Origin of the sequence: Pseudomonas sp. NPDC087814, from assembly GCF_044742865.1 — a bacterium.
In the GTDB taxonomy this organism is placed as follows: Bacteria; Pseudomonadota; Gammaproteobacteria; order Pseudomonadales; family Pseudomonadaceae; genus Aquipseudomonas.
In genome coordinates, this window is sequence record NZ_JBIUVK010000053.1 from 1 (window position 1) to 42,225 (window position 42,225).

Below are 42,225 nucleotides of genomic sequence, written 5' to 3' on the forward strand. Positions count from 1 at the left end.
TGCCGAGCCTAGGCGAGGCACCGAGTGGTGGGGCAAAGACCTTTTGGTTACTTTTGGGGCGTTTGCCAAAAGTGACCCGCTGTAAGAGCGGAACCCTAAGCAGCCGTTACCTAAATAACGGATATGTACTCAATCCCCCTGCAAACCACCACCAAGCCCCCTGTCATCTAAGCGTCACCGTAACTTCATGGAGATGACACCGGCCCTACATAGCCTGACATGGCACAAACAAGTCGACCGGCCGTAACCCTGGCCGGCACTCGGAGACTCGCCATGACTCAGATCGCCCGCATCAGCGACACCGGCAATGAACGCCGCCTGCAAGCCGAACGCCTGATCGGCGCCCAGGCTTTGCAGGAAGCCCAGGCCCTGCGGTTCAACGTGTTCAGCGGCGAATTCAACGCCAAGCTGAAAGGCGCTGAACTGGGCCTGGACATGGATGACTATGATGTTCACTGCAGCCACATCGGCGTGCGGGATTTGAACAGCGGTCGACTCGTCGCCACCACCCGTTTGCTCGACCACCAGGCCGCCACCACCCTGGGCCGCTTCTACAGCGAAGAAGAATTCAGCCTCCACGGCCTGCTGCACCTCAAAGGCCCCATCCTGGAAATCGGCCGCACCTGCGTCGACCCCGCCTACCGCAACGGCGGCACCATCGCCGTGTTGTGGGGCGAGCTGGCCGAAGTCCTCAACCAGGGTGGCTACAGCTACCTGATGGGCTGCGCGAGCATCCCGATGCACGACGGCGGCATCCAGGCCCACGCCATCATGCAGCGCCTGCGCGAACGCTACCTGTGCAACGAACACCTGCGGGCCGAGCCGAAAAAGCCGCTGCCGGCACTGGACCTGCCATCCAACGTCATCGCCGAAATGCCCCCCTTGCTCAAGGCCTACATGCGCCTGGGTGCAAAGATTTGCGGCGAACCCTGCTGGGACGAAGACTTCCAGGTCGCCGACGTGTTCATCCTGCTCAAGCGCGACGAGCTGTGCCCGCGGTATGCCCGCCACTTCAAGGCAGCCATGTGATGAGCCGCCTTCGGGTGTACGGGCGAATTGCCCGCGTGCTGGTGGTGGTGGCCCTGGGTTTGACCATGGCCAGTGTGTTTGGCGTGTTTGAACGTCTGGGCGTGGCCAACTCGATGGTGCGCCGGCAGCGCTGGTCGCGTTTTTTCATGGCACGGCTGACCAACGCCCTGCCCTTTCGCGTGACCGTTCACGGTGAGTTGCCGCAACAGTCGATGCTGTGGGTCAGCAACCACGTATCGTGGACCGATATCCCGCTGCTGGGGATGGTGGCGCCGATGTCGTTCCTGTCCAAGGCCGAGGTGCGCACCTGGCCGGTGGCGGGCTGGTTGGCCGCCAAGGCAGGCAGCCTGTTCATCCGCCGAGGTTCGGGGGACAGCCAGTTGATTCGCAAACAGATGACGCGTCATCTGGAACAACAACACCCGCTGTTGATGTTCCCGGAAGGCACCACCACCGACGGCCGCGCCCTGCGTACGTTCCACGGGCGGTTACTGGCCAGTGCGATTGATGCCGATGTGTCGCTGCAACCGGTGGCGATTCGTTATCTGCGCGATGGCCACATCGACCCGCTGGCACCGTTCATTGGCGACGATGATTTGCTCTCGCACCTGATGCGTTTGTTCGGCAATGACCAGGGCGACGTGGAAATCCATCTGCTCAAGCCGATTGCCTGCGCCGGGCAGGAACGTGCGGCGCTGGCGTTCCAGGCGCAACAGGCGGTGCAGAAGGCGTTGTTTGGCCCCCTTCCAGAAGCTGAGCAAATGCCAGCGCGGCCAGCATTCGCGGCCTGAAGCGAGCACGGTGAAAAATGTGGGAGCGGGCTTGCTCGCGAAGGCGGTGCATCAGTCAGCAGATTCATTAGCTGACCCACCGCTTTCGCGAGCAAGCCCGCTCCCACATTTATAGTTGTATTGCCAACTGGCTATTTGAGAACCGCTGCAATTCTGGGTAAAACACCCGAAAGTCCTCGCTCAACGGCTCATACAGCGCTCGCAACTCCTGCATGGCATGGCCCAGTTCTTCGGGCCGTGTCAGGCGCCGGCCAATTCCTCGAAGTACCTGTTCCATCACCGCAAATTCGCGGTACGAACCCAGCCAGTCATCCGCCGCCATGTACGGCGCAATCTGCGCCAGCCGCCCCGGCAACGCCGGCTCTTCGGCGAGCACCCGGTAAACCTCAGAGGTAAATCGCTCCAGCGGCTGATCGGCATATAACGCCCAGTCCCGCGCCAGGCAGTGGTCGAAAAACACATCGAGGACAATCCCGGCATAGCGGCGCCGGGTCAGGGTGAAGCGCGACAGCGCCTGCCCGATCAGCGGATGACTGTCGGTGTAGCGATCGATTGAGCGATGCAACTGAATCGCCGACTCGATTTGCGGGCTGAATTGGCCTTGCAGGCGACCTTTAACAAAGTCGCCATACAAGCTGCCAAGCAATTGAGCAGGAAGTTGGCCGCCGAGGTGCAGATGTGCGAGATAATTCATGGCGCGCAGTCTAGCACTGCCGTCAACGTATCGTTATAACCCGATATACCGATTCAATCTGGTTTAAGACCAAAATCATATTGGTATATCGGGATACAACGATTTAAAGTTCGCCTCATCGCGATATAACGTTTTACAAAACCGAGCATCACTGCCATGTCCATCGACCTCGACGAAATAATAAAAGCCCTGGCGCACCCAGTACGGCGAGACATCCTCAACTGGCTGAAAGACCCGAAAGTGCAATTCCCCGAGCAGTTGCACAACCACGAATACGGCATTTGCGCCGGGCAGATCGACCAGCGCTGCGGGCTGTCTCAGTCCACCGTGTCGGCGCACCTGGCGAACCTGCAACGGGCGGGGCTGATCAGCAGCCAGAAGGCCGGCCAATGGCACTTTTTCAAACGCAATGAGGACGTGATCCAAGCCTTCCTCAAAGCGCTCACCGAAGAACTCAGCGCACCGCTGTAACAAGGACCCATCAATGCCTCTCTCGCTACTCATCCTGGCCTTAAGCGCCTTCGCCATCGGTACCACCGAGTTCGTCATCATGGGCCTGTTGCCCGATGTGGCGGCCGACCTCGGTGTATCGATTCCCGGCGCCGGCTGGCTGGTGACCGGCTACGCCCTGGGCGTGGCCATCGGTGCCCCCTTCATGGCACTGGCCACCGCCAAGCTGCCGCGCAAGGCCGCCCTGGTAGCGTTGATGGGCATCTTCATCATCGGCAACCTGCTCTGCGCCCTGGCCAGTGACTACAACGTGCTGATGTTTGCCCGTGTGGTCACCGCGCTGTGCCACGGTGCCTTCTTCGGTATCGGTTCGGTGGTCGCCGCCAACCTGGTGCCGGCCAACAAGCGTGCTTCGGCCGTGGCGCTGATGTTCACCGGCCTGACCCTGGCCAACGTGCTCGGCGTACCGCTGGGCACCGCGCTGGGTCAGGAAGCCGGCTGGCGCTCGACCTTCTGGGCCGTGACGGTGATTGGGGTGATCGCCCTGATCGGCCTGATCCGCTTCCTGCCGGCCAAGCGTGACGAGGAAAAACTCGACATGCGCGCCGAGCTCAGAGCACTCAAAGGCGCCGGCATCTGGCTGTCGCTGAGCATGACCGCGCTGTTCGCTGCGTCGATGTTCACCCTCTTCACCTACGTCGCGCCGCTGCTGGGGGACGTCACCGGTGTTTCGCCCAAAGGCGTGACCTGGACCCTGCTGCTGATCGGCCTGGGCCTGACCGTCGGCAACATCATCGGCGGCAAGCTGGCAGACAAGCGCCTGGCTGCCACCCTGATCGGCGTGTTCATCAGCATGGCGGTGGTGTCCACCGTACTGACCTGGACCAGCGTCGCCGTGATCCCGACTGAAATCACCCTGTTCCTCTGGGCCACCGCCTCGTTTGCCGCCGTACCGGCACTGCAAATCAACGTGGTGACCTTCGGCAAGGCCGCACCGAACCTGGTGTCCACCTTGAACATCGGCGCCTTCAACATCGGCAACGCCCTCGGCGCCTGGGTGGGCGGCAGCGTGATTGCCCACGGCTTCGGCCTGACCAGCGTGCCCCTGGCCGCTGCTGCACTGGCCGTGCTCGCGCTGCTGGTGACCCTGATTACTTTCCGTCAGACCGGCGATGCCGACCTGGCCCCTGCGACTAACTGATCAACTAAAGAGAAGGGTGTTATCCCATGACGACTATTTTCGATCCGATCAAACTGGGCGACCTGGAACTGTCGAACCGCATCATCATGGCGCCGCTGACCCGCTGCCGTGCCGACGCCGGTCGCGTGCCCAATGCGCTGATGGCTGAGTACTACGTCCAACGCGCTTCCGCCGGGCTGATCCTCAGCGAAGCCACCTCCGTAACGCCAATGGGCGTGGGTTACCCGGACACCCCGGGCATCTGGTCCAACGACCAGGTTCGCGGCTGGGCCAATGTGACCAAGGCCGTGCACGGTGCAGGCGGCAAGATCTTCCTGCAACTGTGGCACGTGGGCCGGATCTCCCACGAGTCGTACCTGGACGGTGAAACCCCGGTCGCGCCAAGTGCCATCCAGCCTAAAGGCCACGTCAGCCTGGTACGTCCGCTGGCCGACTACCCAACGCCGCGCGCCCTGGAAATCGCCGAAATCGCCGACATCGTCGACGCTTACCGCGTAGGCGCCGAGAACGCCAAGGCCGCCGGCTTTGACGGCGTGGAAGTCCACGGTGCGAACGGCTACCTGCTCGACCAGTTCCTGCAAAGCAGCACCAACCAGCGCACCGACAACTACGGCGGCTCCCTGGAAAACCGCGCACGCTTGCTGCTCGAAGTCACTGACGCCGTGATTGAAGTCTGGGGCGCCGGCCGTGTAGGCGTGCACCTGGCACCGCGCGCCGACTCCCACGACATGGGCGACGCCAACCTGTCGGAAACCTTCACCTACGTCGCCAAAGAGCTGGGCAAGCGTGGCATCGCGTTCATCTGCTCCCGTGAAAAGGAAGCAGGCGACAGCCTCGGCCCTCAACTGAAAGCCGCCTTCGGTGGCCCGTACATCGCCAACGAACGCTTCACCAAGGACAGCGCCAATGCGTGGCTGGCTTCGGGCAAGGCTGACGCCGTGGCATTCGGCGTGCCGTTCATCGCCAACCCGGACCTGCCGGCTCGCCTGAAGGCCGATGCACCGCTGAACGAAGCACATCCAGAGACTTTCTACGCCAAAGGCCCGGTCGGCTACATCGACTACCCGACCCTGGCACTCTGATCTGCTGAAACGAAAAAGCCCCGACTTGCGAGAGCCGGGGCTTTTTTATGGGCCGCAGGAAACATTCCTTCACAGCCTTGCAACAATATTGCTACAAAATACTTAGCCAACTACCTATCAACCGCCCGCCAGCCCGTATATAACGTCACCCCACAAAATCAGGGAAAAGCCTGATTGACCAGCCCCGGTGTTTATTGTTGACACAACTGGTCGCAATTACGCATTTTGTCTTAATTGCGCAGGCCAGGGCTCAAGCGCAGCATGTCCAACGCGATATCGACCCAGCGCTCTGCGTCCTGGGCCAACTGGAAACTGTCGGGCACCAGCAGCCACTGGCCGAGAATTCCGTCGATATAGGCGTGCATGCACACCGCGGCACGTACGGTGTCGAGATTCTCCGGAAGCTGCCCGCGATGGACCGCGTTACGCAAGGTCAGCCCGATGCGCAGGTTGCATTCGAGGCTGGCGGTCTGGCGCTGACGGCGCAGATCACACATTTCATCGGTGAATTCGCACTTATGAAACAAAATCTCATTGATGCGCCGGGTCTTCGGGTCCAGGGCCACTTGATGGAACAGATGAATCAGCAGCTTGCGCATGCAACCCAGCGGATCGACCTCGTCCTCGCTCTCACTGGCCCTGGCCAATTCATCCAGCGGCTCGTGCAGCGTATCGAGCATCGCCTGCACCAGGTCGGCCTTGTTGCTGAAATGCCAGTAGATGGCACCACGTGTCACGCCTGCCAGCGCGGCAATATCCGCCAGCGTGGTACGCGCAACCCCGCGCTCGTAGAAGGCCTGCTCGGCCGCTTCAAGAATCTGGCTGCGCGTTTCCTGAGCTTCCGACGAACCATGGCAGTAAAACCTCAATCAGGAGACTTGGGGTGATCGGTAACGCAGACTCAACCGCCGCTAACGACCATCTGAATAATTGTGGGACGACGCCGTCAAGGGCGCCGAACGTACTAGAATCGAGGCTTTGGACGCTGCTTTGTCAACATTCCGCGAAGCCTGTCAAGAGTTTACAAACAACCATGAACGTAAGTATATTGCGTAGCAAGCTACTTATCCACTCAGTGCCTGTTTTTTACCCTTCCACACTTCTTGTGCGCACTCTGCGCGCCTGACCCGAGGATCTTCATGCAACTTAAGCCAGCTGTTACCGCCCTGGTTACTGCCGTCGCCCTGGCATCGCTGCTCAGCGGATGTAAAAAGGAAGAAGCGGCTCCGCCCGCTCAAACCCCTCAGGTCGGCGTGGTCACTATTCAACCTCAAGCCTTTACCCTGACATCCGAGCTGCCAGGCCGCACCACGGCCTACCGCATTGCCGAGGTTCGCCCTCAGGTCAACGGCATCATTCTCAAGCGTCTGTTCAAGGAAGGGGGCGACGTCAAGGAAGGCCAGCAGCTCTATCAGATCGATCCGTCGGTGTATGACGCCTCGCTGAAAAGCGCCCAGGCCAACCTCGCCCAGACCAAATCGATTGCCGATCGCTACAAGCAGTTGGTCGATGAGCAGGCCGTCAGCCGCCAGGAATACGACACCGCCGTGTCCAACCGCATGACCTCTGAAGCCAACGTGCAAACGGCCCAGATCAACGTGCGCTACACCAAGGTGTTTGCCCCGATCTCCGGGCGTATCGGTCGCTCTTCGGTCACCGAAGGCGCGCTGGTCAGCAACGGCCAGACCGACGCCATGGCAGTGATCCAGCAACTGGACCCGATCTACGTCGACGTCACGCAGTCCTCTGCCGAGATGCTGAAACTGCGTCGTGACCTGGAAAGCGGCCAACTGGAAAAAGCCGGCGAAAACGCGGCCAAGGTCAAGCTGACCCTGGAAGACGGCACCGCCTACGGCGTGGAAGGCAAGCTGGAATTCTCCGAAGTCTCGGTCGACGAAACCACCGGTTCCGTGACCCTGCGTGCCGTATTCCCGAACCCTGACCACACCCTGCTGCCGGGCATGTTCGTCCACGCGCAGTTGCAAGCCGGTGTGAACAGCAAGGCCATCCTGGCACCACAGCAAGGCGTGACCCGCGACCTGAAGGGCATCCCGACCGCGCTGGTGGTGAACAAGGACAACAAGGTCGAGCAACGTGTACTGGTGGCCAACCGCACTACCGGCGCCTACTGGCTGGTGGAAAAAGGCCTGAACGCCGGTGACCGTGTGATCACCGAAGGCCTGCAATTCATCAAGCCGGGCATCGAAGTCAAGGTCAAGGACGCTGATAACGCCAAACCCGCCGGTTCCGCTGCTGCTCCTGCTGCCGCTGCTGGTCAAGGGGAGTAATTCATGTCGAAATTTTTTATCGACCGTCCCATTTTCGCCTGGGTAATTGCCCTGGTGATCATGCTGGTCGGGGCACTGTCGATCCTGAAGTTGCCCATCAACCAGTACCCGGCCATCGCGCCAACCGCCATTGATATCCAGGTGACCTACCCGGGCGCGTCTGCACAAACCGTGCAGGACACCGTGGTGCAGGTCATCGAACAACAGCTCAACGGTATCGACAACCTGCGTTATGTCGCCTCGGACAGTAACTCCGACGGCAGCATGACCATCACCGCGACGTTCAACCAGGGTACCAACCCGGACATCGCCCAGGTTCAGGTACAGAACAAGCTCAACCTGGCGACCCCGCTGCTGCCACAAGAAGTACAGCAGCAGGGTATCCGCGTTACCAAGTCGGTGAAGAACTTCCTGATGGTGATCGGTCTGGTGTCGGAAGACGGCAGCATGACCAAGGATGACCTTTCCAACTACATCGTTTCCAACATCCAGGACCCGATTTCCCGGACCGCCGGTGTGGGCGACTTCCAGGTGTTCGGTTCCCAGTACGCCATGCGTATCTGGCTCGACCCGGCCAAGCTGAACAACTACCAGCTGACGCCAGTGGATGTCAGCAACGCCATCCAGGCGCAGAACGTCCAGGTGGCCACCGGCCAACTCGGCGGCCTGCCTGCCCTGCCCGGCACTCAGTTGAACGCCACCATCATCGGCAAGACGCGTCTGCAAACCACTGAAGCGTTCGGCAATATCCTGATGAAGGTCAATACCGACGGTTCCCAGGTTCGCCTGGGTGACGTTTCGCGTATCGAACTGGGCGGCCAGAACTACAGCATCAGCGCACAGTTCAACGGCAAGCCGGCTTCCGGTATGGCGATCAAGCTGGCAGCCGGTGCCAACGCACTGGACACCGCCAAGGCGATTCGCGAAACGGTTGCGTCCCTCGAACCGTTCTTCCCGCCTGGCATGAAGGCTGTGGTGCCGTATGACACCACGCCGGTTGTGACCGAATCGATCTCCGGTGTGGTTCACACCCTGATCGAAGCGATCGTGCTGGTGTTCCTGGTGATGTTCCTGTTCCTGCAGAACTTCCGCGCCACCATCATCACCACCATGACCGTACCGGTGGTATTGCTGGGTACCTTCGGGATCCTCGCTGCGTTCGGCTTCACCATCAACACCCTGACCATGTTCGGCATGATCCTGGCCATCGGCTTGCTGGTGGACGATGCCATCGTTGTGGTGGAGAACGTCGAGCGGGTAATGGCCGAGGAGCACTTGTCGCCCAAGGAGGCGACGGTCAAGTCCATGGGCCAGATCCAGGGGGCCCTGGTGGGTATCGCCCTGGTGCTGTCGGCGGTATTGCTGCCAATGGCGTTCTTCGGTGGTTCCACCGGTGTGATCTACCGCCAGTTCTCCATCACTATCGTTTCGGCGATGGCGCTGTCGGTACTGGTTGCCCTGGTCTTCACCCCGGCCTTGTGCGCCACCATGCTCAAGCCGATTGACCCGGAAAAACACGGCCAACCCAAGCGCGGCTTCTTCGGCTGGTTCAACCGTACCTTCGACCGTGGCGTACTGAGCTACGAGCGCGGCGTCGGTAACATGATCAAGCACAAGTTCCCGGCGTTCGTGGTCTATGCCCTGATCCTTGCCGGCATGATCTGGATGTTCACCCGCATTCCAAGCGCGTTCCTCCCAGAGGAAGACCAGGGCGTGATCTTTGCCCAGGTACAAACGCCGGTGGGTTCTTCGGCTGAACGTACGCAGAAAGTCATCGACGATATGCGCGCCTACCTGTTGAACGACAAGGAAGGCGAGCCAGGCGAAGGCAAGGCTGTCAAATCGGTGTTTACCGTGAACGGCTTCAACTTCGCCGGTCGTGGCCAGAGCTCGGGCCTCGCGTTCGTGATGCTCAAGCCGTGGGACGAGCGTGACTCGAGCCAGTCGGTATTTGAGGTTGCCAAGCGTGCCCAGGGTTACTTCTTCGGGGCCTTCAAGGACGCCATGGTATTTGCCGTGGTGCCACCTTCGGTACTCGAACTGGGTAACGCCACCGGTTTCGACGTGTTCCTGCAAGACCAGGGCGGCGTCGGCCACCAGAAGCTGATGGATGCGCGTAACCAGTTCCTGGGTGCCGCGGCACAAAGCAAGATCCTGGCGGGCGTGCGCCCCAACGGCGTGAACGATGAGCCGCAGTACGAGCTGACCGTTGACGACGAGAAGGCCAGTGCCCAGGGCATCAGCCTGGCAGACATCCAGCAGACCCTGGCAATCGCCTTGGGTGGCAGCTACATCAACGACTTCATCGACCGTGGTCGTGTGAAGAAGGTGTATGTACAGGGTGACGCCGCCAGCCGGATGTCTCCGGAAGACCTGAGCAAATGGTACGTGCGCAGCACGTCCGGGAAAATGGTGCCGCTGTCGGCCATCTCTTCGGGCAAGTGGATCTTCGGTTCGCCAAAGCTCTCGCGCTATAACGGTGTAGCGGCGATGGAAATCCTCGGTACCCCGGCACCTGGCTACAGTACCGGTGATGCGATGGCGGAAGTCGAACGCATTGCCAAGGACCTGCCGGCTGGCGTTGGTTACTCCTGGACCGGCCTGTCGTACGAAGAACGCCTGTCCGGCTCCCAGGCACCTGCGCTGTACGCCCTGTCGCTGCTGGTGGTGTTCCTCTGCCTCGCGGCACTGTACGAAAGCTGGTCGATCCCGATTGCGGTGATTCTGGTTGTACCGCTGGGTGTGATCGGTGCGTTGATCGCCACCAGCCTGCGGGGACTGTCCAACGACGTGTTCTTCCAGGTGGGCCTGTTGGTGACGGTGGGTCTGGCAGCGAAAAACGCCATCCTGATCGTGGAGTTCGCCAAGGAGCTCCACGAGCAGGGCAAAGGCATTGTCGAGTCGGCCATCGAGGCATCCCGCATGCGTCTGCGACCGATCATCATGACGTCCATGGCGTTCATGCTCGGCGTACTGCCCCTGGCAATTTCCACCGGTGCCGGCTCAGGTAGCCAGCACGCCATCGGTACGGGCGTAATTGGCGGTATGATCACCGCCACGGTCCTCGCGATCTTCTGGGTACCCCTGTTCTTCGCAACCGTGTCCTCCGCTGGCGAGCGTAAAAAGACTGAACCCAAGCAAACTCCTAAAGAGGCTGGCCAATGAGCAAGTCGCTACTTTCCTTAGCGGTCACGGCATTCGTGCTCAGTGGCTGCTCGCTGATCCCGGACTACCAGCGCCCTGAAGCGCCGGTAGCCGCGCAGTTCCCGCAGGGGCCGGCGTATTCGTCGGCTCAGGCGCCAGGCCAGGCAGCTGCCGAGCAGGGCTGGAAGCAGTTTTTCCATGACCCTGCCCTGCAACAGCTGATCCAGACCGCCCTGGTGAACAACCGCGACCTGCGTGTCGCGGCCCTGAACATCGATGCGTATGCCGCGCAGTACCAGATCCAGCGCGCCGACCTGTTCCCGGCGGTTTCGGCCACGGGCAGCGGCAGCCGTACGCGCACCCCGGCCAAGCTGTCGCAGACCGGCGAAGCGGGCATCACCAGCCAATACTCGGCGGGCCTCGGGATCAGTTCTTATGAGCTGGACCTGTTCGGCCGCGTACGCAGCCTGAGCGAACAAGCGCTGCAACAATACTTCGCGACCGAAGAAGCGCGTCGCACCACCCAGATCAGCCTGGTGGCCAGCGTGGCCAACGCCTACCTGACCTGGCAGGCCGACAAGGAGCTGCTCAAGCTCACCCAGGACACCCTGGGCGCGTACGAGCAGAGCTTCAAACTGACCTCGCGCAGCAATGAAGTCGGCGTGGCTTCGGCCCTGGACCTGAGCCAGGCCCGTACCTCGGTGGAAAACGCCCGGGTTGCACTGGCGCGTTATACCCGCCAGGTGGCCCAGGACGAAAACAACCTGACCCTGCTGCTGGGTACCGGCCTGCCGGCGAACATCGTCAGCCGGCCATTGGCTGATGACCTGTTGAGCGAAGTACCGGCCGGCCTGCCATCGGACCTGCTGCAACGTCGTCCCGACATCCTGCAGGCCGAGTACAACCTCAAGGCGGCCAACGCCAACATCGGTGCGGCACGCGCTGCGTTCTTCCCGAGCATCACCCTGACCGCCAGCGCCGGCACCGCGAGCCCGACCCTGGGCGGCCTGTTCAAGGGCGGTTCGGGTACCTGGTCGTTTGCACCGCAGATCAACATCCCGATCTTCAACGCCGGCAGCCTGCGCGCCAGCCTGGATTACTCGAAAATCCAGAAAGAGATCAACGTCGCCAACTACGAGAAAGCCATCCAGACCGGCTTCCAGGAAGTCTCCGACGGCCTCGCCGCCCGTGAGACCTACAAGCAGCAACTGGACGCCCAACGTGGCTTCGTCGCGGCCAACCAGGATTACTACCGCCTGGCCGAGCGTCGCTACCGTATTGGTGTCGACAGCAACCTGACGTTCCTCGACGCCCAGCGCCAACTGTTCAGTGCCCAGCAATCGCTGATCACCGACCGCCTGGCGCAGCTCAACAGCGAGGTCAACCTGTACAAGGCCCTCGGTGGTGGCTGGAACGAACAGACCGCGAAGAACGAACCGTTGAAAGAAGAAGCACCGCCCTTGAAGTTGTTCTGATAGTGGCGCAGTAGACAAAAACCGCTTCCCGCCCAGGAAGCGGTTTTTTTACGCCCATGACTTTGCGTTCGATCATCGCCCACAACCCGCTCTCCCCCACTTTCATCGCCCCCGCACCGCCCCGCACCATGGCCGCCACCTGCATAACCCCAATAACAACAGGTCTGACACCATGAGCACTTTCGACCCGCGCCGGCTTTTGCTGGCAACCGCTGTCGCCAGCATTGCCCTCCCCGTTGTCGCTGAAGAACACGGCTTCCTGGAAGACGCCAGCGCCAACCTAAACCTGCGTAATTTCTTCTTCAACCGCAACTACACCAACCCCAGCAAGACCCAGGGCGGCGCACAGGAGTGGACGCAAAGCTTCATCCTCGACGCCAAATCCGGCTTCACCCAGGGCACCGTCGGTTTCGGCGTGGATGTACTGGGCCTGTACTCATTGAAGCTCGATGGCGGACGCGGCACGGGTGGCACCCAGCTGTTGCCGCTGGACCACGATGGCCGCCCGGCGGATGAATTCGGGCGTCTGGGCGTGGCGTTCAAGGCACGGGTTTCAAAGACAGAAGTGAAAGTCGGCGAATGGATGCCGGTGCTGCCGATCCTGCGTTCGGACGATGGCCGCTCGCTCCCGCAAACCCTGCGCGGCGGGCAAATCACCTCCAAGGAAATCGACGGCCTGACCCTGTACGGCGGCCAGTTCCGCGCCAACAGCCCACGGGACGACAGCAGCATGACCGACATGTCCATGTTCGGGAAAACCGCGTTCACCTCCGACCGCTTCAACTTCCAGGGCGGCGAATATGCCTTCAACGACAAACGCACCCAGGTCGGTGTGTGGAACGCCCAGCTCAAGGACATCTACAGCCAGCAATACCTCAACCTGATCCACAGCCAACCGGTGGGCGACTGGACCCTGGGCGCCAACCTCGGGTTCTTCTATGGCAAGGACGACGGCAGCGCCCGCGCCGGTGACCTCGACAACAAGACCTGGTCCGGACTGTTCTCGGCCCGATACGGCGGCAACACGTTCTACGTCGGCCTGCAAAAACTCACCGGCAACAGCGCCTGGATGCGCGTCAACGGCACCAGCGGCGGCACCCTGGCCAACGACAGCTACAACGCCAGCTACGACAACGCCCAGGAAAAATCCTGGCAGGTACGCCATGACTATAACTTCGCCGCCCTGGGTATTCCGGGCCTCACGCTGATGAACCGCTACATCAGCGGCAGCAACGTACACAGCGGCACGGTGACCGATGGCAAGGAATGGGGACGGGAAAGTGAAGTGGCCTACGTGGTGCAGAGCGGAGCGCTGAAGAATCTCAATGTGCGCTGGCGTAACTCCAGCATGCGCCGGGACTACAACAACAACGAGTTTGATGAAAACCGGTTGATCGTCAGTTACCCGATAAGCCTGCTGTAAAGCCTCGACAGTCTTGTTGTATGGTGCGCGCGTGTCATGGATGACCCGCCCCAGCAGCCAATGTCATTCGAGTCCGCCATGAAACCCTTCGCCACCGTATCGGCCGTATTAGCCCTGGCCCTGAGCCTCAGCGGTTGCATCGGCCCGCCCCTGGCGCTGACACCGCAAACCGAACAACGCCTGAAAACCGAGGCGCCGATCCGTTTTTTGCTGACCTTCGATGACGGCCCCAGCGCCTCGGGCTTCATGAACCCCAGCCGTTCGGTGATGGCGGACCTGGCGAACAACCCGATACAGCCGGGGATCAAGGCGGTGTTCTTCCTGCAGACCGAGGCGCCCCGCTCCGGCGGCAACCCCCGGGGCTACAAGACCATGGAGCGCGAATACGCGGCCGGCCATATCCTGGGCTTCCACACCGCGACCCCGTGGCACAGCAACCATCGCTTGCAGAATCCGGCTGAACTGGAGCACTACCTCAGCCTGGGTTCGTCGACCCTCACCTCCATCACCGGCCAACCGCCCACACTGGTACGCCCGCCGTTCTGGAACTATGACAAGCGCACCTTCGCCGCCTATCAGCAACACGGCATGCATGTGTTGCTGACCGACCTGAGTGCAAACGATGGGGTGATCTGGGTGTTCAACGGCAGCCCGCGTCGACGGGAAAACCTGATACGCCAACTCTCGGTGGTGCGCGAGCGCATCGCCAAAGGCGAATTACCGACGGTGGACGGCGTGATCCCGGTGGTGGTGACCTTCCACGATATCAACCGCTACACCGCCTGGCACTTGAAGGAATACCTGCAAATCCTGCTGGACAGCGCCCATATCAATGGCGTGCCCCTCGCCACACAGCCTTTCTACACCGACCGGGCAACCTTGCAGCGAGCCGCCATGGCCCGCACGGTAAAAAGCGCCGACGAAGTCGTGCATCTGCCCGGCGTGTGGAATTGGGTGTGGGACGCTGACTCGCACTAGGCGCGCGACTCTACCCCCAACTCATCCCACACCGACTCGGCCAAGTGAAACGTCGCATTCGCCGCCGGAATCCCGCAATAGATCGCGCTCTGCATCAGCACTTCCTTGATCTCGGCGCGGGTCACACCGTTGCTCGCGGCGGCGCGCAGGTGCAGCTTCAGCTCTTCGCTGCGGTTCATGCCGATGAGCATGGCGATGGTGATCAGGCTGCGGGTATGCCGCGGCAGCCCCGGGCGGGTCCAGATATCACCCCAGGCGTGGCGGGTGATCATTTCCTGGAACTCGCTGTTGAACTCGGTCAGGGCGTTGAGGCTGCGGTCGACATGGGCGTCGCCCAGCACTTCGCGGCGCACTTGCAGGCCTTCGGCATAACGTTGTTTCTCGTCCACAAAACGCTCCTCATGCAACGGTGACGACAGGCACATACCTGTGGCGAGGGAGCTTGCTCCCGTTGGGTCGCGCAGCGACCCCAGTGAGGCCGCTACAGGGTTTTACAAATAGTTGGGTTGCGGCTGCTCAGGGGCTGCTACGCAGCCCAACGGGAGCAAGCTCCCTCGCCACAGGGTTCAGCGATACTCAGCGCGATAGCAGAAATTCCAGCACACGGTCGCTGAACGCCGCACCGGCTTGCACGTTGGACAAGTGCGCGGCATAGAACTCGGCATACTCGGCGCCCTGCACATGCGCCTGGATAAAGTGCCCACCCGCCGGCGGCGTCACCGCATCTTCGCTGCCTGCGATCACCAGGGTCGGCACCTTGATCGACGCCAGTTGCTCGCGGAAATCCGCGTCGCGCACGGCCGCGCAGTTTGCGGCATAACCCTGGGGATCAGTCGCCGCCAGCATATCGGTGATCAGCTTGGCCTGGTCAGGATGAGCCTCGGCGAAGTCGGCGGTGAACCAGCGGGCAATTGACGCATCACGCAGGGCAACCATCGCGGCCGCACCGTCGCGCAGGACCATCTCGATGCGTGGGTTCCAGATCTCGGGCGTGCCGATCTTCGCGGCGGTGTTGCACACCACCAGCCGGCGCAAACGCTCACCCGCGTTGATCCCCAGCCACTGGCCGATCAGGCCGCCCATGGACAACCCGCAGAAATGCGCGCGCTCGATCTGCAACGCATCCAGCAGCGCCAACACGTCACGGCCCAACTGCTCGATGCTGTAGGGGCCTTCGGTGACCAGCGACTTGCCATGGCCGCGGGTGTCGAAACGCAGCACCCGGAAGTACTGGATGAACGCCTCGATCTGGATGTCCCACATATGCAGGTCGGTGCCCAGGGAGTTGGACAGCACCAGTACCGGTGCATCTTCGGGGCCATCGAGTTGGTAGTTCAGTTCGCCATCGGCGAGTTGTACAAATCCCACAGCAGCCTCCTCAGGCAGTCAAAGCAAAATGTTCGGCCACGGCCCGGGTGACCCAGGTGTACGCCTGGCCCAGGTAGTGCGTCGGGTCCAGCAGGCGATCGAGTTCGGCCGCCGAAAGCTCGGCAGTCACTTGGGGTTCATCCCCCAGCACCGCGCGCAGGTGACGCCCGTCGGCGACGGCGCGTTTGCAGCATTGTTCCAGCAGATGGTGCGCGGTTTCGCGGCCCAGGCGCTGGGCGAGGACGATGCTGACCGCTTCGGCCAGTACCAGGCCCTGGGTCAGATCAAGGTTTTGGACCATGCGCCGGGGGTCGACTTCCAGGCCTTCGCTGACCAGCAGCGCCTGATGCAACGCACCGGATACCAGCCGGCAAATCTCCGGCAGGGTTTCCCATTCGGCGTGCCACAGGCCCAGGCTGCGTTCGTGTTCCTGGGGCATCGCGCTGAACATCGTTGCCACCAGGCCGGGCACTCGCGTGGCAGCGCTGATCAGCACGGCAGCGCCCACCGGGTTGCGCTTGTGGGGCATGGTCGAAGAGCCGCCCTTGCCGGGGGCCGACGGCTCAAACACTTCCGCCGCTTCGGTCTGCATCAGCAGGCTGATGTCGCGACCCAGCTTGCCGAGGCTGCCGGCGATCAAACCGAGCACCGAGGCAAACTCCACCAGGCGGTCGCGCTGGGTGTGCCAGGGTTGCTCCGGCAGGCCCAGCTGCAACTCGGCGGCCAGTGCTTGCGCCACCGGCATCGCCTGTTCACCGAGGGCCGCCAGGGTTCCGGAAGCACCGCCAAATTGCAGCACCAGCAAACGCGGCTTGAGCTCACTGAGGCGCTGCCGGTTGCGGGTGACTGCGCCGAGCCAGCCGGCGATCTTCATGCCCAGCGTGACCGGCGTTGCATGCTGCAGCCAGGTCCGGCCCGCCAAAGGAGTTGTCCCGTAACGCTGGGCCTGGGCGGCAAGAATGTCCCCCAACCGCGCCAGATCATGTTCGATCAGCTCGACCGCACTGCGCAGTTGCAGCACCAGGCCGGTGTCCATCACATCCTGGCTGGTAGCGCCCAGATGCACATAACGTTCGGCGCCGGCATCTTCGCTGGCGATCAACTTGCCGAGGGCCTTGACCAAGGGAATCGCGGAGTTGCCTGCGGTGGCGATGGCGTCGCCGAGGGCATCTACGTCGTAGAGAGAAGCCAGGCAGGCCTGGGCAATGGGCGCGACGGCCGCTTGCGGGATCAACCCGACCTGAGCCTCGGCCCGGGCCAGCGCCGCTTCGAAATCCAGCATGCCCTGCAAACGCCCCTGGTCGCAGAACACTTCGGCCATGCCGTTGGCGGTGAAGTAGGCGTCGAACAGTTGGTTGCTCGTGCGCATCGTCATAACACATCCCTAGGTGGCGCATACCCGGCAACGGGCATGCGCCAGCCGGTTACAGATCGTGGTGCAAATACGCCGCCTCTTTGGGCAGGCGCAAGCTGAACAGGAACGCCACCGCCATCATCGCCGTGACGTACCAGTAGAAGGTGTTCTCCATGCCCATGGACTTGAGCCCCAAGGCCACATATTCCGCCGAACCACCGAAGATCGCGTTCGCCACCGCATACGCCAGGCCCACGCCCAGTGCGCGTACTTGTGGCGGGAACATTTCGGCTTTCACCAGGCCACTGATGGAGGTGTAGAAGCTCACGATGGCCAGGGCCAGGGTGATCAGCACAAAAGCCAGGAACGGGCTGCTGACGGTTTTCAGGGTCAACAGGATTGGTACAGTGCACAGCGTGCCCAGGGCGCCGAACCACAGCATCGAGTTACGGCGGCCAATCTTGTCCGCCAGCATGCCGAACACCGGCTGCATGCACATGTAGAAGAACAGCGCGCCGGTCATGATGTAGCTGGCGGTCTTGGCGTGCATCCCGGCGGTGTTCACCAGGTACTTCTGCATATAGGTGGTGAACGTGTAGAAAATCAGCGAGCCGCCGGCGGTGTAGCCGAGCACGGTGATAAACGCCGCCTTGTGATCGCGGAACAGCGCGGCAATGCTGCCGGCGTCCTTGTCTTCACGCATTTCCTTGCTGGTGGTTTCTTTCAGGGTGCGACGCAGCAACAGCGAGATCACCGCCGCAATGGCGCCGATCACGAACGGAATGCGCCAGCCCCAGGCCCGCAGTTCTTCTTCGGTGAGGATCTGTTGCAGGATCACCACCACCAACACCGCCAGCAGTTGCCCGCCGATCAGGGTCACGTACTGGAACGAGGCGAAGAACCCGCGCTGGCCCTTGAGGGCGACTTCACTCATGTAGGTGGCAGTGGTGCCGTATTCGCCGCCTACCGACAGGCCCTGGAACAACCGGGCGACCAACAGCAGGGCCGGGGCCCAGGCGCCGATGTCTTTGTAGGTGGGCAAAAAGGCGATGACCAGGGAACCGGCGCACATCATCAGCACCGAGATCATCATGGAATTCTTGCGACCGTGTTTATCCGCCACCCGGCCGAACAGCCAGCCGCCGATGGGGCGCATCAGGAAGCCGGCGGCGAACACGCCGGCGGTGTTCAGCAGTTGCACGGTGGGGTCGTCCGACGGGAAAAACGCCGGGGCGAAATAGATGGCGCAGAAGGCATAGACGTAGAAGTCGAACCATTCGACGAGGTTGCCGGAAGAGGCACCGACAATCGCAAAAATCCTTTTGCTGCGTTCTTCTCCGGTGTAGTGGCTGGTTTTTGTTGTCATGTTTTTTCACTCAGTGGGAACGGTTATAGCCTAGACATACTTTGCAACAACCATGTTCCGCAAGCAGACTTTTGGATATTTGTTGCCTGGGCCGGCCTCATCGCGGGCAAGCCCGGCTCCCACATTTGGAATGCATTCCCCTGTGGGAGCTGGCTTGCCTGCGATAAATCCGCAACCCACTCAATAATCGAAGAACACCGTCTCTTCGTCTGTGCCCTGCAAAATCACATTCCACTGATACACACCCGCCGCATCCGCCTTGGCGATCAACGTACGGCGGCGCTCCTGCGGCACACACGCCAGCAGCGCGTCATCCCCATTCGCCGCTTCACCGTCAAAGTAAATCCGCGTCAGCAGGTGCTTCACCAGCCCACGGGCAAACACCAGCACCACCAGGTGCGGCGCCTGGGTCGTGCCCTTCAACCCCGGCACACTGCCCGGCTTGATGGTGGTAAAGCGAAAACGCCCTTCGGCATCCACCGGCACCCGGCCAAAGCCTTCGAAGTTCGGGTCCACCGGTTTGTCCTGCTCATCCTCGGGATGGTCGTACTTGCCAGCCGCATTGGCCTGCCAGACTTCCAGCATGGCGTCGTTGACCACATCGCCATTGCCATCCACCACCTGCCCGGTGATCGCCACGCGCTCGCCGAGGGTGGCGGCAACGGTCAGGTCTTCGCGGTTCAGCCAGGTCAGGCCGATGTGGTAATACGGCCCGACGGTGTGGGAAGTAGTCGCGTTGAGGCTCATCTCATTTCTCCATCGGCGTGGCGTCGCGGCCGCGCAGGACGATGTCCCAGCGGTAGCCGAGGGCATAGTGCGGAATGGTTTTTTCCAGATCGAACGAGGCGATCAGGCGCTCCTTGGCGGACGTGTCCGGGACGCAGTTGTAGATCGGGTCATAGGCCAGCAGCGGGTCACCGGGGAAATACATCTGCGTCACCAACCGCGTCAGCACACTCGGGCCGAACAGCGAGAAGTGGATGTGCGCCGGGCGCCACGCGTTGTGGTGGTTGCCCCACGGGTATGCGCCGGGCTTGATGGTCTGGAACTGGTACCAGCCGTCGGCGTCGGTGACGGTACGCCCGGTGCCGGTGAAGTTCGGGTCCAGCGGTGCGTCGTGCTGGTCGCGCTTGTGGTTGTAGCGGCCGGCAGCGTTGGCCTGCCAGATTTCCACGAGGATGCCGGGAACGGGCAGGCCGTTTTCATCCAGCACGCGCCCGTGAATGATGATGCGTTCGCCCTGGGGCTCGCCTTCGTGCTGGGCGGTCAGGTCGTTGTCCTTCTCGTTGACGCGCTCGGCGCCGATGGTCGGGCCGGTGATTTCCGACAGGGAATGGGGCAGGAACACCAACGGCTTGGACGGCGAACGCAGGTTCGTCGACTGGTAGGCCGGGTGCAGGTAATCAGGCTGAGTACCCGCTTGCGGGCGCCGGTATCCGGGCTTGTCACTCATGGAGCAATCCTCTTTATTCTTGTGGGTCTCAAACGCGTTCGATTGCCAGGGCCAGGCCTTGGCCCACACCGACGCACATGGTCGCCAGGCCTTTGCTGCCACCGGTTTTTTCCAGCTGATGCAGCGCGGTCAGTACCAGGCGCGCACCGCTCATGCCCAGCGGATGGCCAAGGGCAATCGCGCCGCCGTTCGGGTTGACCTGCGGTGCGTCGTCGGCAATCCCCAGTTCACGCAGCACGGCCAGGCCCTGGCTGGCGAAGGCTTCGTTGAGTTCGATCACATCGAAATCAGTTACCGCCAGGCCCAGGCGCTCCACCAGTTTGCGCACCGCCGGCACCGGGCCGATGCCCATCACACGCGGCGCCACACCGGCGCTGGCCATGCCCAGCACCCGGGCGCGGGCGGTCAGGCCGTGTTTTTTGACGGCTTCAGCAGAGGCCAGAATCAGCGCAGCGGCACCATCGTTCACACCAGAGGCGTTGCCTGCGGTGACGGTCTTGTCCGGGCCGTTGACCGGCTTGAGTTTGGCCAGGGCTTCCAGAGTGGTATCGGCCCGCGGATGCTCGTCGTGCTCGACCACGGTTTCGCCTTTTTTGTGGGCGACACGCACCGGTACGATTTCTTCGGCGAAGAAACCGGCGGCCTGTGCAGCGGCAGTACGTTGTTGGCTGCGCAGGGCGAAGGCGTCCTGGTCGGCGCGGGAGATTTTATAGTCGTCGGCCACGTTGTCAGCGGTTTGCGGCATCGGGTCGACGCCGTACTGGGCCTTCATCAACGGATTGATAAAGCGCCAGCCGATGGTGGTGTCTTCCAGCTTCATGTTGCGCGAGAACGCCGCATCGGCCTTGCCCATCACGAACGGCGCGCGGGACATCGACTCGACGCCACCGGCAATCGCCAGTTCCATCTCGCCGCTGGCGATGGCGCGGAAGGCCGTGCCGATCGCGTCCATGCCCGAAGCGCACAGGCGGTTCAGGGTGACGCCGGGGATGCTCTCCGGAAGGCCCGCCAACAATGCCGCCATGCGCGCCACGTTGCGGTTGTCTTCGCCGGCCTGGTTGGCGCAGCCGAGGAACACTTCGTCCACCGCGCTCCACTCCACCGACGGGTTGCGTTCCATCAGCGCCTTGATCGGCAGTGCCGCCAGGTCATCGGCGCGCACGGTGGACAAGCCACCGCCAAAACGGCCGATAGGGGTACGAATGGCGTCACAGATAAATACGTCGCGCATCAGGCTTCTCCGGGGGCTTGGCCGTGGGCGGCAGCGGTGCGTGCCTCAAGGTCGCGCAGGGCAGTCAGTTCAATCTCGGTGGGTTCGGCGCTGGTGGTCACCTGGTCGGCAAAACGAATCGCCCAACCGGTGGCGGCCACTACTTGCTCACGGGTCACGCCGGGGTGCAGGGCGGTGACGACAAATTCGTGGCTGCCCTCCTCCGGCTCCATGATGCACAGGTCGGTAATAATCCCTACAGGACCGGCGCCTGGCAGACCCAGGCGTTTGCGCGAGTCACCGCCTTCGCCGTGGCCGACCGAAGTGATGAAGTCCAGCTTGTCGACAAACGAGCGAGCCGACTGCTTGAGGATGATCAGCACGCTCTTCGCGGAGCCGGCGATCTCCGGTGCGCCACCGGCACCTGGCAGGCGCACTTTGGGCTGGTGGTAGTCACCGACCACGGTGGTGTTGATATTGCCGAAACGGTCGACCTGGGCCGCGCCGAGGAAGCCGACGTCAATGCGCCCGCCCTGCAGCCAGTAGCGAAAAATCTCACCGGTCGGCACCACGGTGTCAGCGGTTTCAGCCAGCTCGCCGTCACCGATGGACAGCGGCAGCACCGAAGGCTTGGCGCCAATCGGGCCGGACTCGTAAATCAGCACCACATCCGGCGACGACGTCAGGCGCGCCAGGTTGGCAGCCTTGGAGGGAAGGCCGATGCCGACGAAGCACACCGAACCGTTCTTCAGGCGGCGCGCGGCGGCGACGGTCATCATTTCGTTGGTCGAGTAAGCCATTATTTGGCCTCCTGCGCGGTGGCCAGCTTGGCCTGGAATTCACTGAAATTGGCGGTGCCGTGGATGTATTCGTTGATCCACGCAGTAAACGTCTCACGGTCCCGGGCGATGGGGTCCCAGGCCTGGTAGAAACGGTTGTCACGTTCGGTGTAACCGTGGGCGTAGGACGGATGCGCGCCACCCGGCACATGGCACACGGCAGTCAGGGCCCAGGTCGGCAGCACGCAGGCGTTCATCGGCGCGTTGAGGTCGTCGACGATTTCTTCAACGGTAACGATGCAGCGCTTGGCCGCCAGGGCCGCTTCCTTCTGCACCCCGAGGATGCCCCACAGCAGCACGTTGCCCTTGCGGTCAGCCTTTTGCGCGTGGATCACGGTGATGTCCGGGCGCACCGACGGCACGGCCGCCAGCACTTCACCGGTGAAGGGGCAGGTCACGGTCTTGATCAGCGGGTTGACCTTGGGCAGGTCGGAGCCGGCGTAGGCGCGCAACACCGCGAATGGCAGGCCGGAGGCACCGGCGACGTAGGCATTGGCCAGGTCGGCGTGGCTGTGCTCTTCGATCTCCAGCGGTTGCGGCCATTGCTTTTCAACGGCGTCCCGCAGGCGATGCAGGGAACCCACGCCCGGGTTGCCGCCCCAGGAGAAAATCAGCTTGCGTGCACAGCCGGCACCGATCAACTGGTCGTAGATCAGGTCAGGCGTCATGCGCACCAGCGTCAGGTCTTTCTTGCCCTGACGAATGATTTCATGACCTGCCGCCGTAGGAATCAGGTGAGTAAAGCCTTCGAGTGCAACGGTGTCGCCGTCATTCACGAACTGCTTTACCGCATCAGCCAGCGAAAGGATTTCAGCCATGGGGTGGGCTCCCGGTATCGATCGAAAAAGGCGCTGGAGGCAGCGCCGAAGTGCTTGAAGATTAAGCCGGGGGTCGGGGCCAAACAATCCGATAATCGACTGAGTGTTCGATTATCGAACGGATTGTTGTCTTGCTATCGGTCCGTTTCAGGTAGCGTCGGCATGGCTGACCATGCCCTTGATCACCACCGCGGTGGTGGCCAATGCCGCCGGGATCACCAGGGCGGTCAGCACCTGTTCGAAGTTCCAGCCCAGGCCCAGCAAGGTCGCGCCCATCCACGCCCCGAGGATCGCGCCGAAGCGGCCGATGCCGAGCATCCACGACACGCCCGTGGCGCGGCCCTGGGTCGGGTAGAAACGTGCGGCCAGCGACGGCATCGCCGACTGCGCACCGTTGACACACATGCCGGCAATCAACACCAGAGTCGCCAGCAGCGTGATATTGCCCAGGCTCTGCCCCACCGCGTAGGCAAACACCCCGGCCAGCAGGTAGAAAGTGCCGATGACCTTGTGCGGATTGAACCGGTCCATCGCCCAGCCCACGCCGACCGCACTCAATACGCCGCCAAACTGGAACAACGCACCGATAAACGCGGCCTGTTCCATGCTGGCGCCGCTGTCGCGCATCAGGGTCGGCAGCCAACTGGTCAGCAGGTAAACAATCACCAGGCCCATGAAATACGTCAGCCACAACAGCAAGGTGCCGGCGCTGTAGGTGCCGGAGAAGATCACCGCGAACACGTTGCGCGCCTTGACGGTTTTCTGTTCGGGCACGCTGAAGCTCGAGGCCTGGGCGACGATGCCCGGCTCGATAGGCGCCAGGGTCTTGCGCACCTTGTCGGTGCCGCGATTGCGCACCACCAGGTAACGCGCCGACTCCGGCAGCCAGAACAGCAGCACCACCGCGAGGATCAGCGGCAACAGGCCGCCGATCATCAGCAGGCTGTGCCAGCCATACGCCGGGATCAGCTTGGCCGAGATAAACCCGCCACCGGCCATGCCCAGGTTGAAGCCGCAGAACATGCTGGTCACCAGCAGCGACTTATGGCGTTCCGGGGTGTATTCGGAGAGCAGTGTCGTGGCGTTCGGCATGCCGGCGCCCAGGCCGAGACCGGTGAGGAAGCGCAGGATCAGCAGTTGATCGACGTTGCTGCTGTAGGCCGAGGCCAGGCTGAAGGCCCCAAACACCAGCACCGCCCCCACCAGCACCACCTTGCGCCCGAAGCGGTCGGCGAGTGGGCCGGAGCCCAGGGCGCCGAAGACCATGCCGATCAACGCGGCACTCATTACCGGGCCGAGGCTGGCGCGGTCGATGCCCCAGTCCTGGGACAGCGCCGGTGCGATGAAGCCCATGGCGGCCGTGTCGAGGCCGTCGAGGAAGACGATGAGAAAACACAGGATCACCACTCGCCACTGATACCGCGACAGCGGCTGGGCGTTGATGAAGGACTGAACGTCCAAACAAGTACCGACAGCAGGTGAAGGCTGATTCATTATTTTTATTTCCACACCGATGGGCGGGCGAACGACCTTGAGTCGTCATTATTATTGGGGCGGCGCCTTGAAGCGCTGCCGCACATTAATAAGCCTTGGGAAACACCGTCAATTCATCCAGCCGGGATCTGTGCGGTCACCGAACAGCTTACGCAAACAGCTGCGCGCTCAGCTCCTGGCTGGCACTGAGCATGCTCGGCAGGAAACGCTGCTCCAGCTCGCTGCGGCTGACCCGCCCGGCATGGGTGCTGACGTTCAGTGCCGCCAGGACCTGGCCCGAAGCGTCGTACACCGGCACGGCGATGGAACGCAGCCCTTGCTCCAGTTCCTGGTCGACAATGCACCAGCCCTGCTGCCGCACTTCCTGCAGGCATTCGAGCAAGGCTTGCGGGGTGGTGAGGGTGCGGCTGGTCTTGGTTTGCAGGTCGGCGTGGTCGAGGTAGTCCTGCAGCGAGGCGTCATCCAGCGCCGCCAGCAGGATACGGCCCATGGAGGTGCAGTAGGCCGGGAGACGGCCGCCCACGGAAAGGTCGACGGAAATCAGGCGTTGGGTGGTGGCGGAGCGGGCAATGTAGAGGATGTCATCACCTTCCAGGGTTGCCATGTTGCACGCCTCGTGGAGCTGCTCGCTCATGCGGTCCAGGTAAGGCTGCGCCGAAACGGCCAGGGGCGTGGACGACAGGTAAGCGTGGCCGAGGGTCAGCACCTTGGGCAACAGCGAATAGGTACGCCCGTCGGTGGTGGCGTAGCCGAGTTTGATCAGGGTATGCAGGCAACGGCGTACGGCAGCGCGGGGGATTTCCGTGCGGTGGCTAATCTGGGCGATGGTCAGGTGGCGCTTGCGCTCCTGGAATGCCTGCACCACGGCCAGGCCGCGTGCCAGGGAGGTCATGAAATCCGGATCACCGGTAAACGCCTGGATGCGCTTGGCCGGTGACGCAACGATCGGCGGCGCCACTGATGCGAAGGAGTTGCGCAATTGATCGTTCATTTGGGGTCCTTTCTCTTATTTTTAACCGCTGCGGGAGGGTGACCGCTATTACAAGCCGCCGTGCAATGGCTGCACAAGGCAGGGCAACCAACATTGGGCGATTATCGGACGGTCATTCGATTATCGCAATTTGTCACCGCCGACCGGTGCCGGAACCCCTCTACATCCATTTGAGTGCCTTTCAGAATCGACTGATGTACGAGAGAAGTTAAGGTTGATTAACGCCTGTAGAACATTGCACGATTTATGGCGCCAATAGTTCAGCAAATACCCCACACACCTGCGTAACAAAACCCTCACACAAAGTTGACGATTTTTAACTTGTTGGCGATAGTGTTATTCAAGCGCGTGGCTATAATGCATCCTGTGCAGGAGCCAGCCTCGCCTGACCCCGAGGATAGATTTCACCCAGTCGTGCACCGGCTGCGTGCAGGCTCCGCCGCAAGTACCTGACACACATTTCGAATGCCTGCCAACTGCTTGTGGCTGTGACAAGAAAACTGTTGCTACGACAACTGCTCTTCTCCGGTATCGTGGCCGCGTGCAATAAAGAAGTGGTTTTTCCTGTATACCTTTCCACGCTGATCTTCAGATTGACGGTATACCGGGGGCGACTTCCCGGCATCGCGTTTCGCCGGAATCAAACTCAACTCAATTAGGTAACAATGTGACGAAAGACGAACTGCGCGCGGAACTTGAGCGCCAGGAACAACGTTACAAGGATGTTTACGGCGGGGAAGTCACCACCTACGCCGCCCAGCCAGAACCTGAACGCAAGCCATGGCGCAAACGAGCCAGCCTGCTCGACCAGGCCTTTGCCCAGGAAATCCAAAAGATTGAACAGGACCTCAAAGCCGAAGAGCCATAAGCGTTTCGGGTTGAGCTTCCAAAGGTGCCATCTCTCTGCCAGTACCACGCTGGTGGAGGGAAGCCCGTTATGTGGCCTTAGCGAAATTTCATACGATTGTTTCAGTTATTCCCTTCCGGCGCTTTATCCCGCGAATTTGATGGATCCTCCATATAAATCAATCACTTGCCAAAGCCCCGAAAACACCGGGATGCACGCCTCCCCCCCATTTTTTTTCGTTGAAGAATGTTACCGATGAGCAGCTAGTGCATTGATTACCGATGTTTTCTGGCATAATCGCGCCCCCTTACGACCGGGTCAGAAAACCTTCATGATCGATTTATTCAGCGGACTGGATGCTTGGGTTCTAGTGAGCCTGTTGCTCGCCCTGGCCTTTGTCCTCGCCTTCGAGTTCATCAATGGCTTTCATGACACCGCTAACGCGGTTGCCACAGTCATCTATACCAAAGCCATGCCTCCGCATCTGGCCGTGTTCTTCTCCGGGGTGTTCAACTTCCTCGGCGTTTTGCTCGGTGGGGTCGGTGTTGCGTATGCCATCGTGCACCTGCTGCCGGTGGAGTTGCTGATCAATGTGAACACCGGCCACGGTCTGGCCATGGTCTTCTCATTATTGGCAGCGGCGATCACCTGGAACCTCGGCACCTGGTATTTCGGGATCCCGGCGTCCAGTTCCCACACCCTGATCGGTTCGATCCTCGGTGTCGGCCTGGCCAACGCCCTGATCAACGACATTCCCCTGGCTGACGGCGTCAACTGGCAGAAAGCGATCGATATCGGCGCTTCGCTGGTGTTCTCGCCGATGGCTGGTTTCGTGGTAGCCGCCCTGGTGTTGCTGGGCCTGAAATGGTGGCGCCCGCTGTCGAAGATGCACAAGACACCGGACCAGCGCCGCAAGCTCGACGACAAGAAGCACCCGCCGTTCTGGAACCGCCTGGTCCTGGTGATTTCGGCGATGGCCGTGAGCTTCGTGCACGGCTCCAACGACGGGCAGAAAGGTATTGGCCTGATCATGCTGGTACTGATCGGTATCGTGCCGGCGCAGTTCGTACTGGACCTGGGCAGCACCACTTACCAGATCGAGCGCACCCGCGACGCCACGCTGCACTTGAATCAGTTCTACCAGCGCAATCAAGAAACCCTCGGTGAGTTCCTGGCCCTGGGCAAAAGCGTGAAAGACGATTTGCCGGGCAAGTTCCAGTGCAATCCGCAGCAGACTGAACCGACGATCAACGCCCTGCTGGGGACCTTGAAAGGTGTCTCTGACTACCATTCGTTGACCGCCGAGCACCGGATTGAAGTGCGTCGTTATCTGTTGTGCCTGGATGACACCGCGAAGAAGGTGGGCAAGTTGCCAGGCCTGGATGCGCGTGAGAAGTCGGACCTGGACAAGTTGCGCAAGGACCTGACGGCGACCACCGAGTACGCGCCGTTCTGGGTGATCCTGGCGGTGGCACTGGCCTTGGGCCTGGGCACCATGGTGGGCTGGAAGCGTGTGGTGCTGACCATTGGTGAGAAGATCGGCAAGCAGGGCATGACGTATGCCCAGGGTATGTCGGCGCAGATCACCACGGCCAGCATGATTGGCTTGGCCAATATCTTCAGCTTGCCGGTTTCCACGACCCATGTGTTGTCTTCGGGTGTGGCGGGGACCATGGTGGCGAACAAGAGCGGGCTGCAAGGTGGCACCGTCAAGACCATTCTGATGGCTTGGGTGTTGACGCTGCCGGCGACTGTGGGCCTTTCGGCCGGGTTGTTCTGGTTGGCTTCCAAGGCTTTGGGTAGCTGACAGCTCTTGGGCTTGTGAAGAGGGTGCGACCTGTGAGGGTCGTGCCTTTTTTTATGGCTGGGGTTTGGGTGTATATCCGTTATTTAGGTAACGGCCACTTATGGTTCCGCTCTTACAGCGGCTCACTTTTGAACAGCGCAAAAGTAAGCAAAACGCTCTTGCCCCACCACTCGGCTCCTCGCCTAGGCTCGGAGTGCCCTCACTCCGGCTTTGGACCGTGGGCCGCCGTCATGGGCCATCCTTGGCCCAGGACGGCTAACCTGGCGTCCTGCCGGGTTACCCACGCTCCAAAGCCTGCGTTCGGCCAGCGTGGTTTAACGGGGCGCCTAAGATCAAGATCAAAAGCAGATCAACAGCACAGCGGCCTACCGGCCGGCTTGAGTGTTTAAAAGCCAAATCAAAAGCTAAAGCGGGCACGGTCCACTGTAGGAGCTGGCTTGCCGGCGATGGCATCAACTGGGTGTACCTGATGCGCCGAGGTGTCTGCATCGCCGGCAAGCCAGCTCCTACAGAAAAGCAGCGCCACACCGCCCGTAGCAGCTGTCGAGCGCCAGCGGGGCTGCGTGCTGTTGATCTTGATCTGCTCTTGATTTTGATCTGCGGGCCCCGTTAACCACGATGGCCGCAAGTAGGCACGGTGGAGCGGGTAAATCGGCAAGGATGCCGATTTAGCCGCGCCGGGCCATGGATGGCCCGTCGCGGCGGCCCGCGGAGCCGTGCCGGAGTGCGGGCATGCCGAGCCTAAGCGAGGCACCGAGTGGTGGGGCAAAGCGTTTTTTGGTTACTTTTTTAGGCGTTTGTAAAAAAGTGACTCGCTGTAAGAGCGAAACCATAAGTAGCCGTTACCGCAGCAACGGATATGTACACAAATCAAAAAATCCAAAACAAAAAATCCAAAACAAAAAAAAGGCGACCGAAGTCGCCCAAAATGCCTTGCGTGCTCATGTATCCGAAAAGACCTAAGGCCTCTTACGCTTATTAGCGTCTTTCCAGATAAAAATTCCAAACCCTACAAAGAACATCACCATGAGGCCAACCGTCAGCACTCCGGCAAACACCACATTATCGAAAAACATGACCGGCCTCCTGCACTTGCCCTGTTGCGATAGGGCTAAGTTAACCAAGAAGACGAAAGAAGAAATTGACGAGGATCAATGTCGCCCGCGACGGAGCGTAAAGAAGGGAAATAACTGACCTGCATCAAACGATGCAGGCTATATCAACGCTTTTTCGGTTTGCTTTTCGGCTTTTTCTTGGGCTTCCCCAACGGCATCGCCTGTTCAAACGCCTGGCGCACTTCATTCAGTCGCTTGTCATTCAGATCATGAACACGTTTGGCCCGTTCGGCATTCAGGTCAATCAGCTTGTCATCGTCACTCATGGCTTGGCTTACGTAATGGCTTGGATGCCCCAATAATGCGTCCTGCGCCAATCCCGCGTAAACAAAATCGATGTCATCCCGCGCATTTGCCCGCAAAATCCCCCCATCCCCCCCTCACACAGAGCGTTCGACGTGGCACTGCACAAGGACCTTCCCCCACTCCTGGCCCTGCGCGCCTTTGAGGCCGTGGCCCGGCATTTGAGTTTTATCAAGGCCGCCGCCGAGCTGTCAGTGACCCAAAGCGCCCTCAGCCATCAAGTGCAGAAACTCGAACAGCACCTGGGCAAACCGCTGTTTATCCGACGCACCCGCGCCATCGATCTGACCGAAGACGGCCAACACTACTACGACCAGATCCGCCCCGCCCTCGACACCATCGCCGCCGCCACCCGCCAGCAGCAAACACCGCCCGCCACCAGCGTACTGCGCGTCGGCCTGCTCGCCTCGTTCGCCACCTTGTGGCTGGCACCGCGCCTGGCGGGGTTTCTCAGCCGCTACCCACACATCCAGGTGGAGTTGGTGCCGGCGATTCAGCTGGCAGATGTCGCCGCCGCCGAGGTCGACCTGGCGATTCGCTACGGCAAGGGCGACTGGACCGACGTGCAGGCCACGCGCCTGATGAGCGAAACACTGTCACCCGTCTGCAGCCCGGCGTTCAAGGCCAGCCAACTGGCCAATGGCCCGCTGCTGATGGCCACCTCGCACCGCCCTTTCGAGTGGACCGACTGGTCCCGGCATTATCAGGTGGATGTGGAGCACTACCCCAAGGCGCTGCTGCACGACTACAACATCGTGGTCGAAGCCGCCGTCGCCGGCCAGGGCATCGCGATGGGCCGCCACCGCCTGATCGAACGCAGGCTCAAGGAAGGCACATTGGTGGAGGCCTTCGACTGGCCGCCCTATCAAAGCGAGATCGGTTACTGGCTGATTGCCCCGCATGGCGAAACCAGCACGGCGGCCGCTTGTTTCAGTGAATGGCTGCGGGAAATCTGTGCCGACGCATGAGTTATTTCGATACGTCGAGTTAAATCTATCCGTTTGTCGGCGAAAATCGCCCCGCCCATGCTGAAGACTCTTTCCAAGAGGATTCACCATGAGCCACTCCATCTCGCAACGCGTACAAGCCCTCGGCCTGAGCCTGCCGACACCCAGCCAGCCGATTGCCAACTACGTGAATTACGTGATCAGCCAGAACCAGCTGTTCATCTCCGGCCAAATCCCGCTGCTGGACGGCAAACCCACTTACATCGGAAGACTCGGCGAATCCATCAGCGAAGACGAAGGCGCCAAGGCCGCCGAGCTCGCGGCGCTGGGCCTGCTGGCCCAATTAAGCGATGCCCTGGGCGATGACCTGTCGCGACTGGTGCGCATCATTCGGTTGGGCGTATTTATCGCCAGCAGCGGTGATTTCCAGCGCCAGGGTGCAGTCGCCAATGGCGCTTCGAACTTGCTGGTCAACGCCCTCGGCGACAAAGGCCGGCATGCCCGTACGGCCGTGGGCGTCGCCAGCTTGCCGGGCGGCGTAGCCGTGGAGATCGACGCGATTTTCGAGTTGCAGCCGTGACTGCGCTGTCCCTGACCGAGGTCCGGGAGCTGCGGGACGAAACGCCGGGCTGCCAGTCCGGCATCGTCCACTTCAACCACGCCGGGGCCTCCCTGCCCAGCCAAGGGACGCTTGATGCAATCATTGACCAGTTGCAGCGCGAAGCCCGCGACGGCCCGATGGAGGCCGGCGAACACGGCGCACTGCTGACAGAAAAAGCCCGTCGCGCCGCCGCGCAACTGCTCAATGCACCCGTGTCATCGATTGCCTTCGCCAGCAGTGGCTCGACCGCCTGGAGCATGGCGTTCCAGGCGTTGGGCCCGTGGCAGCCAGGCGACCGCATTCTGGTGGGCCGCCACGAATGGGGCGGCAACCTGGCGAGCATGCAGACGGCCGTGCAATCGGGTGCACAAGTAGAAGTGATCCCCTGCGATGAAACCGGCGCGGTATCCGTCGCCGGCCTGGAAGCCATGCTCGACGCCCGGGTGCGGTTGATCGACCTGACCTGGCTCCCCGCCAACAGCGGCTTGATCAACCCGGCCGAGGCCATCGGCGCGTTGGCCAGGCGTCATGGCATTGCCTATTTCATCGACGCCGGGCAAGCCATCGGCCAGGTGCCGGTGGATGTGCAAGCGCTGCACTGCGATGTGCTCAAGGGCGCCGGGCGCAAGCATCTGCGCGGCCCACGCGGGACCGCCCTGCTCTATGTGCGGCCGGACTTTCTCGAGCGCTTGAACCCGGCCCAACGCGATGTGTTTTCGGCGCCCTGGAGCCCTGCGGGATTTGACTTGCGCAACGACGCCCGGCGCTTTGAAACCAGCGAAGTGTCGTTCGCCTTGCTGGCAGGCCTGGGCAATGCGTTGCTGGAGGTCAATCGATTGGGGGTCGAGCGGGTACGCGAGACGGTCCGGCTGTTAAGCGACACAATCCGTGAACAATTGCGCCGAATCGACGGGATTACCTTGCATGACCTGGGAACCAGCGCAAACCAGTCCGGCCTGATCGCGTTCAACCTGGCCGGCTGGGACGCCTTCGAGCTCAAGCGCCGCCTGGGCCTCAAGCGGATCAATATCGGTGCCAATGGCGTGCCCTACACTCCACTGGACATGCAGGCCCGCGAGCTGGACAGCGTGGCGCGAATCTCCGTGAGCTACCTCAATACGGCGCAAGACATCGAGCAACTGATCGCCGCCCTGCGCGAACTGCGGGATTAAACCTCGACGTCCACCCACAAGCCTTGCCGTGGTGCGTCTTCAATCAACGGCACCACCGGCACGGTGTTGTCGGCGTTGAGTTCGTCACCGGGAACAGCCAGGTGCCCCTGCGAGTCTTCATCGGCTTCGCGGCGACGCTTTTGCTGTTCCTGCTGGCGACGTTGCTCCTCGCGCAGCAGCAAAGCCGCTTCCTCGGGATCGCGCTTTTGCAGGTCGATGGTACTTTCGTTGGAGCCTGGCTGAACCGGCGCCACGGGCGGGATATCCGGCTTCTGGCGCACCGGGTCAAGCTGCGACGTGACCGGCACAACACTCAAGGGCAGCATGGGTGGCAGCATATTATTAGTCTCCTGTTCAGCAGACTGTCGGCTGCGTGGGTGACGACTTGAGCGTCAAGCCGCCAACTTGTGAACCAATCGTCATCTATCCGACGAAGATACCGCCCTTTTTCTTGCCGCTTGTAGCTTAAAGCTCGAAGCTGCACCTATTCCTTTTGGTCTGGAAGCCGTGTTCCGTTAGAATAGTCGGCTTTTTCACGGCGGGAGTCAGGCAGCATGGCGCAGCAGTATCAACCGGGGCAACGCTGGATTAGTGACAGCGAAGCAGAGCTGGGGTTAGGCACCGTTCTGGCACAGGACGGCCGCTTGTTAACCGTGCTCTATCCGGCCACTGGCGACACTCGCCAGTATGCGCTACGGAATGCGCCCCTCACTCGCGTGAGGTTTTCGCCGGGTGACACCATCACCCATTTCGAAGGCTGGAAAATGACCGTGCAAGAAGTCGACGACGTCGACGGCCTGCTGGTCTACCACGGCCTCAATGGGCAAAACGAGCAGGTCACCCTGCCGGAAACCCAGCTCTCGAACTTCATCCAGTTCCGCCTGGCCAGCGACCGTCTGTTCGCCGGCCAGATCGACCCGCTGCCCTGGTTCTCCCTGCGCTACCACACCCTGGAACACACCAGCCGCCAGTTGCAGTCCTCGCTCTGGGGCCTGGGCGGCGTGCGTGCGCAACCGATCGCGCACCAATTGCACATCGCCCGTGAAGTCGCCGACCGTATCGCGCCGCGGGTTCTGCTGGCGGACGAAGTGGGCCTGGGCAAGACCATCGAAGCCGGCCTGGTGATCCATCGCCAGTTGCTGTCGGGTCGCGCCAACCGCGTGTTGATCCTGGTGCCGGAAAACCTCCAGCACCAGTGGCTGGTGGAAATGCGCCGCCGCTTTAACCTGCAGGTCGCACTGTTCGACGAAGAGCGCTTTATCGAAAGCGATGCCACCAACCCGTTCGAAGACACCCAGCTCGCGCTGGTGGCCCTGGAATGGCTGGTGGACGACGAGAAGGCCCAGGACGCGCTGTTCGCGGCCGGCTGGGACCTGCTGGTGGTCGACGAAGCGCACCACCTGGTCTGGCACGAAGAAAAAGCCAGCCCCGAGTACTCGCTGGTGGAACAACTGGCCGAAGTGATTCCGGGCGTGCTGCTGCTCACTGCAACCCCTGAGCAACTGGGCCAGGACAGCCACTTCGCGCGCCTGCGCCTGCTGGACCCGAACCGTTTCCACGACCTGCACGCCTTTCGCGCCGAGAGCGAAAACTATCGCCCGGTGGCCGAAGCCGTCCAGGAGCTGCTGGACAAGGGCCGTCTTTCGCCCGCCGCCCACAAGACCATCCAGGGTTTCCTCGGCGACGAAGGCGAAGCGCTGCTGACCGCCGTCAACGATGGCGACGCCGAAGCCAGTGCCCGCCTGGTCCGCGAACTGCTGGACCGCCACGGCACCGGCCGCGTGCTGTTCCGCAACACCCGCGCCGCGGTGCAAGGCTTCCCGGAGCGCAAGCTGCACGCCTACCCGCTGCCGTGCCCGGACGAATACCTCGAGCTGCCTTTGGGCGAACACGCCGAGCTGTACCCGGAAGTCAGCTTCCAGTCGCAGCCGGATGTGGATGAAGAACAACGCTGGTGGCGTTTCGACCCGCGCGTCGAGTGGCTGATCGACCAGCTGAAGATGCTCAAGCGCACCAAAGTCCTGGTGATCTGCGCCCACGCCGAAACCGCCATGGACCTGGAAGACGCCCTGCGCGTGCGCTCCGGCATCCCGGCCACGGTGTTCCACGAGGGCATGAACATCCTCGAGCGCGACCGCGCTGCCGCCTACTTTGCGGACGAAGAATTCGGCGCCCAGGTGCTGATCTGCTCAGAAATCGGCAGTGAAGGCCGCAACTTCCAGTTCTCCCACCACCTGGTGCTGTTCGACCTGCCGTCCCACCCGGACTTGCTGGAACAGCGGATCGGCCGTCTGGACCGGATCGGCCAGAAACATGTAATCGAACTGCACGTGCCGTACCTGGAAACCAGCCCGCAAGAGCGCCTGTTCCAGTGGTACCACGAGGCGCTGAACGCGTTCCTCAACACCTGCCCGACCGGCAACGCCTTGCAGCACCAGTTCGGCCCGCGCCTGCTGCCGCTGCTCGAAAACGCCGACGACGGCGAGTGGCAAGGGCTGATCGACGAAGCCCGTGCCGAGCGCGAGCGCCTCGAAGCCGAACTGCACACCGGCCGCGACCGTTTGCTGGAGCTCAACTCCGGCGGCGCTGGCGAAGGTGATGCGCTGGTGGAAGCGATCCTTGAGCAAGACGACCAGTTCACCCTGCCGATTTACATGGAAACCCTGTTCGACGCCTTTGGCATCGACAGCGAAGACCATTCGGAAAACGCGCTGATCCTCAAACCCAGCGAAAAAATGCTCGACGCCAGCTTCCCCCTGGGCGACGACGAAGGTGTGACCATCACCTACGACCGTAACCAGGCGCTGTCGCGCGAAGACATGCAGTTCATTACCTGGGAACACCCGATGGTGCAGGGCGGCATGGACCTGGTGCTGTCCGGTTCCATGGGCAACACCGCCGTGGCGCTGATCAAGAACAAGGCGCTCAAGCCGGGCACCGTGTTGCTGGAACTGCTCTACGTCAGCGAAGTGGTTGCTCCGCGTTCGCTGCAGTTGGGCCGTTACCTGCCACCGGCGGCACTGCGTTGCCTGCTGGATGCCAATGGCAATGACCTGTCGGGCCGCGTGTCGTTCCTGACCTTGAATGACCAGTTGGAAAGCGTGCCGCGGGCCAGCGCCAACAAGTTCGTGCAGGCCCAGCGCGACCAGCTGACGCCGCGGATCAACGCCGGTGAGGAGAAGATTGCCCCGCGTCACGCCGAGCGTGTGGCCGAGGCTCAACGTCGCCTGGCGGCGGATACCGACGAAGAACTGGCGCGCCTGACCGCGTTGCAAGCGGTCAACCCGACCGTGCGCGACAGCGAACTGGTTGCCCTGCGCCAACAGCGCGAGCAAGGCCTGGCGATGCTCGACAAGGCGGCGCTGCGACTGGAAGCGATTCGGGTGTTGGTCGCTGGCTAACTTCGCCGCCCTACCCTGACAAACAAAAAGGCCCGCGCAATGCGGGCCTTTTTTATTCACTGTAGACATCGTTGTTATTGATGACCTCTTCGCGAGCAAGCCCGCTCCCACATTTGACCGAGTTCCATCTTGAGAATGCGGTCAAATGTGGGAGCGGGCTTGCTCGCGAAGGCGTCACCTCGGTCTCAGGCAGTAACCGCCCTGGCCGGCACCTCCACCACCCCCAACCCATCCTTCATCCGCTGGGCATCGCGCACAAAACTGCGGGACGCCTGGAACAGAAACAGCATGGTCAAAAACAGCGCCACCGGAATCAGGTACATGGCGTCATGCAGTCCCACCGCCTTGTAAGCCTCGGTCATCTGCTGGGCACCGTCGGCATACATCGCCGAATGGGCAAAATGATCCGACAACCCGCCCACCACAATCGGCCCCATGCCCCCGCCCAGCAAATACAAGCCGGCGAAGAACAATGCCATCGCCGTCGCCCGCAGGCGCGGCTCGACCACATCCTGGATCGCCGTGTACACGCAGGTGTAGAAGTTATAGGCAAACAGCCAGCCGACACTGAACAGCGCCACAAATACACCAATCTCGATCCGCCCCGCGTGCAACGCCCAGGCAGTGGTCACTGTAGAGATAATCAAACTGCACGCCGCGAACAGCAGCCGGCCGTTAGCGATGCGTTGATGGATCTTGTCGGCAATCCAGCCGCCCAGGGTCAGGCCCACCAGGCCGGTAATCCCGACGATGACACCGGTGGCGACTGCCGCATCCTGCAACGGCAGCAGGAAATAGCGCTGCAGCATCGGCACCAGGAACGAGTTGCAGGCATAGGTGGCGAAGTTGAAGCACAACCCGGCCAGCACCAGCCAGAGGAATGTCGGCACCGCCAGCACCCGGCGAATCGGCCGGTCGACTTTCTCCTGGGAGACTTGCACGGCTTCCGCCGCGCCGCGCTTGGGTTCCTTGATGTAGAACATGAACACCGCAAGGATCAGCCCCGGCACCGCGGCAATAAAGAACGGCGCACGCCAGCTGTCGAACGCCTTGACCATCGCACCAATGGTGAAGAAGGCCAGCAACAGGCCCAAGGGCAGGCCCAGCATGAAGATCCCCATGGCCCGGGCACGGCGGTGGGCCGGAAACAGGTCACCGATCAGCGAGTTTGCCGCCGGCGCATAACTGGCCTCGCCGATGCCGATGCCCATGCGCACCAGCAAAAAGGTCCAGAAGCTGCCCACCAGACCATTGACCGCTGTCAGGCCACTCCACGCCGCCAGGCCCCAGCCCATGAGTTTGCTGCGCGAGCCGGTATCGGCCAGGCGCCCCAGCGGCAAGCCGGCAATTGCATAAACAATGGTGAACGCGGTACCGATGATCCCGAGCTGGAAGTCGCTGAGGTGCCACTCCATGCGGATCGGCTCGATGATGATCGCGGGAATGGTGCGGTCGAAAAAGTTGAACAGGTTGGCCAGGAACAGCAGGAACAGAATGCGCCAGGCATTCGCCGCTTGGGTCGAGTTCTGCATGGGTCCGTCTCTTTTATTGTTATGTGAGCCGCGATGCCAGACGCATCCTGAGCCCGGAACCTGCAATCTAGTCAGCCTCGTGGGGATTGTCTGTAATGATTCGTAAGTCTGATGTCACTCCATCGGGCGACTCTGGCTGTCATCCCTAATCATTTAGTTCTAGTTGTTTATAAACTCATCGCCAAATGATTAGAAGCAATCTGCCATCAATCCTTGTAACTCGCTCACGCTCTCTATACTGAAAGACGCAGTCAGACTAAAACTCTGTGACGGGACATGCTATGGAATGGCTTGGTTTGCATTTTTTTACCGACCTTCCGGACAGTGGGCACTTATTACTCAATTGCAGTCATAACCCCTTTCTGGTGCTACTGGCTTACGTGGTGGCCTGTGCAGCGGGCTTCGGCACCCTGGACATGGCCGAGCGGGTCGGCCATGTCGACAACCCCAAGGCTCAACGGCACTGGCGCTGGGTAGGCGCGGGCTGCCTGGCAGGCGGCATCTGGTCGACCCACTTCATCAGCATGCTGGCCTTCCAGGCGCCTATCGCGATTCACTACGAATTGATCATGACGTTCGCCTCACTGCTGATCGCCCTGATCGCGGCGCTGTTCGCCATGCAAACCCTCAGTCATCCAAGACTGCGCGCCCACCAATATGTGCTGGCGTCGGTGTGGATGGGGCTGGGTATTGCGCTGATGCACTACGTGGGCATGTCGGCCATGCGCTCCGAGGCGGGCGTGTATTTCGAGACTGGCTTGTTCCTCGCCTCTGTGTTGATCGCGATCGGCGCCAGCCTGGCGGCTTTGCTGCTGTCGCTGTACCTGCGCAACGGCACCGGCATGTTCCATCAATTGCTCAAGTACGCGGCCAGCCTGGTGCTCGGCGCGGGCATTATCAGCATGCACTTCACCGGCATGGCGGCCATGCAGCTGCTGGTACCCGAAGACCTCGTACAGTCGGCACTGCCGGTGGACAACAACCCGGTCCAACTGGGGCTGCTGGTGGCGGTCATCGCACTGCTGGTGATTGGCAGCAGCATCAGTGCTGCCCTCGCGGACAAGAAGCTGCAACACAAGGAAACCGACCTGCGCCGGGTCAACGCCCTGCTCACCGAACTGGACCAGGCCCGCGCCTCGCTGCAACAGGTGGCGCATTACGATGCCCTGACCACCCTGCTCAACCGCCGTGGTTTCAACCAGATCTTCGCCGAGAAACTCGCGGAAAAAACCGCCACCGACGGCATGCTGGCGGTGATCTTCCTGGATATCGACCACTTCAAGCGCATCAACGACAGCCTCGGCCATGACGCCGGCGACGAACTGCTGACGGTGCTGGCCGGCCACATCAAAAGCTCGGTGCGCAGCCATGACGACGTGGTCGCGCGGTTTGGCGGTGACGAATTCTGCATCCTGATCAGCATCCATCACCGCGATGAAGCGCGGCACATGGCCCAGCGCATCATGCAGAAAATGAAAGACCCCATCGAACTGGCCGGCCGGCGCATGGTGATGACCACCAGCATCGGCATCAGCCTGTTTCCCGAAGACGGCAAAACCAGCGAAGAGCTGCTGAAGACCGCTGACCTGGCGCTGTATCAGTCCAAGGATGCCGGGCGTAATAGCCTGAACTTCTTCAGCTCCAACCTGAAAACCCGGGCCTTCCTGGAACTGCAGCTGGAAGAGGAACTGCGCGCCGCACTGCGGGGCAAGAACGAGTTGGTGCTGTTTTACCAACCGATACTTGACCTGAAAAAAGGCAGGGTCACGCGCCTCGAAGCCCTGGTGCGCTGGCAACACCCCCAACATGGCCTGCTGACCCCGGACCGGTTCATCGGCATTGCCGAAAGCAACGGGCTGATTGCCGAACTGGATCACTGGGTGCTGCGCCAGGCCTGTCACGACCTGAGCCTGCTGTCGGAGCAAGGCCACACTGAATTGGTCATGGCCGTGAACTGCTCGGCCCTCAACCTGACGCGTGACGAGTTGGCCGATGAGATCGAAAACGCCCTGCGCTTCGGCGGGATCGCGGCCAATCGCCTGGAACTGGAAGTAACCGAGAACGCGCTGATGGGCAATATCAGCAGCACCCTGGCATTGCTGCGGCAAATCCGCGCCCTGGGCGTGTCGCTGTCCATCGACGACTTCGGCACCGGCTACTCGTCCCTCGCCTACCTCAAGCGCCTGCCGTTGAACACCTTGAAAATCGACCGTTCATTTATCCAGGATATCCCCAAGTCGAACGCCGACATCGAGATCGTCCAGGCCATTATCGGCATGGCCCACACCCTGCACCTGCAGGTGGTGACAGAGGGCGTGGAAACCCTGCAACAATTTGAAGTGGTGCAAAAACACGGCTGTGATTTTGTTCAGGGTTACCTGCTCAGCGCTGCGGTACCGTTGAGTGATATCAGCGCGGTGATCAACAGCCTGGACCAGAACAACCTGTTCAGCCTGCTGGGCCTGACGGGGGGTGACCCCGCGCCGAAAGATCCGCCTTCGGGTCGTGCGGGCCCGGCGTCCATCGTTCGGCCAATTCGCTGACGCCGAAAATTTGGCAATTCGCCATCATTTCACTAAAGAACCCCGACGAACGGCCGATTCATCAGAGTCCGGCCAGGCTTTCCCCTTAAAACCCTAGGGTTAAACCCTATCGCCCAGGACCAGGACGCACTGTAAAGTCGCGATCTCTCATTCTGTGATGGCTATTTGATACTTACTCAGCCATCCGTCCAGGCACATGGCGCACAATGACTTCTAAAAATAACTCTGCCACCGCGGTATCCGACGTGTTGCTGACAGCCCCTGCGGAAAAACCCTCAGGTTCAAAGTCATTGAGCACCGCCCGCCCACTGGCCACCCAGCAGTACCTGTACTTCACCGAAACCAACACCGACCGTATCCTCGACAACCTCGACGGCCTGCGCGACATGGTGTTCCCGCGCGCACCGCACCTGGAAGTCGACGGTGAACTGCGCAATGAGCAGGAATTCCCCTCGGTGTGCCTGATCGGCCTGGGCCGCTGTGGCTCCAACATTGCCCTGGATGTGGCAGAGCTGGTGTACAACGCCCGCAAGTTCTACCTCAACGAATTCAGCAACGAAGACAAATCCACCGACAAGGGCTACCGCCCCGCCCAGTGGATTCGCAACAACCTGCGCCTGGGTTCGAACAAGGGCACCAAACCGGTGTTCCTGGTCGAGCCGCTGGTGATGCTGGGCGACCTGGACAAGGACATTGCCGGGCGCATCCGTTTCTCGCGCAAGGGTGAGAAAAGCGGTTTCCTGCGGGACTACAGCAAGATGAAAATCATGGACCTCTCGGAAGTCCATGCCGGTGGCGCCGGTAACGCGCCGATCCTTGGCCAGTACCTGGCCAAAATCATCCTCAACAAAGACACCCAACGTTTTTCCAGCCCCGACTGGAAGATGATCCACTCGTACCTGATCGACTCCTGCGGCATCAAGGCCAACCAGTCGCGCCTGTACTTCTCGATCTTCAGTGCCGGCGGCGGTACCGGTTCAGGCATGGCCTCGGAGTTCGGCCTGGCCCAGCAGCACTCGTACATGAACAAGACGTTCGACACCAAGCCCGCCGATGAACATGACAGCAAAAGCGGTCACGCCTTCGTGTTCGAACCGATCTTCACCAGCGGGATTTGTGTGCTGCCGAACATCTCCGATCACCGCAGCGAAATGTCCGAGGCGCTGCACATCAACGCCGGGCGGCTGTTGTGCAAATACCTGTCGGAAGAATGGGACTTCTCGTACAACTTCGACAATGAAGACAGCAGCGAAGCCAGCGTGAAAGGCCGTATCCGACCGTGGAACGCGATGATGCTGATCTCCAACGACATCATGCGTTACGCCGAGGAAAGCGATGACGGCAACATCCAGAACATTGATGTCAATGCCATGGAAAAGCACGCCAACCAGTACATCTCGCAGCAGATCTTCAACATTCTGACGGCCCAGGCGGTTACCACCGACTACGACCAGAACTACTTCCGTCGCGCCGGGATCGACATTGGCGAGACCATCCGCCTGGATGCCAACGACCTGTTCATGAGCCTGGCCGGCCCGGTGGCGATTGCCTACGCCGAATCGGTGGTGCCGGAAACGCCGGCGCCTTCGAGCGACAAGTTCAAGGTGTTCGAAAAAGAGCCGCAGCGGCTGAACATCGACGACTTGTTTTTCCGTTCCATTGATCTGCCGCACTTCAACAAGGTGACCCAGGCGATCGAAGGCATCAGCCTGTTGCCGATTGAGTCCAAGCGGTACAAGGCCTCTCTGGAGCAGTACAAGAATTCCGGCTATGACGCGGCGGCGTTGCATGACTTGCACTTCTTCAAGAACTGCTCGTCGGTGGTGTCGATTGTGTCGTTGCCCAAGGATTACAAGCTGTCCTATATGGACCTGAATCGGCTCAAGACGCACCTCAACAGCCTGTTTCCCAATACGACGCTCAAACGGTATGCGCTGGTGATCGGGGCGTCGGCCAACTTGTCGCTCACGACCTTGATCGCTAAAAGCCCGTGCCTGTCGGATGATTTTTTGACGTTGATCGTGGCATTTATCAAGCGCTGTTTTGCGCGTAATCCGTATCGGTTTGATGACACCTTGGATAATTCGATCCTGGATTTCATCATCCATGAGGATTTTGATGAAGACCGGATTGATGAGCTGCTCAATGAGTTCGAGAACCCGGCGAAGATCCTGGATACCAACTGGTATGCGATCAAGCCGATGTACGAGAAGAAGTATCGTGAGTTGATCAACGACAAGGACAAGTTTGTGTCGATCAACGATATTCGTCTGTCGCGGGATTGTGTGAAGAAGGCGATCAAGTACCTGCGTGAGATTTATCGTCACCGGATTGGGAAGACCAAGGTTATTTCGCTGAATAACCATACCGGGAAAACGGCGTAGGCTTTGTTGCTGAGGTGGGGTGTATATCCGTTATTTGGGTGATGGCTTATATCGGTTCCGCTCTTACAGCGGCTCACTTTTGAACAGCGCAAAAGTAAGCAAAACGCTCTTGCCCCACCACTCGG

Annotated in this window: 36 protein-coding genes; 19 read left to right on the top strand and 17 right to left on the bottom strand. The window is 61.1% G+C overall.

Going from position 1 to position 42,225, the window contains the following annotated elements; genetic code table 11:
- Positions 1 to 273 precede the first annotated feature (273 nt).
- Together olsB and ACIOMR_RS26330 are read left to right on the top strand one after the other, a co-directional pair.
- The gene (olsB, locus tag ACIOMR_RS26325; protein WP_008431132.1) at positions 274 to 1,029 is read left to right on the top strand and encodes an L-ornithine N(alpha)-acyltransferase; all 756 of its coding nucleotides are present in this window, start codon (positions 274 to 276) and stop codon (positions 1,027 to 1,029) included.
- Entirely contained in the window at positions 1,029 to 1,820 is a 792-nt protein-coding gene (locus ACIOMR_RS26330; protein ID WP_003219789.1) for a lysophospholipid acyltransferase family protein, read from the top strand. Before olsB ends, ACIOMR_RS26330 begins: the two co-directional genes overlap by 1 nt.
- 109 nt (positions 1,821 to 1,929) lie before the next feature.
- On the opposite strand, the gene ACIOMR_RS26335 is transcribed toward ACIOMR_RS26330, so the two are convergent.
- Positions 1,930 to 2,514, bottom strand: a complete 585-nt coding sequence (locus tag ACIOMR_RS26335; RefSeq protein ID WP_003219791.1) for an ACP phosphodiesterase — start codon at positions 2,512 to 2,514, stop codon at positions 1,930 to 1,932.
- Between the two features lie 156 nt (positions 2,515 to 2,670).
- Between ACIOMR_RS26335 and ACIOMR_RS26340 the strand changes: the two genes are divergently transcribed.
- Genes ACIOMR_RS26340 through ACIOMR_RS26350 form a run of 3 tightly spaced genes read left to right on the top strand, consistent with a single transcriptional unit; the run spans position 2,671 to position 5,247 of the window.
- Complete coding sequence (locus tag ACIOMR_RS26340; RefSeq protein ID WP_003219793.1) at positions 2,671 to 2,985, top strand: helix-turn-helix transcriptional regulator; 315 nt, start codon at positions 2,671 to 2,673, stop codon at positions 2,983 to 2,985.
- Between the two features lie 13 nt (positions 2,986 to 2,998).
- A complete protein-coding gene (locus ACIOMR_RS26345) occupies positions 2,999 to 4,165 on the top strand; it encodes an MFS transporter (RefSeq protein ID WP_003219795.1) in 1,167 nt (388 codons plus the stop codon).
- A gap of 26 nt (positions 4,166 to 4,191) precedes the next feature.
- Entirely contained in the window at positions 4,192 to 5,247 is a 1,056-nt protein-coding gene (locus ACIOMR_RS26350; protein ID WP_008431139.1) for an alkene reductase, read from the top strand.
- A 230-nt stretch (positions 5,248 to 5,477) separates the two neighbouring features.
- Here the strand turns inward: ACIOMR_RS26350 and ACIOMR_RS26355 are convergent, their stop codons facing one another.
- Positions 5,478 to 6,116: a TetR family transcriptional regulator gene (locus ACIOMR_RS26355; protein ID WP_401197221.1), complete on the bottom strand. Its 639-nt coding sequence runs from the start codon at positions 6,114 to 6,116 to the stop codon at positions 5,478 to 5,480.
- A 270-nt stretch (positions 6,117 to 6,386) separates the two neighbouring features.
- On the opposite strand from ACIOMR_RS26355, the gene ACIOMR_RS26360 reads away from it, so the two are divergent.
- The 5 genes from ACIOMR_RS26360 (at position 6,387) to ACIOMR_RS26380 (ending at position 14,555) form a co-directional block, all read left to right on the top strand.
- Positions 6,387 to 7,535, top strand: a complete 1,149-nt coding sequence (locus ACIOMR_RS26360; RefSeq protein ID WP_003219800.1) for an efflux RND transporter periplasmic adaptor subunit — start codon at positions 6,387 to 6,389, stop codon at positions 7,533 to 7,535.
- 3 nt (positions 7,536 to 7,538) lie between these two features.
- Positions 7,539 to 10,700 (top strand): efflux RND transporter permease subunit, encoded by a 3,162-nt coding sequence (locus ACIOMR_RS26365; RefSeq protein WP_003219803.1) that lies wholly within the window; start codon positions 7,539 to 7,541, stop codon positions 10,698 to 10,700.
- Entirely contained in the window at positions 10,697 to 12,154 is a 1,458-nt protein-coding gene (gene adeC / locus ACIOMR_RS26370; protein WP_003219806.1) for an AdeC/AdeK/OprM family multidrug efflux complex outer membrane factor, read from the top strand. The genes ACIOMR_RS26365 and adeC overlap by 4 nt, the downstream gene beginning before the upstream one ends.
- A gap of 172 nt (positions 12,155 to 12,326) precedes the next feature.
- Positions 12,327 to 13,577 carry an OprD family porin gene (locus ACIOMR_RS26375; protein WP_102368263.1) on the top strand — a complete coding sequence of 417 codons (1,251 nt, stop codon included), beginning with the start codon at positions 12,327 to 12,329 and terminating at the stop codon, positions 13,575 to 13,577.
- 78 nt (positions 13,578 to 13,655) lie between these two features.
- Positions 13,656 to 14,555 carry a polysaccharide deacetylase family protein gene (locus ACIOMR_RS26380; protein ID WP_177021703.1) on the top strand — a complete coding sequence of 300 codons (900 nt, stop codon included), beginning with the start codon at positions 13,656 to 13,658 and terminating at the stop codon, positions 14,553 to 14,555.
- On the opposite strand, the gene pcaC is transcribed toward ACIOMR_RS26380, so the two are convergent.
- The 11 genes from pcaC to pcaR all read right to left on the bottom strand — a co-directional run bounded on the left by pcaC (position 14,552) and on the right by pcaR (position 25,448).
- On the bottom strand, positions 14,552 to 14,944 hold the full coding sequence (gene pcaC / locus ACIOMR_RS26385; RefSeq protein ID WP_003219813.1) for a 4-carboxymuconolactone decarboxylase: 393 nt from the start codon (positions 14,942 to 14,944) through the stop codon (positions 14,552 to 14,554). The two genes, ACIOMR_RS26380 and pcaC, sit on opposite strands and share 4 nt — an antisense overlap.
- 187 nt (positions 14,945 to 15,131) lie before the next feature.
- The gene (gene pcaD / locus ACIOMR_RS26390; RefSeq protein ID WP_401197227.1) at positions 15,132 to 15,923 is read right to left on the bottom strand and encodes a 3-oxoadipate enol-lactonase; all 792 of its coding nucleotides are present in this window, start codon (positions 15,921 to 15,923) and stop codon (positions 15,132 to 15,134) included.
- A gap of 10 nt (positions 15,924 to 15,933) precedes the next feature.
- Positions 15,934 to 17,298 (bottom strand): 3-carboxy-cis,cis-muconate cycloisomerase, encoded by a 1,365-nt coding sequence (locus ACIOMR_RS26395; protein WP_401197229.1) that lies wholly within the window; start codon positions 17,296 to 17,298, stop codon positions 15,934 to 15,936.
- Between the two features lie 49 nt (positions 17,299 to 17,347).
- Positions 17,348 to 18,643 (bottom strand): MFS family transporter, encoded by a 1,296-nt coding sequence (locus tag ACIOMR_RS26400; protein ID WP_003219818.1) that lies wholly within the window; start codon positions 18,641 to 18,643, stop codon positions 17,348 to 17,350.
- 180 nt (positions 18,644 to 18,823) lie between these two features.
- On the bottom strand, positions 18,824 to 19,390 hold the full coding sequence (gene pcaG / locus ACIOMR_RS26405) for a protocatechuate 3,4-dioxygenase subunit alpha (protein ID WP_003219820.1): 567 nt from the start codon (positions 19,388 to 19,390) through the stop codon (positions 18,824 to 18,826).
- 1 nt (position 19,391) lies between these two features.
- Positions 19,392 to 20,096 (bottom strand): protocatechuate 3,4-dioxygenase subunit beta, encoded by a 705-nt coding sequence (gene pcaH, locus ACIOMR_RS26410; RefSeq protein ID WP_003219824.1) that lies wholly within the window; start codon positions 20,094 to 20,096, stop codon positions 19,392 to 19,394.
- 28 nt (positions 20,097 to 20,124) lie between these two features.
- Positions 20,125 to 21,330: a 3-oxoadipyl-CoA thiolase gene (gene pcaF, locus ACIOMR_RS26415; RefSeq protein WP_178912300.1), complete on the bottom strand. Its 1,206-nt coding sequence runs from the start codon at positions 21,328 to 21,330 to the stop codon at positions 20,125 to 20,127.
- The gene (locus tag ACIOMR_RS26420) at positions 21,327 to 22,109 is read right to left on the bottom strand and encodes a CoA-transferase subunit beta (RefSeq protein WP_172834582.1); all 783 of its coding nucleotides are present in this window, start codon (positions 22,107 to 22,109) and stop codon (positions 21,327 to 21,329) included. Before ACIOMR_RS26420 ends, pcaF begins: the two co-directional genes overlap by 4 nt.
- Entirely contained in the window at positions 22,106 to 22,963 is an 858-nt protein-coding gene (locus ACIOMR_RS26425) for a CoA transferase subunit A (RefSeq protein ID WP_003219830.1), read from the bottom strand. The genes ACIOMR_RS26420 and ACIOMR_RS26425 overlap by 4 nt, the downstream gene beginning before the upstream one ends.
- Positions 22,964 to 23,110: 147 nt before the next feature.
- On the bottom strand, positions 23,111 to 24,457 hold the full coding sequence (locus ACIOMR_RS26430; protein ID WP_003219832.1) for an MFS transporter: 1,347 nt from the start codon (positions 24,455 to 24,457) through the stop codon (positions 23,111 to 23,113).
- Between the two features lie 148 nt (positions 24,458 to 24,605).
- A complete protein-coding gene (gene pcaR / locus ACIOMR_RS26435; RefSeq protein WP_003219833.1) occupies positions 24,606 to 25,448 on the bottom strand; it encodes a pca regulon transcriptional regulator PcaR in 843 nt (280 codons plus the stop codon).
- Positions 25,449 to 26,115: 667 nt separating this feature from the next.
- Here pcaR and ACIOMR_RS26440 point away from each other — a divergent pair.
- The 3 genes from ACIOMR_RS26440 (at position 26,116) to ACIOMR_RS26450 (ending at position 29,065) form a co-directional block, all read left to right on the top strand.
- Positions 26,116 to 26,316 (top strand): hypothetical protein, encoded by a 201-nt coding sequence (locus ACIOMR_RS26440; protein WP_003219834.1) that lies wholly within the window; start codon positions 26,116 to 26,118, stop codon positions 26,314 to 26,316.
- A 310-nt stretch (positions 26,317 to 26,626) separates the two neighbouring features.
- On the top strand, positions 26,627 to 28,102 hold the full coding sequence (locus ACIOMR_RS26445) for an inorganic phosphate transporter (RefSeq protein ID WP_003219836.1): 1,476 nt from the start codon (positions 26,627 to 26,629) through the stop codon (positions 28,100 to 28,102).
- A 732-nt stretch (positions 28,103 to 28,834) separates the two neighbouring features.
- Positions 28,835 to 29,065: a hypothetical protein gene (locus ACIOMR_RS26450; RefSeq protein ID WP_401197236.1), complete on the top strand. Its 231-nt coding sequence runs from the start codon at positions 28,835 to 28,837 to the stop codon at positions 29,063 to 29,065.
- Here the strand turns inward: ACIOMR_RS26450 and ccoM are convergent.
- Together ccoM and ACIOMR_RS26460 are read right to left on the bottom strand one after the other, a co-directional pair.
- Positions 29,062 to 29,178, bottom strand: a complete 117-nt coding sequence (gene ccoM, locus ACIOMR_RS26455; protein WP_003210916.1) for a cytochrome c oxidase subunit CcoM — start codon at positions 29,176 to 29,178, stop codon at positions 29,062 to 29,064. The two genes, ACIOMR_RS26450 and ccoM, sit on opposite strands and share 4 nt — an antisense overlap.
- Positions 29,179 to 29,321: 143 nt before the next feature.
- Entirely contained in the window at positions 29,322 to 29,579 is a 258-nt protein-coding gene (locus ACIOMR_RS26460; protein ID WP_146014684.1) for a hypothetical protein, read from the bottom strand.
- 36 nt (positions 29,580 to 29,615) lie between these two features.
- On the opposite strand from ACIOMR_RS26460, the gene ACIOMR_RS26465 reads away from it, so the two are divergent.
- From ACIOMR_RS26465 to ACIOMR_RS26475, 3 genes are all read left to right on the top strand, one after another.
- Positions 29,616 to 30,488, top strand: a complete 873-nt coding sequence (locus ACIOMR_RS26465; RefSeq protein ID WP_102368259.1) for a LysR substrate-binding domain-containing protein — start codon at positions 29,616 to 29,618, stop codon at positions 30,486 to 30,488.
- Between the two features lie 88 nt (positions 30,489 to 30,576).
- The gene (locus ACIOMR_RS26470; RefSeq protein ID WP_003210913.1) at positions 30,577 to 31,047 is read left to right on the top strand and encodes a RidA family protein; all 471 of its coding nucleotides are present in this window, start codon (positions 30,577 to 30,579) and stop codon (positions 31,045 to 31,047) included.
- Positions 31,044 to 32,240, top strand: coding sequence for an aminotransferase class V-fold PLP-dependent enzyme (locus ACIOMR_RS26475; protein WP_371132488.1), 1,197 nt, complete (start codon positions 31,044 to 31,046; stop codon positions 32,238 to 32,240). The genes ACIOMR_RS26470 and ACIOMR_RS26475 overlap by 4 nt, the downstream gene beginning before the upstream one ends.
- Here the strand turns inward: ACIOMR_RS26475 and ACIOMR_RS26480 are convergent.
- Positions 32,237 to 32,578, bottom strand: a complete 342-nt coding sequence (locus ACIOMR_RS26480) for an aspartate-semialdehyde dehydrogenase (RefSeq protein ID WP_401197241.1) — start codon at positions 32,576 to 32,578, stop codon at positions 32,237 to 32,239. The two genes, ACIOMR_RS26475 and ACIOMR_RS26480, sit on opposite strands and share 4 nt — an antisense overlap.
- Before the next feature lie 216 nt (positions 32,579 to 32,794).
- Between ACIOMR_RS26480 and rapA the strand changes: the two genes are divergently transcribed.
- On the top strand, positions 32,795 to 35,641 hold the full coding sequence (rapA, locus tag ACIOMR_RS26485; RefSeq protein WP_003210909.1) for an RNA polymerase-associated protein RapA: 2,847 nt from the start codon (positions 32,795 to 32,797) through the stop codon (positions 35,639 to 35,641).
- Positions 35,642 to 35,826: 185 nt separating this feature from the next.
- On the opposite strand, the gene ACIOMR_RS26490 is transcribed toward rapA, so the two are convergent.
- Positions 35,827 to 37,173 (bottom strand): MFS transporter, encoded by a 1,347-nt coding sequence (locus tag ACIOMR_RS26490; protein ID WP_003210907.1) that lies wholly within the window; start codon positions 37,171 to 37,173, stop codon positions 35,827 to 35,829.
- 281 nt (positions 37,174 to 37,454) lie between these two features.
- Here ACIOMR_RS26490 and ACIOMR_RS26495 point away from each other — a divergent pair, with 281 nt between their 5' ends.
- Both ACIOMR_RS26495 and ACIOMR_RS26500 read left to right on the top strand, forming a co-directional pair.
- Complete coding sequence (locus tag ACIOMR_RS26495; protein ID WP_023659115.1) at positions 37,455 to 39,716, top strand: bifunctional diguanylate cyclase/phosphodiesterase; 2,262 nt, start codon at positions 37,455 to 37,457, stop codon at positions 39,714 to 39,716.
- Between the two features lie 206 nt (positions 39,717 to 39,922).
- Positions 39,923 to 42,100, top strand: a complete 2,178-nt coding sequence (locus ACIOMR_RS26500; protein ID WP_023659116.1) for a hypothetical protein — start codon at positions 39,923 to 39,925, stop codon at positions 42,098 to 42,100.
- Positions 42,101 to 42,225 lie beyond the last annotated feature (125 nt).

Bases quoted from the DNA above. Each gene is read 5' to 3' on its own strand.
- olsB (WP_008431132.1), top strand. From the start codon at position 274: ATGACTCAGATCGCCCGCATCAGCGACACCGGCAATGAACGCCGCCTG.
- ACIOMR_RS26330 (WP_003219789.1), top strand. From the start codon at position 1,029: ATGAGCCGCCTTCGGGTGTACGGGCGAATTGCCCGCGTGCTGGTGGTG.
- ACIOMR_RS26335 (WP_003219791.1), bottom strand. From the start codon at position 2,514: ATGAATTATCTCGCACATCTGCACCTCGGCGGCCAACTTCCTGCTCAA.
- ACIOMR_RS26340 (WP_003219793.1), top strand. From the start codon at position 2,671: ATGTCCATCGACCTCGACGAAATAATAAAAGCCCTGGCGCACCCAGTA.
- ACIOMR_RS26345 (WP_003219795.1), top strand. From the start codon at position 2,999: ATGCCTCTCTCGCTACTCATCCTGGCCTTAAGCGCCTTCGCCATCGGT.
- ACIOMR_RS26350 (WP_008431139.1), top strand. From the start codon at position 4,192: ATGACGACTATTTTCGATCCGATCAAACTGGGCGACCTGGAACTGTCG.
- ACIOMR_RS26360 (WP_003219800.1), top strand. From the start codon at position 6,387: ATGCAACTTAAGCCAGCTGTTACCGCCCTGGTTACTGCCGTCGCCCTG.
- ACIOMR_RS26365 (WP_003219803.1), top strand. From the start codon at position 7,539: ATGTCGAAATTTTTTATCGACCGTCCCATTTTCGCCTGGGTAATTGCC.
- adeC (WP_003219806.1), top strand. From the start codon at position 10,697: ATGAGCAAGTCGCTACTTTCCTTAGCGGTCACGGCATTCGTGCTCAGT.
- ACIOMR_RS26375 (WP_102368263.1), top strand. From the start codon at position 12,327: ATGAGCACTTTCGACCCGCGCCGGCTTTTGCTGGCAACCGCTGTCGCC.
- ACIOMR_RS26380 (WP_177021703.1), top strand. From the start codon at position 13,656: ATGAAACCCTTCGCCACCGTATCGGCCGTATTAGCCCTGGCCCTGAGC.
- ACIOMR_RS26395 (WP_401197229.1), bottom strand. From the start codon at position 17,298: ATGACGATGCGCACGAGCAACCAACTGTTCGACGCCTACTTCACCGCC.
- ACIOMR_RS26400 (WP_003219818.1), bottom strand. From the start codon at position 18,643: ATGACAACAAAAACCAGCCACTACACCGGAGAAGAACGCAGCAAAAGG.
- pcaG (WP_003219820.1), bottom strand. From the start codon at position 19,390: ATGAGCCTCAACGCGACTACTTCCCACACCGTCGGGCCGTATTACCAC.
- pcaH (WP_003219824.1), bottom strand. From the start codon at position 20,096: ATGAGTGACAAGCCCGGATACCGGCGCCCGCAAGCGGGTACTCAGCCT.
- ACIOMR_RS26425 (WP_003219830.1), bottom strand. From the start codon at position 22,963: ATGGCTGAAATCCTTTCGCTGGCTGATGCGGTAAAGCAGTTCGTGAAT.
- ACIOMR_RS26430 (WP_003219832.1), bottom strand. From the start codon at position 24,457: ATGAATCAGCCTTCACCTGCTGTCGGTACTTGTTTGGACGTTCAGTCC.
- pcaR (WP_003219833.1), bottom strand. From the start codon at position 25,448: ATGAACGATCAATTGCGCAACTCCTTCGCATCAGTGGCGCCGCCGATC.
- ACIOMR_RS26445 (WP_003219836.1), top strand. From the start codon at position 26,627: ATGATCGATTTATTCAGCGGACTGGATGCTTGGGTTCTAGTGAGCCTG.
- ACIOMR_RS26450 (WP_401197236.1), top strand. From the start codon at position 28,835: ATGCCGAGCCTAAGCGAGGCACCGAGTGGTGGGGCAAAGCGTTTTTTG.
- ccoM (WP_003210916.1), bottom strand. From the start codon at position 29,178: ATGTTTTTCGATAATGTGGTGTTTGCCGGAGTGCTGACGGTTGGCCTC.
- ACIOMR_RS26470 (WP_003210913.1), top strand. From the start codon at position 30,577: ATGAGCCACTCCATCTCGCAACGCGTACAAGCCCTCGGCCTGAGCCTG.
- ACIOMR_RS26480 (WP_401197241.1), bottom strand. From the start codon at position 32,578: ATGCTGCCACCCATGCTGCCCTTGAGTGTTGTGCCGGTCACGTCGCAG.
- rapA (WP_003210909.1), top strand. From the start codon at position 32,795: ATGGCGCAGCAGTATCAACCGGGGCAACGCTGGATTAGTGACAGCGAA.
- ACIOMR_RS26490 (WP_003210907.1), bottom strand. From the start codon at position 37,173: ATGCAGAACTCGACCCAAGCGGCGAATGCCTGGCGCATTCTGTTCCTG.
- ACIOMR_RS26495 (WP_023659115.1), top strand. From the start codon at position 37,455: ATGGAATGGCTTGGTTTGCATTTTTTTACCGACCTTCCGGACAGTGGG.
- ACIOMR_RS26500 (WP_023659116.1), top strand. From the start codon at position 39,923: ATGACTTCTAAAAATAACTCTGCCACCGCGGTATCCGACGTGTTGCTG.